The sequence below is a fragment of the Rhizocola hellebori genome, from assembly GCF_016862955.1.
Lineage (GTDB): Bacteria > Actinomycetota > Actinomycetes > Mycobacteriales > Micromonosporaceae > Rhizocola > Rhizocola hellebori.
The window spans coordinates 1-45136 of record NZ_BONY01000076.1; the positions used below are offsets into that span (position 1 = coordinate 1).

At 62.2% G+C, this 45136-nt stretch carries 30 protein-coding genes and 1 pseudogene; 17 read left to right on the forward strand and 14 right to left on the reverse strand.

What is annotated here, in order from left to right; genetic code table 11:
* A partial coding sequence (locus Rhe02_RS38860; protein ID WP_203913493.1) for a hypothetical protein occupies positions 1-207 on the reverse strand: 207 nt, incomplete at its 3' end.
* A gap of 186 nt (positions 208-393) precedes the next feature.
* Between Rhe02_RS38860 and Rhe02_RS38865 the strand changes: the two genes are divergently transcribed.
* Positions 394-3192, forward strand: a complete 2799-nt coding sequence (locus Rhe02_RS38865) for a TIR domain-containing protein (protein WP_203913494.1) — start codon at positions 394-396, stop codon at positions 3190-3192.
* A 265-nt stretch (positions 3193-3457) separates the two neighbouring features.
* Here Rhe02_RS38865 and Rhe02_RS38870 read toward each other — a convergent pair whose 3' ends face one another.
* Complete coding sequence (locus Rhe02_RS38870; RefSeq protein WP_203913495.1) at positions 3458-3856, reverse strand: hypothetical protein; 399 nt, start codon at positions 3854-3856, stop codon at positions 3458-3460.
* Between the two features lie 337 nt (positions 3857-4193).
* Here Rhe02_RS38870 and Rhe02_RS38875 point away from each other — a divergent pair, with 337 nt between their 5' ends.
* Positions 4194-4616 carry a hypothetical protein gene (locus tag Rhe02_RS38875; RefSeq protein ID WP_203913496.1) on the forward strand — a complete coding sequence of 141 codons (423 nt, stop codon included), beginning with the start codon at positions 4194-4196 and terminating at the stop codon, positions 4614-4616.
* Between the two features lie 698 nt (positions 4617-5314).
* Here Rhe02_RS38875 and Rhe02_RS38880 read toward each other — a convergent pair.
* The gene (locus Rhe02_RS38880; protein ID WP_203913497.1) at positions 5315-5992 is read right to left on the reverse strand and encodes a hypothetical protein; all 678 of its coding nucleotides are present in this window, start codon (positions 5990-5992) and stop codon (positions 5315-5317) included.
* 580 nt (positions 5993-6572) lie between these two features.
* On the opposite strand from Rhe02_RS38880, the gene Rhe02_RS38885 reads away from it, so the two are divergent.
* Positions 6573-7145 (forward strand): TrbC/VirB2 family protein, encoded by a 573-nt coding sequence (locus Rhe02_RS38885; RefSeq protein ID WP_203913498.1) that lies wholly within the window; start codon positions 6573-6575, stop codon positions 7143-7145.
* Positions 7146-7668: 523 nt separating this feature from the next.
* Here Rhe02_RS38885 and Rhe02_RS38890 read toward each other — a convergent pair.
* A complete protein-coding gene (locus tag Rhe02_RS38890) occupies positions 7669-8481 on the reverse strand; it encodes a hypothetical protein (RefSeq protein ID WP_203913499.1) in 813 nt (270 codons plus the stop codon).
* 2595 nt (positions 8482-11076) lie between these two features.
* Here Rhe02_RS38890 and Rhe02_RS38895 point away from each other — a divergent pair.
* Together Rhe02_RS38895 and Rhe02_RS38900 are read left to right on the forward strand one after the other, a co-directional pair.
* A complete protein-coding gene (locus Rhe02_RS38895) occupies positions 11077-12018 on the forward strand; it encodes a hypothetical protein (RefSeq protein ID WP_203913500.1) in 942 nt (313 codons plus the stop codon).
* 101 nt (positions 12019-12119) lie between these two features.
* Positions 12120-12686, forward strand: a complete 567-nt coding sequence (locus Rhe02_RS38900) for a hypothetical protein (protein WP_203913501.1) — start codon at positions 12120-12122, stop codon at positions 12684-12686.
* Here the strand turns inward: Rhe02_RS38900 and Rhe02_RS38905 are convergent.
* Positions 12683-13825, reverse strand: coding sequence for an NACHT domain-containing protein (locus Rhe02_RS38905; protein ID WP_203913502.1), 1143 nt, complete (start codon positions 13823-13825; stop codon positions 12683-12685). The two genes, Rhe02_RS38900 and Rhe02_RS38905, sit on opposite strands and share 4 nt — an antisense overlap.
* Positions 13826-14031: 206 nt before the next feature.
* Here Rhe02_RS38905 and Rhe02_RS38910 point away from each other — a divergent pair, with 206 nt between their 5' ends.
* From Rhe02_RS38910 to Rhe02_RS38925, 4 genes are all read left to right on the forward strand, one after another.
* Positions 14032-14706: a hypothetical protein gene (locus Rhe02_RS38910; RefSeq protein WP_203913503.1), complete on the forward strand. Its 675-nt coding sequence runs from the start codon at positions 14032-14034 to the stop codon at positions 14704-14706.
* A 208-nt stretch (positions 14707-14914) separates the two neighbouring features.
* Complete coding sequence (locus Rhe02_RS38915) at positions 14915-15376, forward strand: hypothetical protein (protein WP_203913504.1); 462 nt, start codon at positions 14915-14917, stop codon at positions 15374-15376.
* 4 nt (positions 15377-15380) lie between these two features.
* Positions 15381-18461: an nSTAND1 domain-containing NTPase gene (locus Rhe02_RS38920; protein ID WP_203913505.1), complete on the forward strand. Its 3081-nt coding sequence runs from the start codon at positions 15381-15383 to the stop codon at positions 18459-18461.
* A gap of 625 nt (positions 18462-19086) precedes the next feature.
* Positions 19087-19551: a hypothetical protein gene (locus Rhe02_RS38925; protein ID WP_203913506.1), complete on the forward strand. Its 465-nt coding sequence runs from the start codon at positions 19087-19089 to the stop codon at positions 19549-19551.
* Here the strand turns inward: Rhe02_RS38925 and istB are convergent.
* Together istB and istA are read right to left on the reverse strand one after the other, a co-directional pair.
* A complete protein-coding gene (istB, locus tag Rhe02_RS38930; RefSeq protein WP_203913507.1) occupies positions 19475-20251 on the reverse strand; it encodes an IS21-like element helper ATPase IstB in 777 nt (258 codons plus the stop codon). The two genes, Rhe02_RS38925 and istB, sit on opposite strands and share 77 nt — an antisense overlap.
* Positions 20252-20399: 148 nt before the next feature.
* Positions 20400-21914, reverse strand: a pseudogene (istA, locus tag Rhe02_RS38935) (IS21 family transposase); the annotation flags it as partial.
* Positions 21915-22073: 159 nt separating this feature from the next.
* Here istA and Rhe02_RS38940 point away from each other — a divergent pair.
* The 3 genes from Rhe02_RS38940 (at position 22074) to Rhe02_RS50670 (ending at position 23281) form a co-directional block, all read left to right on the forward strand.
* Complete coding sequence (locus tag Rhe02_RS38940; protein WP_203913509.1) at positions 22074-22472, forward strand: hypothetical protein; 399 nt, start codon at positions 22074-22076, stop codon at positions 22470-22472.
* A gap of 183 nt (positions 22473-22655) precedes the next feature.
* Entirely contained in the window at positions 22656-23087 is a 432-nt protein-coding gene (locus Rhe02_RS38945; RefSeq protein ID WP_203913510.1) for a hypothetical protein, read from the forward strand.
* A gap of 68 nt (positions 23088-23155) precedes the next feature.
* Positions 23156-23281: a hypothetical protein gene (locus Rhe02_RS50670; protein WP_275412677.1), complete on the forward strand. Its 126-nt coding sequence runs from the start codon at positions 23156-23158 to the stop codon at positions 23279-23281.
* Positions 23282-23452: 171 nt separating this feature from the next.
* Here the strand turns inward: Rhe02_RS50670 and Rhe02_RS38950 are convergent, their stop codons facing one another.
* From Rhe02_RS38950 to Rhe02_RS38965, 4 genes are all read right to left on the reverse strand, one after another.
* A complete protein-coding gene (locus Rhe02_RS38950; protein WP_203913511.1) occupies positions 23453-26095 on the reverse strand; it encodes a tetratricopeptide repeat protein in 2643 nt (880 codons plus the stop codon).
* Between the two features lie 283 nt (positions 26096-26378).
* Entirely contained in the window at positions 26379-26771 is a 393-nt protein-coding gene (locus tag Rhe02_RS38955; protein ID WP_203913512.1) for a hypothetical protein, read from the reverse strand.
* Positions 26768-27019 (reverse strand): hypothetical protein, encoded by a 252-nt coding sequence (locus Rhe02_RS38960; protein ID WP_203913513.1) that lies wholly within the window; start codon positions 27017-27019, stop codon positions 26768-26770. The genes Rhe02_RS38955 and Rhe02_RS38960 overlap by 4 nt, the downstream gene beginning before the upstream one ends.
* A gap of 134 nt (positions 27020-27153) precedes the next feature.
* On the reverse strand, positions 27154-27771 hold the full coding sequence (locus tag Rhe02_RS38965; RefSeq protein ID WP_203913514.1) for a recombinase family protein: 618 nt from the start codon (positions 27769-27771) through the stop codon (positions 27154-27156).
* A gap of 206 nt (positions 27772-27977) precedes the next feature.
* Between Rhe02_RS38965 and Rhe02_RS38970 the strand changes: the two genes are divergently transcribed.
* Entirely contained in the window at positions 27978-30581 is a 2604-nt protein-coding gene (locus tag Rhe02_RS38970) for an NACHT domain-containing protein (RefSeq protein WP_203913515.1), read from the forward strand.
* A gap of 476 nt (positions 30582-31057) precedes the next feature.
* Here Rhe02_RS38970 and Rhe02_RS38975 read toward each other — a convergent pair whose 3' ends face one another.
* Complete coding sequence (locus Rhe02_RS38975; RefSeq protein ID WP_203913516.1) at positions 31058-33550, reverse strand: tetratricopeptide repeat protein; 2493 nt, start codon at positions 33548-33550, stop codon at positions 31058-31060.
* Positions 33551-33811: 261 nt separating this feature from the next.
* Here Rhe02_RS38975 and Rhe02_RS38980 point away from each other — a divergent pair, with 261 nt between their 5' ends.
* The 3 genes from Rhe02_RS38980 to Rhe02_RS38990 all read left to right on the forward strand — a co-directional run bounded on the left by Rhe02_RS38980 (position 33812) and on the right by Rhe02_RS38990 (position 39321).
* Entirely contained in the window at positions 33812-35488 is a 1677-nt protein-coding gene (locus tag Rhe02_RS38980) for a tetratricopeptide repeat protein (RefSeq protein ID WP_203913517.1), read from the forward strand.
* 486 nt (positions 35489-35974) lie between these two features.
* Positions 35975-38692 (forward strand): FxSxx-COOH system tetratricopeptide repeat protein, encoded by a 2718-nt coding sequence (fxsT, locus tag Rhe02_RS38985; RefSeq protein ID WP_203913518.1) that lies wholly within the window; start codon positions 35975-35977, stop codon positions 38690-38692.
* Between the two features lie 65 nt (positions 38693-38757).
* On the forward strand, positions 38758-39321 hold the full coding sequence (locus Rhe02_RS38990) for an IS30 family transposase (protein WP_203913519.1): 564 nt from the start codon (positions 38758-38760) through the stop codon (positions 39319-39321).
* A gap of 283 nt (positions 39322-39604) precedes the next feature.
* Here Rhe02_RS38990 and Rhe02_RS38995 read toward each other — a convergent pair whose 3' ends face one another.
* Positions 39605-40042, reverse strand: coding sequence for a DUF4259 domain-containing protein (locus Rhe02_RS38995; RefSeq protein ID WP_203913520.1), 438 nt, complete (start codon positions 40040-40042; stop codon positions 39605-39607).
* Between the two features lie 607 nt (positions 40043-40649).
* On the opposite strand from Rhe02_RS38995, the gene Rhe02_RS39000 reads away from it, so the two are divergent.
* Entirely contained in the window at positions 40650-43331 is a 2682-nt protein-coding gene (locus Rhe02_RS39000) for an ATP-binding protein (RefSeq protein WP_203913521.1), read from the forward strand.
* 693 nt (positions 43332-44024) lie between these two features.
* Here the strand turns inward: Rhe02_RS39000 and Rhe02_RS39005 are convergent.
* A partial coding sequence (locus tag Rhe02_RS39005) for a DUF8189 domain-containing protein (RefSeq protein ID WP_203913522.1) occupies positions 44025-45136 on the reverse strand: 1112 nt, incomplete at its 5' end.

Here is a 45136-nt window from a genome sequence, read left to right on the forward strand (position 1 = left end):
CGTCGCTGCGCGCCGTCGTCGCTGCGCGCCGTCGTCGCTGCGCGCCGTCGTCGCTGCGCGCCGTCGTCGCTGCGCGCCGTCGTCGCTGCGCGCCGACCGATCTTCTCGTTGCGGTTGTTGACGTTGGCCGGGTAGGAACCCGTTTCGGACGCCGTCGCCGCTTCGCGTCGACCTGATCTTCTCGTTGCGCTCGTTGGTCTTGTCCAAGACGGAACGCTCAGCGGACGGTCGTGCAAGTCATCTGTAGATCCGCTTCGGACCGCTTCCGTAATAGATCTTGTCAGTTGGATCTACGCGGGGCTTGCTGTGGTGCCCACTCCGGCATGTGTTGCGCGCATTCGGTAGCGTCAACGGCCATGACGGAGCTACCCCAGCCGTTCAGCAAGTAGCTGAATGGATACGTTGCGAGCGCCCGGCCATGTCTTTGTGAGCTACGCGCACACCGACCGGGCCTACCTTGATCTGCTCGTGCCGTTCCTGACCTCGGCCGGAATCGACTTGTGGTTCGATCGCCAGGTCGCCAACGGGCAGCGATGGCGTGATGTGTTGCGCAACAAGATCGAGACCTCGGCGGCGCTCATCGTAGTCATGTCGCCTGCGGCGGAGGAGTCGCATTGGGTGGAGGTAGAACTCACGCACGCCGCCGAACTGAAGAAGCCGATCCTGCCACTGTTGTTGTCGGGTAAGAGGTTTTTCACACTTAACAATCTTCAATGCGAAGATGTGGCGGAAGGAACGCTGCCGTCTGCAGCGTTCGTTGAACGGCTTCGCGCGATCGTCAAGCATCGCCTAGATACGCTGCCGGCACACGATCCGCAGGAGTTCAGGGCGCGGACGCCATGGATGGTTCGGCCGCTTGCCGCCTCTGTGGTCGATCGGCCCGAGTTGACCGATCCGGTGGTCGCCGCGTTGACCCGGGGTGAGGTCAACACGGTTGGCGTTGCCGGCGTCTACGGTGCTGGTGGTTTCGGTAAAACGACTATCGCGCAGCTGGTCTGCCATCGCGACGCGGTCCGCGCGTACTTCACTGGTGGCCTGCTGTGGGCCGAGGTCGGCCAGGACCGCCGCGGAGCGGACCTTACCGCCCTTCTGGCGGACCTGTGTGAGCAGGTCGGCGGGGTGCGACCGACCTTTGCTACGCCTGAGCAGGCTGGGCGTCGTCTACACGAGTTGCTGCAGTACAAGCCCCGCACGCTGTTAGTGATCGACGACGTGTGGGAACCAGGCCAGCTCAAGCCGTTCATGGAGGGCTCTGGCGTCACACGGCTTGTCACGACCCGGATACCGGGGCTACTACCCGACGACGCCGTCGCGGTGAGGGTCAGCGAACTGACCTACGACCATGCGCGATCTGTACTGTTGACGAATCTCCCATCGCTGCCTGAGTCCACGACCGCACGGCTGCTGGCGTTGACGGGTGGCTGGGCTCTTCCAATCGCCATCATTAACGGCTCGCTGCGCCGCAGCCGTCGCGACGGCGTCGATCCTGCCATGGCCGGCGAACAGTTGGCCACCGAGTTGATGGCAAGGGGCCTCGTGGCCCTCGACCTCGGCAACAGGCTCAGCCGCGAGAAGACAATCACCGCCACGATCGAGAGCAGCCTCGCGCTTCTGGATCGTGGTCTGCGGGAGAGGTTTATGCAACTCGCGGTCTTCCCGGAGGATACGGAAGTCCCGCTGCGTACGGTGGCTGAGCTATGGGCAGGGACGTTTGGTCTATCGACCGACCAGACACACGCGTCTTGCGCCGAACTGGCTGAACTGTCGCTACTTGGCGACTACCGGCCGGGTCGAGGCCTGCGCCTGCACGATGTGGTGCGCTCCTATCTGCAGCATCAGCAGGGCTCGCCGCAGTTGCGCGTAGCCCATCGATCGTTGGTGTCGCGGTCGATCAGCATGTTACGTGCGCTGCGAACCGTGGATGACGGCGATGCCATCCCGTGGTGGGACCTCCCGGCCGACGAGGAATATCAGTGGCAATGGATCACCTATCACCTGTCGCACGCCGGAATGCAGGACGACCTTCACCGCCTTTTGCTTGACCTGCGTTGGGCGGAGGCAAAGATCAAGCGGTTCGGTCCGACCAGCGTGGTCACCGACCTTCAACGGGCAAACGACCCGACCCTTGGAATCCTCCGCAACGCCATCGGCCAGCGCAGCGAAATCCTCCGGCCAGTGAACCCACACCATAGTGTGGCCGATGTCCTTGTCTACCACCTATCCGGCGTGCTCCAACTCCGGAATGTGGTCGACAGCTTCATCAGTCACCTTTCCACAGGCTCTGCCCGGCTGGTTCGCCCCGCCCAGAACGCTGCTATCGGATCAGTCGGGGCGGGTGGCTGGGGCGGATCCGCTCTCGCTGTCGCTCGCAACGGCGAATGGCTGGTCACCGGCCACCAGGTTGGCCAGCTGACCGTGATGCGCACAGCAACCGGCGCTGTGCAGTGTGTTCTGCGAGGCCATCGCGGAGGTATCAACTCCACAGCGATCGCGCCTGACTCAAGCTGGCTGGCCAGCGGGGGCGATGACGACACCGTCAGGATATGGGACGCCGTCACCGGTGAACCGCGTATGACTTTGAGAGGTCACAGGAGCTGGATCACCGCCGTGGCGATCGCGCCGGACGGCAACTGGCTGGCCAGTGCCAGCCATGACCGGACCGTCCGGATCTGGGACGCCGAAACGGGCGAACCTCGAGCCATCCTGACCGACCACACGAACATGGTCAATGCGGTGGCAATCTCCCCAGATGGCACATGGCTGGCATCAGCCAGATGGGACGAAACGATTCGTGTGTGGAATGTCGCCACCGGCACGCAGACCGACAAACTCAGCGGAAACATGATATCCGTAACCGGCGTTGGGATCAGCCCGGACGGATCGTGGCTCGCGACGACCAGCTGCGACGGGTCAGTCAGGTTATGGGACGTGACCACCGGCCAGCAGCGCCACAAACTCACGGCCGGCCATTCCGAGCTGACCGCAATCGCCATCGCCCCCAACGGCTTGTACGCCGCCGCCACCGGCATCGATGGCGTCGTGCGCATCTGGGACGTGGAAACCTCGAACCCGCTTTGCGCCATGCGACTCAAGGACCCCCTACGCGCCGTCTGCTGGTGGCCCGACGGTCATGGGCTGGTTGTCACCAGCATGGCCGGGTGCCACGCGTTCGCCCTCGCTATGCCCGGCTAACCTCAACACCACCGCGTCGCCCAGACGGATCATTCCGACCTACTGAACCTCGGGTGTTGCGATCACCGCAAGAACCCAAGGTTGCCCTTGCGGGCAACGATGAATCGTGCGTCGCTTCGCTCGCACGATCGTCTTCTCGTAGCGGGTTCCCCTATGGACAGCATCGAGAAGATCAGGGTTGGAGGCGACACTCGCCCGATCGGTGATCACGGTTGGTTTGGGTCGGTGCGGTGATCTGGATATGGGACAACACGAGGCACTGGCATTAACACCCCTGCATAGTCCTTGCGGTGTCGAATTGTGGCGGGTGTGAGTATTTCGCGGCGTTGCTGAAGTCGATTGTCGCACCGCAGAATCGGGCAGCGGGTGCTGTTGTGTAGACGGTCGGATGGTGTTGCTCGGCGAAGTTGACGGTGGCACCTGTGAAGTAGGCCCCAGCGAAGTCGACGGTTCCGGCTGCGAACTCGGCGTCCTCGAAATGGATCTCCCCGGCGCTGAAGCGGGCTTCCCGGAAGCTTACCTGGGCACCTGTGAACCGGGCGCTGTCAAAGGTGATCCAACCGCCGCTGAACGCCGCCCGGTTGAACCGAATGTGCCCCCCGCGGAATTCGGCCAGGCGGAAGTAGATGCAGCTGCCCTCGCCGAATTCGGCATCGTCGAACACAAGAGCCGCACGTGAATGCTTGAAGCATCAAATAGTCCCTCCACGCCTACGACCCAGCCAACGCGGTAGGCGGATGCCGCTTTCCGCCTACTGCCGACCTGGGTTAGGTCGCGGTACAGGTGAGGGTCGGGACAGGGTTGGCCGCGCTCCACGAACCCGCTGACAATCTGGCGTGCCACATCGCAGATCGGTGGACATTCCTGGGCGCGCGGAGAGAGATCCTGCACGTCATATAGCCGTTGTTCTTTGCGATCGATGATCTCATCATTCGGCCTCTCCCGCACCATCGACCTTCGGCCGATTGAAGCGGCGCTTGTCGCCTGACAAGAATCTGGGAATGACTTCGGGCGAGTCCAACCCCTCCTGGATCTCCAAGACCAGCACGCTGGTGACGGCGGCGTGCACCGTCGCCGCCACCGCCATCGGCTATTTCAGCCTCGCGGCGGCGGTCAAGTGGCCGCCGTTCCAGCAGGCCGCTTCCGGTGACCGCAAAGTGGTGGTGTACAAAGGCGACGGCTGCACCGACGGAGACAACTGTGCCCGCATCGGCGTGGAAATCACCGGATTCAGCCCCGGCCGCGAGGTCATCTGCAACTACGAAAGCTCGGCTGGCGCGGGCGGTTTCACCGCGGAGATCCTGCGCCCTGACGGCGACGGGCGTGCCCGCAAGGTGAGCACCAACCGGTTCTGGGATCCTTCCGGCACCGGCTGGGTCGCCGTCACCTGCGACGACGTCCGCGGCATCCTCCAGCGCTGGTAGCCGGCTTCGGGCTGGCGATCGGATGTCTCGGGTACGGCCCCGGCGGCCCGCCACACAATGCGCAGCCAAGCGGCAACATAGCCGGAACGACGACACCGCGCCTACGCCAATACGCCATACACCGTCGGGGCGCACCCACACGAGCTGCCAACCATGAACGCGGACGACGAGCTCACGGCAACCGCGTGATCAGCCGTCGAACACGCCGCTTTGCACAACGGTGCAAGGCAGTGGCGCATGGCGGCGCGCGCCGCGAGTTCGTCCTGTGACCGTTCCCCCACGAACCAAAGTCAAAGCCGCGCCGGAGAAGATCAGACGTCGCAAAGCGACGGCGGCGCCCGATAACCGTTGGCTATCAGAGAAGCGGCGAAGATCATTGCGCCACAACGGGATCATGAGCTGCGCCGTCGTGCGGGCGACACAGAGGGACCCTCAAATGACGCTGGGGAAGGGGTGGGCGGACGCCGGCATCAAGTCCGATCATGAGACAGGCTGCCACTCGGACAATGTCTAGCGCTTGATGATGCACTGGGCTCACAACCGCGCAATGTCCAATTGCCAGCTCCCACAGCCGTACGGTGCGATCGTCGCCAGCGTCGGCCAGCAGGATCTGACCGTTGACGGTGAGCGGGCACAGCGCGCTGCTACATGACCGACCTTTCGCCTGTTGGGTACGAAGCTACGGATCGGGCGGGTAGTCAGCTGAGAAGGTTTCGTGGCAGGCGGATTGCTTCGACGATTTCTGTGGCGTCGAAGGAGACGAGTTCCAGCCAATCATCAGCTTGGTATGGGTCGTGTAGCGGATGCACCACTGGCGGGAGTGACCGAACCAAGGTAGGCCGCGGCACTTCGATGTCGGGATCGTAGGCCAGCCAGCTGGACACATCCGCCCATCCCTGTAGGTCGAGCAGGGACCGGTCGGTTGGGGCGAGATGCCAGGCCATTGGCGGGAAGTAGGCCTGCGCCAAGGACATAATCCCTGGGGGCTTGCCATCCAGCGGCGGCCCAAAGAGGAAGGTTCCCCCGATCCCGCTCGTAATGCGGGCCGTGAGGCCGCGGGCCAGAGCCAGGCACAAACGCAGGCCCTCAGGCAGAACCGCCGAAAGATCGCGGTGGTGCAGCGCGGCGGCGAGCTCGGGATGCTGGGTACGGATGTGGGGTGCAAGGCCAGCGAAGCCGATCAGGATGGATCTGACCACGCCACCGGGTTTTACCGTGATCGCGGGGAGTGTCAGCTGGGCAGGAAGGCGCAGACCTAACGTTTGTGCCCAGAGCCCATGCAAGCCATTGGCCATGTTGCTGTAGGCACCGTCATACAACGAGCCAAGATTGTTGCAGTCGACGCACAGCCCGTAGACATGGAGACCACCGTCCACTGTGCGGGTTCTTGACGCCTGCTGGTTGCCCTTGACCAGGAGTCTGGACCTTCCCACTGTGCTGCGGTTACCGGCCGCCTTCGGAGGGATATGTGTCCGGGTCATCTGACGGACCTCGCCACACAGCCCGCACGCGATGACGGAATGCTTTGATCGTCCTAAGTCGAACGCCTGCATCACGGTGGATGCGGGCCGGGCATCGGCCCCGATGTCAGTCACCGCGCAAACTAACAGCAAATTCCGACATATCTCACCTGAGTTTACGTGCACCGAGGGATCTGGGCAGTGCGTGCGGGAGCGGCTAGCCCGCAATCGTCTCCTTCATCGACCGGCAAGTGTCTCACTCACGGGTCCATGTGCGTGGTGGAAACGTGTTCAAAGCCATGATCGACTGAGATGTAACGATCTTTGTGACATTCACAGAGGAGTTGTCCTCATCGGAACACCACAGACCGCGCCTAAAGGGTCTTTATCGAACTGGCGGCCGTGCTTGAAATGGACATTGCGCAAGACCTTCGCGGCTAGCGCATAGGTCAGGTAGCTGTTGCGATCGACGGCCGCCGCATTGTCTCATCGACGCATGAAACTGCGATGGCTGGCTGGATTGACCGCGGCGATACTCGTGTCAGCTATCGCCGTGCACACCCAAGCGCACGCCGTCCCGACACCGACACCGGCGCCGTGTCTGGCCTTGCCGGACACAGTGACCATCACCGCCATCGACGCCTGCATTGACGAGCTACGCGCCACGGCGGAAATGATCCTGGCCGGCTCGTTGCCGCCGCCCGACCCGCAACCGGATTCGCCGTGCACCCTGGATCCCGCACAGCTGACACCCCAGAGCGTCGGGGCGTGCCTGACCTATGTGCGCGCCGGAACCGAGCCGGACACTCCTATCGGGGCCATCTTCGAGCAGATCAACGGATGGGTCATCGGCAACACTAGCCGTGGTCTGGCGACCGTCGCGATCACTGTCATCGGCATCGGAGCGCTGCTGGGCAAAGTCTCCTGGGCAATGGCGCTCATCGTGGCCCTCGGGATCGGGGTCGTCTTCGGCGCTGCCGGCATCGTTTCGGCCTTCGGCGTCCCGCCGTCGCCGGCGAGCTGGCCAGTTCCGTCACCGTCAAACCTGCCACGTCCGGTTGAACGCTGAGCCAACGGTCAGCGGACTGCCGGCAGGGCCTCGCGTTGCAAGATTTACCATAGGGTGTTGCCCTACGCTCAACCATTCACCCGACTGGGCATATGAACTCCCGTCAGCGGGGTGGTGGATGTGGATAGATACAACTCCGAAGATGGTGCACGCCGGATTCTCAACGACATCGGTCCTCTAGATGAAAACGCCCCGGTGAAGGTAGCTGAGGCGCAAGTGTACGCCTTGATCGCACTAGCTGAGCAGCTCAGCCGCATCGCCGATGCCTTAGAGTCGAGGAACTAGTTACTCAAGCACCGCTGCTCGTTCAACGACAAAGGCCTGTGAGCCGAGGTTTCCCGCCTGATCTTGTGTTGTCGGCTCGACCGCGGCGAGGTGCGTTGGCGAGGGTAACCCTTGTCCAATAAGGGATCATCGTAGACCGGCATCGCCTCTTGCATTGAGTCCGTTGTTGTCTCTTAAGGAAGGATTACCGGTCGCCGTCGCCAGTGGATGCCGCCGCCCGATCTTCTGGTCGATACGATTAAACCTTCAACCCCAACCGGACCAGGATGATAGCGACCAGAATGGTGGCGAGGATCGTCGCACCCGTGGAGATTAGCTGCTTAATGCCCTCTTGCCGAAGAGTGATGCGAATCGTTTCATATAGCGTCGGGCGCAAGCCTTTGACAATGAAAAGATCATGTCCCAGGGCAGAGGCGATTCCTGCAGGTGAGGACTGGTCGTGAGGCGTGCCCAGCCACGATTTGTCCAGCATTTTCTCGATCGCTGGAATCAGAGCCACCAGACCGTCCTCCGCCAGCAACGTCCTGCAATAGGAACAGAGGTAGGACGACAGCACTTTTTGGCGCGCGTCGGCGAGTAGGGGTGTCACATCGCAGGGGCAGCCTTTCGTGCCGAGATGCACCGATCCACTCAGCCGGCGGCTTACGCATGCTAATGCCTCGCGGACTACCAAGGTCAGAACGAACTCCAATATCGACGGTGGCGCCATCGTTCGGCGCCAGTTGCCGAGGGCAACGACGGAGACGCCATTGCTGCGCATACTGTAGTGATTGTCGGAGAAACGTGCGGTCGATAACACGATCACATGCCCAGGCTCAGGCTCTGTAGTTTGGAATCCCTCGTTGTAGTCAAGGAATAGTGCCATCTGTCTGGCGCGGAAAGCCGCGCACTCGCTGCGCAGTTCCTCTCGATCAACGAGCATACCCGGACGTAGCATCGCCAGAAAGCGATCGTTCGAGTCGAAGGGGATGAACTCAAATTCGAAATTCCTCTGAATCGTGTTTAACCTCAAGACGAGGAACCGCAATGCTGCATCAATCCTTTTATCCATATACGATAGAATCCCGACACGATGCCGCTGATGGCTCGAAGGACTCCTGAGGACAACCATAGGCTCATCGGCGTCGTTCACTAGATCTCCTGATTATGTTGATCCTAAAGGATACCGCACATGATCAGGAACAACACGAACGACCGTCCTATAGTCCTTGGCGGACGGACAGCACCAAAAGATCAGTCGGCGCGTTGATGGCTCGATCCGCATTGGGTGGAGGGGGGCGAGGGCTGGCGGCTCGGCTTCGGCAGCCGTGGGCTGGGTATGTCGAACAGCGACGGCTCCTCTATAGAGTGGGTGTATCGGTTAGCCTCGTGCGGATTCCGCTTCGAGACGAGGTCGCGGCTGTCCGCAATGGCTCCATGACCGCAGGATCGAGGGTCTTGATGCCCGTGTTTGTTTGTTGATGATGAGATGATCCCAGCTGATGTGACCGGCGATCAGCGAAAGGTGCGGGGTGGGATGACGCCGCCAGATTCTGGAGGAATCAACGGGCGATTCCGGTCGTGGTGGGTGGCTATACCGTTGGAGAGTGTTGGGCCGCTGCGGTTCGGTATGACCATGGACGAGGCTGCGTCGGCGCAATCCGAGGCGTATGAGCTTCGCCGGTTCCAGGCTGAGCCGTACTTTCCAGAGATCGTGGGGATCGAACTGGGTTCCCGCCCGGCGGAACCAGCACTATACGAGTACTTCGACAAGTCCGGGCGGCTGTTCTGCATTGCGGCTGACGCCGTTCGAGGGCCTGTGATAACTCTGGACGGGATGGAGTTGACCGGCGGTAACCCTGCCGAACTGGAGCGGTGGCTGTTCGACGTGTCTGGATCCATGGGTGGTGGTTTGCGTTACGGGCCGCGTGCCAATCCAGGTATCGATGGGCTGGGCCTGGTCCTGCGGGTGCAGGACACTGCTGACGGATTGCTGGTCCGACCCGTGGTGGTGGGCCGTGATTGGGCCGACCGTTGTACTGACGACTGGGAAGGTGCGATCCCTGAATGCGAATGGGTTGGATGCCTCTGGCCTGACCCGAGGGTCCCAGGTAGGGCGAAGGTGTGGCCCACGGTGGGAGAAATGCCGAGTTGGGCCGGCAGGTGGTCGCCGCCGTTCTAGGGCGGCAACGTCACCTGGTGAAAACGCTCCATAGCCGTTTCGTTATCGGACGGCGCATGTGTCATGTCGGGCAACCGCTGCTACTGCGGCGCCTCCAATAGCCGCTGGGCGCGCTTCACTAGCAGCGGCATCAGCCGGCGTCGCCACGTGTCGAGATCGACCATCCCGCTCGACATCCCACCACGTGCGTAACGCTCTACGTATACCGAGGAGGCCGGGTAGCTGAGGAGGTCGAGACCGACGAGCTCAGTGAATCCCCGGTTTAGCAGGCTAGCCACCTCATCGGCCGAACCTGGGATGTCTTGACCGGACAGATGTTCACGTAGAGCACGCCATACATGCGGGTCCCCGCGGAGGCCCCAGCTAGCAGGCTCCCGTTTAAAGACATCATCCATGTTGACAGCTGTGTCGTCATGTGCCACTGGCCCAGTCTTACACCAGGCGCTCCACAACGGAATCGGCAAGGCGGCCCTTGCCCGTGCCGCTGGCCTGGAGAACGAACTGGTGAGCGCGAGACGATGGTGCTCGGTCCTGCGACTGCGCTGGCCGCCATCGGACGCCGTCGTCGCGCCGACCTGATCTCCTTGGCGCGCGCATTGGTGGGGAACCCGTTTCGGACGTCGTCGTCGCTGCGCGCAGATCTCTCTTGCCGGTGCTGTTTCTTAGGGAACCCGTTTCGGACGCGGTCGTCGCTGCGCGCTGGCATCTTTCCGGTGCTGTTGGTCGGGGAAGAGATCGGTCACTGGTGTCCCTTCGTGTCGCAGTGGTTGTGCCGGGTGAGTCCGTCACGGTTCGCTCCGCGCAGCGTCCGATCTACTCGATCATGGTGTCTCGTCTCGGTAGAGGCGGTGCCTGGAGGTGCTCGGCATGCTGCTCTGCGGCGGAGAGTCGAAGCGTCCGCGTTGCGGCGGATCATGGCGGTGGTGCTAGCCTGCCCGAAGAAATCGATCAAGCCAAGGCGTGGGCCGCGGTGCCGCCACCAAGCAATGACGAGAGCGGTGATCTGGGTCTTGGTCTCATCAGATACGAGCTTTAGTGCGTCACCCATCAACGGCCTGACTGTGTGCTTGTAAACCTCCGGATCGGCCTGCGATCAGCTCAGTGCTTACATGCGAACTCCGATGTGTTCCGGCTGCGTCTCGGTCGATGAGTCCTTATCGGACGCCGTTGGCTGTTTCGCTCTGGAGCCGTTCGCGAACAGCTCTGGGGTCGTTGGGCCGAGAACTTCACTGGCCGCCGGCGCGATGTTCCTCGCGGTTGGATGGCGGCGGCGAGTCGCGGCCGGATTGGACCGAGTGGAATCCCGTTCGGTATCGGTGGTAAGCCTCACTGTCCGGCGTTCGCTAGGAGCAGCGACTCCGGGAGTGGACTGGTGACACGGGGTTGATCTGCTGTGGACTGCTGCCCCGGCGGCGAGTCACGCTATCGATGTCTTGACTCCGACATGATTAGTCACCAGCGCTCACACGCTGTAGTCTCGCGCGGATGCAGGTCCGCCATCTTGTTCGAACATCATTGGCCGCCGCACTTTTCCTCGTCGTGGCCGCATGCGGCACCCACGCGCCCGCTCGGTCGCAAGACGCCGCCTCGTCCGTCCCAGGTACCGTGCCCGCTTCCGTTTCCCCCGGCATTGCGCCCGCGTGCGCGAACGGCCCGGTGTCGAACCCGGCCACGGGCGGAGGTGACGATCTCAAGGTCGAGATCCTGCACCAGCAAGGTGGCGGAGCTGGCTGGAACCTTGCTCTGCCGGCTAGCTCGGCTAAGAATTTCCCAGAGCTCGCCGGTACGGCGCAGGGGACGGATGCGTTCGGATCGTTCTCACGCGCGTTCGACGACGGCGGCGCGTTTTCCTACGACGGGGCAGTCCTGGAGCTATCGCTTTACAACCTGCGGTCGAGTGGACTGACGATCCACGACATCCGCGTCGTGAACAAGCGGGTCGTATGCCCTCCTGATGGCCTGCTCTTCCTGGAGGGCAACGAAGGCGGCGATTTCGTCAACATCGCCTTCCACCTCGACGCCGCGGCGCCGATCGCCCATGAGAAGACCGTGAGCGGCGAGATCAAGACCGAGCCGTACTTCGGCGCTCACGTGATCCCGGTCAAAGCCAAGGATCAGATCACCGTCGAGATGGACATGAGCGGAGTCACCTTCGCCTACGAATTCGACCTCGCCGTCGACTACACGGTTGGCGGTGCGAAACATACCCAGCTCGTACGGCGGCGCAATGGTCCCTTCCGGGTCACAACCCCGCTGTGTCCCCGTCCTGATGCGCGTTCTCGGTTGAGTGACAGTGACGTGTCGCGCCTCAAGGCCCAGCGTTATGGGCTCATCCGGCAGCGGCTGGGGGAGGTCGACGCAGCGGGGGCGTATATCTACAAGAACTTCACCACGGCCGAATTCCTCAAGTCGTGCCCGACATGGTAAGGCGCGAGTGGCGGCGCAGCCGCTCAGGGATCAACGTCCCGACTGACCACCTTTCGGTGTACGAGAGAACGGACCTCAAACACACCCGATGGCAGGCTGTGATGGCTACAGCCGGGGCTGTCTTTGCCTTGCTTGCGTTGATCGGATCCGCTGCCGCGCTTGTCTACACCGCCAAGGCGTGGGACGCGCAAAAGACCCTCAACGAGCAGCAGATCGCGCTCAACACGGTTACGCAAGAACGCCAACGACGCGTCTACAGCTCCCGTGTCGCCCTGTGGGCCACAGTCGGCACCGACTTTAGCAGCATACGGCCGGCGGGTATCGACATCAACGTGCAGAATCGGTCGCCAGTCCCGCTGCGGCGGATGCGGCTGCTCGTTCCACTCGAATCCGGCCGCGTCGCCGAGGCTCGGATCGAAGATCTACCGCCCTGTTCCGGCCGCACCATGCGGATCGCCCCTCCTGCGGGCGAGCGCTTCGCCTCGACAAGCGAGCAGTGGCTGGGCTACGCCGCAGTGGCGCTGGAGTTCGAAGAGACCGGCAGATTCTGGCGGCTCGGCGAGAAAGGCCTGACGCAACTTGACTCCGAATCCCCACCGAACACCGCTCACCTGCAGCGCACCGTACCTGCAGAGCTTTCCGTGACCGACTGCGGCGAGGGCGCCTAAATTCGGCCGGGGATCGCAGCGAAGTCATCAGCGTCGACGGTATCCACTACAGGGTTCCGCGCCGACAAAGCCACCGCTAGTTGCCCCGCCGGGTAAGCGTTTAGGTGCGCGAACACCTCCCTCCAGCGATTGTCCGTCTCAGAAGCACGACTCAAGACGTAGCGGATGATCTGGCTCACCGTAAGAGGGGAAATCTCGATAATGAGGGCTTCAGTTAGCAGTTGGCCCGTCGACATGACAGCGTAGGTGAATTCGGGAGAACGAGAGGTCAGCACAAACGGCTTGCCGGTCATCGCCGCGTTGATCTCGGCGATCGCTCTCTCATGCTGCTGTGGCGGCATTTCATCGAATCCGTCGAGTATGGGAACAATCTTTCCCTCCAAAATCAGCCTCTTAGCTGCAGAGTCACCTTCTGCATTCCGCTTGCGCAGAAACGGATACTCTGCCTCGATCCTCGATGCCAGATATTCTTCGAGATGCTGCTCATCAGCCGCCCAGTCGCATAATGGTGCCAGCACGGGGACAGAACTGTGACTTCGGTTCGGATCCGCCATGTCAAGGAGTAGCAGCATCGCCGCGATGGTCTTTCCTGAACCCCCACCACCAAGGACTACCAGCTGCTGTGATGGAATCGACGCGACTAGAACCGAGAGCTCAGTTAGCCGCCCTCGACCCATCGTGTCGTTTCGTGGCCTTGCCACCCCTAGTCGCTCGCCCGTATGCAGCGATGCGAGGCGAACCCAATACAGATCAAGCGCACCTCCTTTGGCAACGCCCTGTCTGCCCATTTCTTGCGTCCATTGCCGGTGAATCACGGTGGCAAGGGCCTGCAGTTCGCCACCAGCTGAAGAGGCGGCATCCGCGACAGCTCGTCGCTTAATGGCCCACCTCGCAAGCAGCGTCCTAAATGTCCAGCCGCCGAATATCAACGCCACGCCGAATGCTCCCATTTCGCGAATGTTGTTGAGAGCGTCCTGCCCAACACGCACTGACATTAAGCCAGTCATCCAGGTCAACAGTGTCGGTATCCAGATGCCAGCCAAAAGGTATACAGTCGCAAACGCTGCAATGCCAAACAGACCTGCAATCAGCAATTTGCCGGCCGAGCTCTTCAACGCCGCCACCGCGATAGACCCCACTGCGCATCCATTAGGTCCACACATTGTGGCACCCTGCCGCAATGCTGACTATTGGATCGACCAGCCGGGCCTCGATGTGCCTGCAAGGCATCACCTAGTTGGCCGCACTTCGAGGTCGATCAACTATGTTTTTCGGCCTGATCACGATGCGAGCGTGCCCGTGTGCATGAGGAGATCCGAGTATCGACGTCATCGATACTTCGATCGTGTCGATGTACACGCCACTACAGCCAGAGCCAGGCGACAGCCCTGCGCCGTCCTGGGTGCGAAAGGTAAATTCGATAGCTGCACTCGTTGGCGCGTTCGCTGCTCTATTGGGTGCGATCATTGGCATTTTCGTATGGATGGGCAGAGAACCAATACCAGATCCCAACGCCCGCCCTCCGAGCGCCGCCACTTCACCGACGTTGGGACAAGCCTCAACGAGCACATCCTCGCCGCATGTTCGACCAATAGAGCATCTGGAATCACTCGGATTGATCCGGATCAAGGGCGATGTTCGCGATGGAACGAGGATAGTTGTCCCCGATTCCGGCAGATACAGATTCGTCTATCGAGAAGGTTCGTATTCAACATATCCAGAGAATGCCCCCGCGCCCAAAGGGATCCTGACCTGGCGAACTGCAATCTATGCGTTCCGCAATGGCGGTCCAACATGGAACGGACAAGATATCAGGCAGTCGGATGCTTTCGCGATCATCGCCGATACTGGCGATAAGGCAACACTGTTGGAAGTGGAGACTGCCGCTGCTGGCTCACAGACCGAGGTCGAAATCACCGCTGGCGACTACCTGAGTCTTGTGGGCGTCGACGGTTACTCTTATTATTCGGGCAATCCTGGAACGGTAACTCTTGAATGGTTCCGGGTCACGTATTCATAGGCGCCGTATGTACGGGGAACGCTCTCCGCTCCACTTCCGTGTCACACAGGCAGTCGATCACATCGCCGGCCCTGCGGCCTGGAGAGGGATGTTGATGCCGTCTGACCCGGTGGCCTAAGCACAGATCTTGTGTGGACGGTGACGGCAGGGCGGATTCCCGACACTACCTCGAGGCCGGCGGCGGACAGCCTACGCTAACAATGTCAACATGCTCACGTTCGTATTGACCGAAGTTTCGGCTGAGGGAGACAGGGTGGATCCGATCGTTGTGGCCGCTGGGACGGCCCTGGTGTCGGCGATGGCGACTGATGTTTGGCAGCAGGCCCGCACAGGCATGATTACGCTGTGGCGCCGCTTCTACCCGCAGCATACTGCCGCTATCGAAGCAGACCTCGACGCGCTGCGTACGGCACTGGTCAATGCACGTCAGGCCGGAAGAACCGACGTCGAAACTGTGTTGGCCGGTGTATGGCAGGGCCGCTTACATCAGCTACTGCATGACAATCCCACGTTCGGCGTCGAGTTGCGAGCGTTACTCGACGAGGTCCTGACCCCGCTGTTGACTCCGACGGGACAGACTCGAATCGGGACGCTCACCATGAATGCCGTGGCGACCGATCACGGTCGGGTATTTCAGGCTGGGCACGATCAGCAAATTTCTGAGCGTTGACTCGATGGTCACATCCGATGAGGAGCCGTCGACTCCTTCCTCGCCTGATTCCTTGCGCGCGGGCGGTGTTCACCTTGAGGCTCATGCCTCGGGTGAGGCTCGCGTTCACCAGGCCGCCCGAGACCTCCATCTTTATTACGGCGACGGGGTAGGTGGCCGGCAGCGTGCCATGTCCGGCGCAGTCGGCCAGGAGTGCCCCTATCCGGGGCTGGCCGCGTTCGGACGTGAGCAGGCGCAATGGTTCTTTGGAAGAGATCAGCTCGTCGCAGAGCTGATCGGCCGCCTTGACGAACGTCTGCGAACCGGTGGCGTGCAGGTTGTCCTGGCGCCGTCTGGTGCCGGAAAGTCTTCGTTGCTGTCCGCAGGCCTGCTGTCGACATTGGACCGCGGAGCTCTGCCAGGCTCGGCTCGGTGGCCGAAGATCGTCTTTACTCCTGGCGTCGATCCGATACATGCTCTCGTTGAGCAGATCAGCTCTCTCATCGGTGAGGCAGCACCGGCAGTCGACGACCTTACGACTGACCCACGCAAATGTATCCAGGCGCTTCGCGAGGCGGTGCGACACTGCACTGGCGAGAAGGATCTACAGGCGCGTGCAGTGATAGTGGTGGACCAGTTTGAAGAGCTGTTCACGTTGTGCAGTGATCTCTCACGACGCCGCTCATTCGTGGACTTGCTCTGCCAGATCGCTGGCGTACGAGCCGAAGCCGACGACGAGCGTCCTGCAGGACTTGTTGTGATAGGGGTCCGGGCTGACTTTTACACCGCTTGCACCGAGGACCCGCAACTTCGCCTCGCGCTGCAGGATAGGCCTCTGCTGGCCGGCCCGATGTCCACTACAGAGCTGCGTGAGGCGATCCTCTATCCAGCTCAAACTGAAGGATTAGATCTTGAGCCTGGGCTCATAGAACTGCTCATGCGCGACCTAGGGGTCGCAGACGGCGATGACGCCACGGCGAGCTATGAACCTGGTCGGCTCCCGCTCCTTGCCCACGCCTTGCGAGCGAGCTGGCAGCAACGAAACGGCGCCACCATCACCGTGCAGGGCTACCAAGATACTGGAGGTATCCAACGGGCAATTGCCACCACCGCTGATCATACGTTCAGCGGTCTGGACGCAGCCGCTCAACGTGTGGCGAGATCGATCTTCCTCCGTCTGATCAAGATTGGAGATGGAACCGAGGACATCAGACGGCCCATCGCTCACGCTGACCTGGTACACGGAAGCACTGATAGCTCGGTCTCCGCCGTGGTGGTGTCCGCGTTTACACAGGCGCGCCTTCTCACCCTGCGACAGGACACCGTCGAGATAACACACGAAGCATTGCTACGTAGCTGGCCGCGGTTACACGGCTGGATCAACGCTGACCGCTCCAGTCGCCTGATCCATCAGAACCTGGAAGAGGCCGCCGCCTCCTGGGAACGCGAACGGCGCGATGCCTCCGTTTTGTATCACGGAAGCCAGCTGAAGGTCGCGAAAGCATGGAGTGCCGCTGCATCTCAGGAGGATCTCGGTCCCCTGACACGGGCCTTTCTCTCAGCATCAGTACGCCGACGGCGCCGTGGCATACAGCTCCGTGCCGGGCTTGTCGTGCTCGTCGTGCTCGCTCTAGGTGCGGGAGCGGTCTCGCTGTACCTGGGTAAACGTGTCCAAGATGCGAACATCGGAGATCTGCAGCAGCGCGAAACGGCAGATCGGACAATCCGCGAACGTGCGGTGGAGTTTGAGCGGATACGCCAGCAGCCGATCCGCGAACTCGAAGTATCGGCGCAGATAGATACTCTTCCGCAGGACGGTTCTGTCATGGAAGTGCGGATCACCCATGACATGCTGTTCTCGCAACCTATGAGCTTCTTCCTAACGTCCATCCGGCACGGCCGGGTCTGGCCAACATATCTAGACATTCCAGAGCCGACCGCGGTGGAGTTTCCATGCCGCGGCCCCGCGATGGATGGCTGGTTTCGGTGGTACGAAAAGAACGAGGACCTTACTTCCACAATCCCTCTCGCCGGAGATCCGTGGGGCTACAGTTCCATAGAGTTCTCGGGGGAGGAGTTCCGCCCGTCGTCACCGCTTTCGCTGCCGCAGCGCTTCGAGCTACCGCCAATCAGCACTCTCGTCGAAAAAAGCGCTAAGTTCGAACTGTTCCGCTATCCTGCGACGAAGGGCGCGCCCGAGCGGGTCGATCCAGCTCAAGCTTCCGAACATATCGAGGTTTCCGCGGTATACGGGGAGCAAGTGCAGACCAGCTTCACCCTATTTCGCAGTCATCACACAGAAATCCAGCAGCAGACGCTAGGCGTTAACTACCTGTACCATCGCCCGCCCATAGAGCAGGAAGCACTGCTTGGCCTATACAAGCCGGCGGCCACCGTCAAGGGACTCACCGCGCTAGGCCCAGCCGACGAGCAATGGCGCAACGGCAAAGAGCCAAAAACACCTGAAGAGAACGCAACGTTTGCGGCCTTCGAAAACAACGCCGGCGTACTTAAGCCAGATGCAGTCGAGTCGGCTCGGCACTTCGAACGTGGCATAAAGTTCGGCATGGCTGCAGCCGACCAGCTTGGGCGCGATCCCAGCGCTCTCCCTGGACGAAATGGTTTATGCGCCGCCACGTTCGCCTCCCTTCGACTATCGCAACTGATCAAACCTGACAGCGATCAACGGCTCGCAGTATTGCAAGAGTCTGTCACGCGTCTAGGCAAGACCCCGAGACCGTACCGCGACTCTCCACAGGTGCACCGCTGGCTAGCAGATACCTACATGGTCTTCGCAAAAGCGTTCGCTGAACGGGGCGATCGCGAAAAAGCGCTCCGTGCTACGCAATACGCGATCGACGAAGCCGCAGCGGGTGACCAAAACGACCTCACCTTGCCTAGCGCTGATGAGTTACTTAGGCGGATTCAATCGGCAGAAAAGATCCGGACCGCATTGCGACCGGCGCCCGAGTCGCCTAATCCGGCATGGCGACCAATAGTGGATCAGGCATGCGCACGAATCAACGCTGTGATTCCGGCCGATGCGACCAGCAAAGGTAACCTTCCCGACTACTATATACTCAGTTGCGCCAATGGCAGCCGATGAACGTATCCCGCTTCTTACGCAACCACGCAAGACGCCATGGACGTTGTCGAGTTGTGGTACTCGGTTATCTCGAGTTTCGGTCCTGATGTCATCGTCGAGCTCTTCGACCTCAACCAGATCGAACTGGCTCCTAAACCATCGGAGCCCGGCGTTACCGACTGTCGGTTGGCGCTGGACCACGCTTGCCCACCACGGACTTCTACCTTCTCGGATATGCTGCGCCTGGTATTCGGCAGCTACTCTGGCTGTTGTCGACAAGTTGCCGGCGGCACAGGACCTGAGTCACGATCCCCACGGTTCGGTGCCAAGCGGCCAATGGGTAGCTCGTCGGGCAGCTGGGTCGTGCCGTCTATGACAGACGTCGACGCCAACTTGGCAGCCGTTCGGCGTTGGTTCTGAGAGAGCAAGGCGATCGCGCTCGCTTCGCTCGCGATCAATGTTCGGTGCGGGTTCCCCTTGGACAAGACCAACAAGCGCACCGGAAAGAATGTCGGCGCGCAGCGACGACGCCGTCCGCAACGGGTTCCATGGATGGCAAGACCAACAAGCGCACCACTTGGTCACCGTTCGGCATTGAGTCGGTGCAGGCCTCCGTCTGGCAACAAGGAGAGCGATCCTGACCCATGTGTTGCGGATCGAGTGGTCGTACTCGAAAATGCCATCCGTGGCCGACGAATCGTTGCCTGGCGAGCGGGACCAAGCGCGGCGCATGGCGCTTGGGCGGGTCCAGGAGTCCTTTCGCGATGTCTATCTGACGTTGATCAGCATCATTCAGGGTGTGGCCCTTGGCTATCTCATCCAGACGATTGGCGCCACCTACAAGGAAATCGATGTAGATCGTGCGGGCCGAGTCGTGGTCGTGCTGGTTGGGATCGCCGTGATCTGGCAGGAATACCTGGTCGGCTTGATGATGTTCGCCTGGGTGCCGACCGTGATTGATGCGTGTCGCCGCTCGCCGTTTTCCCCACCGCGGAGTTCAAGTAATGGGACAGGCGTGGGCCTCGGTCATAGTTCTACTTGGTGGGTTGGTTGGTTGTCGAGTCGGTCCGTTTTGGTCGTTTGTTGGGCCGGTAGCTGGGGCCGTTCATGAAGACTTGATGGCTGGTGTTGATGAGCCGGTCCAGGAGCGATTCCGCGACAACAGGGTTGGGGAATAAGGGATACCAGTCCATTGGGGCCCGGTTGGAGGTAAGGACCAGCGATCGCCCGGATTGGGCTCGTTCGGAGATCAGCTCGTAGAGGTCGTCGGCCTGGATGGCGGTGAGCTCGCGCATCGCGAAGTCGTCGAGGATGAGCAGGTCGGGTTTGGTGAGTTCGGCAAGGCGCCGGTTCCAGGTCCGGTCGGCATGGCCGCCGGCCAGGTCGGCCAGGGCGCGGCTGGTTTTGCTGAACCTAACCTCCGCGCCGCGGCGAACGGCGAGGTGCCCAAGTGCTTGTGCGACATGGGTTTTCCCTACCCCTACCGGTCCGTAGCAGATGACCGACTCACCCGATTGGAGCCAGCGCAACGCGGCCAGGTCCCGGATTTGCGCGGCGGGTAGCTTCGGTGCGGCGGCGAAGTCGAATTCCTCCAGGGTGACTTGCTGCTCGAAGCGGGCGCGGCGCAGCCGGCGTTCGATGGCCATGGTTTCCCGGCGGGTGATCTCGTCGTGGCAGAGGACCTGCAGGAACTCCAGGTGGCCGAGCTCACCGGCGCGGGCTTGCAACAGCCGGGCGTCCAAGGTTTGCAGCATCCCGGACAGCTTCAACGCGCGCAGGCTGTCGTTGAGCGCGGTTTCAATGATGGTCACGGCATCTCTTTTCCGTTGGCGGATAACGTGTTGGCGGTCAGATGGCTTGCTCGTGGAGGCCTGGTCCGTCCTGGCCGCCGCTCGGCTGGGCCAGGTCCGTGCCGAGCGGTGCGCCCGTAGTGGGCATGGGGATGACGTTCGCGAACAGCTGCGAAGGGCCGTGTAGGAACGCCGCGGCGCCGCCGTCGCCGGCCGACCGTGGCGGCGGGTCGGTCTCGGTGCCGGCGGCCAGGATGCCTTTGACGGTGCGATACGACGGGTCTCCGACCGCGATGGCTTTGGCGCAGGCCGCTTCCAACCTGTCTGGGGTGTGTTTGTCGGCCAGGCCCAGGACGCCCTGGGCGGCGCGTAGCCGGAACAGGGCGTGGACTTCGAGCATCCCGTCGATGAGCCGGGCGCAGAACGGCCCGATCTCGCCGGCCCTTTTGCGGCACCAGGTCGGGGTGCGCATCTTGAACGCGATCTTCTCCGGCGGGTAGTGGCTCAGATCTGTTTGCTTGCCTGAGGGTTTACGGCCATGCGTGGCGATCACCTGCCCGTTGTGGAAGAACTGCACCGTGGTGGCGGTCGAGCGGGCGTCGACGCGTTGGCCCATGAACCGCCACGGGATCGAGTACAGCGTCTTGCCGACCTTGGCGTGGATATCCGGGCCAACGGCCGCCGTCGACCAGGTCGCCAGCACGAAACGTTTGACCGGCAACGGTTTCAGGGCGTCGGCCTCGACTGCGGCGAACACACTGCCCGGCGACGCCCCGGACAGCGGCCGGGACGGGCGGCGTCCGGCGACCTCGGTGCACCAACGCACCGCGTCGGCCTGCATCTGCTGCACCGAAGCGAAATCACGGCCACGCCAAAACGAGTCTCGGACATAGGGCATCGGCCGTTCCACCCGCGCCTTGTCCCGGGGCTTGGCTCGCCGCGCCGGATCGACCAGCGTGCCGTAGTGCACGGCGAGCTCCGCATACGACCGGTTGATCTTCGGGTCGTACAGGTCAGTCCGTTCGACACCCGTGCGCAGGTTGTCTGGTATCAAGCGTTGTGGGACACCGCCGAAGAACGCGAACGCCTCCACATGAGCCTGGGTCCAGGCCTGCTGGTCCATTGTCAGCACCGGGCGCACGAACATGTGCCGCGAGCAGGCCAGCACCATCACGAACGCCCACACCTTGCGCCTACGGCCGCCGACCGGGTCGACCCACCAACCCAGCTGCCCGTAATCGATCTGCGCCTCGCCGCCAGGCTCGACCTCAACGCGCAGCACCACGACCTGATCGCGGCGGACCTCTTCGGGCAGATTCGCTGCCACGTAACGCTTTAAGGAGGCCAGCGACGCGGTCAGGCCATGCTCGTCGCGCAGCCGCTGATGGATCGTCGCCTGCGTCACGCCGGCCTTGAGCATCGTGACGATGTAGTCACGAAACTTCTCGATCTGCGGCCACGTCACCTGCCGCAACCGGGTGTCCGTCAAACCCGGGAACCACGCCGTCGCCAGCGCCGCCCACTCCGCCGGCGACTTGGCCATCCCGCCCGGAGCCAGCCCATCGGCGATCGCCGGAGCCAAATATTTTCTGATCGTCTTACGGTCCACACCCAAGCTGGTGGACATCTCACTGATCGACCGGCCCGCATGCCAGTGGATCAGAATCTCGGTCACGTCGACCACGGTGAACGTTCTCCTCGCCATCGGCTCCCTCGCCCCTTACAGACGAGGAAGGACTCTTCCCGATCACGAGGACCACACCGCCGCTCGCCCTCCCCATGGGGAATTACGTGAGCGGCTGTCCAATTACCTGAGCGCGATCTTGCACAAACTAGGAATTAGGTGAGCGGCGACATTGATGCGATGGCCCCATTCCTCGTCGGAGCCGCCGAAGGCATGCTCGTCGCCACGATCACGGGTGATACCGATGAGTTCCTGTTCATGGCGATGTTGACCTGGGGTACCGGGATCTTCGCATCGCTGAACTACCGTATCCAAGCCCGAAGGTCGCGTATGGCGCTATCGCGCCAGTCCTGGACGCTGCTCAAGGGCCACCCGCAGTCCAACTCCATTCTGATCAGCAGCGGCTTCGTCTTCACCGCCGCTCTGTGGGCATATTGGGTCTTTGTTCCAGCGCAACCCGCGTCCTGGGTGATGTCCTGGCTGGCGGCGGCGACGGTACTACTGTTCCTGTTGAGTAACATTCCGCGATGGAATAGACCCATGCGCCAGCCGAGCTGAAACACCGCAATGCTGGACGGTGTCTCATTTGGGATCCTCAAATGATCCAACGGAATGTCCGCTCCTGGCCGAGAGTGGGCGCACCTGATCATGTGGTCACGAAAATGCTCTAGAATCCCGCCGATGCTGGTTCGGAGGTCGTAGCGCATCCGGCTGGCGGTAGCGAGTTTGCTGGAGGACTTCGTGCGAAAAGATCACCCGATCGACCGTCTGGTTGCCACGGTTGAAGGAACGGTGCCCGTCTCGGTCGCCAACTCGATGCAAGCACTGTCTCAGCAGTTGGCCGGCCGACGGCAATTGGTCCTTGGGCCGCCTGAACTGTTCGACGAATCAGATGTTCGTGATGGGCGCTCACTGGGGTTCGTACTGTCGATTTATACAGCGCGGCCGCCATGGAACAAAGAAGTGGACCGCACGGTCGACCGCGCCCACTTGGAAGACGTTAAGGAGCTTCTCGGCGAGATCTGTCGGATCTCTGGCGAGTGTCATGTCTCGTTTACTGTTGGCTTCATGGGGGAATCGATTGGCGCGGTCGACGAAGGCCGCATGGACGAATCGCTCGAGGTCGGCTTCATCGGCGAATGGGAGCGCGTCTTGGACGAGCGAGACCAGTGACGCGTCGACCGATACGTGTATTGTCAGCCGGTTTCCGTGCGGACTTTTGTTATAGGAGCGTCAGTGGTATGAGTGTGTTCGGCCTGAAGGCGCTACCCGAAGAGCGCTGGGTGGTGGTGCCGGGGTTAAGCGTCGCCGCAGTTCTTCGCCAGCAACGAATTATGCAGCGTTTGGTCCACCGTTTCCAACGTTGATGCAAAAGTCGGAAGGATAGTGATCGGTTCGTGCCCAGTGGGCGTTGAGCTCGCTGTCGTCCATGGTGGCTAGAGCCGCGCTATGCGGTCAGAAATGCTCTTTGAGATCACAGGCTTTGTTGCTAGCAACTTTTGTTTGTGTGCTCGTCCGGGTCGCAGCGAGGGGCTTTCCTAGGTGATGACATCGTTCGCGGTGTCAGCGGAATGCGTCGATCGTCGGCTCCAGAAGGCGAGGTTGTAGCGCACGGGCAAGGTGTGGGGGTGATGCTCGGAAGGGACGTGTGCTGCGTTGAGTCGCTGCTGTGCGGGTTGGTTGCGGGCGGTCGCATGGAGGTCGGCCTGTGTGGTCCAGTACGCGAGGTTACGCCGATCTGCCAGGGTGTCGAGGTGGTTGATGCCGCAACTTGCCTCTTGCAGGGGTAGCAGCGCGGTGTATTGATCGCGGGCGGCGGCGGGGTCGCCGGCCATCCCGGTCCAGTGGGCGAGGTTGGCCTTGATTGCCAGGGTGTCGGGGTGCTCGGTGCCGCAGATCCGCTCCCAGATGGATACGACTTCGGTGTACAGGTCGCGGGCGGCCGCTGGGTTGCCGGCGTGGCCTGTCCAGTCTGCGAGGTTGGCGCGTACCGCCAGCGTGTCTGGATGTTCTGCGCCGCAGACGCGTTCCCAGATGGGCAGTAGTTTCGTGCATTGGTCGCGGGCGACCCGTGGATCGCCGGAGTGTCCGGTCCACAGCGCGAGGTTGTTGCGCACGGCCAGGACGGCTGGGTGCTGGGCGCCGCAAACCTGCTCCCACACCGGGAGCAGCGCTGTGTAGGCGTCGCGGGCGGCGATAGGGTCGCCGGCCATCCCTGTCCAATGGGCGAGGCTGTTGTGGATGGCCAGAATGTCGCGGTCAGCGGTCCCCCAAGCCCGTTCCCATTGGGGCAGGATCTGTCTGTACTGGTCGCGGGCTGCCGCGGGGTGGCCAGCCCTGCCGGTCCAGTCAGCGAGCTTGGCCCGCACCGCCAGGGCATCAGGGTGCTCGGTGCCGAGAACGCGCTCCCACGCCGACAGCAGCTTCGCGTATAGGTCGCGGGCAGCTGCAGGGTTTTCGAACTGCCCTGTCCAGTCGGCCATATCGTTGCGCACGGCCAGGGTGTCGACGTGATCCGGACCCAGCAACCGTTGGCACAGATCGTGGACGGAATTGGCTTGCTTGCGGGCTACCGCGGATTGGCCGACAGCGGCCCAATACCGTAGCGCCCGACGAGCGGTCCGGGCGGCGACCTCGGCCGACGCCCTATCGATGTGGGCTGCGTCCGCTGCAACGGTCAGCAAGTGTTGCGCATGCGGAGCGAGTAAACGCCAGTTCGGCCAATTCGATGCGTCATCCGGATCACCAGTGCTGGCAGCGGCGGTGAGCTGAACAGCGAGTGCGATGCAATCGGCGTGGTGGACGGTGATGTGGAGGTGATGTCGGCTGGCGTCCCGGATGAGCGGGTGGATGCGCAGCGTTGCGGGACCCGGGTCGGCGTCGGTGTCGTCGGATTCGATAAGGCCGAGGCCTGCCAGCGCGCGCAGCAGCCTAAGTAACTCTCCGATGTCGAGGGACGAGAACACTGCGGACCTGGCCAGCACCTTGAGGTCTAGAAGCTGGTATGGGATAGGGCTATCGGCCAATAGCGACAACAGCCCTAGCAGGTTGCGCGCTTGCGGATGACCTCGGTCGCCAAGCAGGTCGAGCGACAGCTCCCACGTCCGCTCAATCAGCCGGCCGACCTGCCCGTCGATGGAACTCGTGACCTGGTGGCCGAAAACAGCCGAAATGCCACCGCTGTCCAGAGCTGCCACATAGTCGGCGAAGGTCGTCGCCGCGCCGGGTAAGGGCATCCGCCGGGCGTCTACGAGGTAGCGGCCAGCCAAATTCAGCGCAAGCGGAAGTCCACCCAACCGGATTGATAATGCGGCGGCTTGTGTCGCGGAGCCTGCATGGCTGCCAGTGTGATCAAGCAGGACTTGCGCACCGTCGGCCGGCGTAAGCATGCCCACCCGATACATCCGGCACCAACTCTCGCCTTTGCCGGAAGCGAGATGCCCAATGGTCCAGGCAGCGAGATTTCCTTCGCGACTGGTGATCAGCACAGCACCGCGGCGTGTGTGCGGCGGTCGGATCCACCCGCGACCCGAAGTAGGCGGTTCGCCAGAGGGCGTGAGCAAGCGTGTGTCGTCGGCATTGTCGACGATCAATAGCCAGCGGGTGGGATGGTTGGCTAGCAGCCGCCACACCAGATCGGGGGCACTGTCTAAACCGGTCCACGCCCGCTCGATCTGTGCGTCGGTGGCTCCCAGGCATGAGGCCAGTTGTCGCATCCCGGCGTGTAGTTCTTCAGGATTGGCGGCCGACACCCACCACACCTGTACCCGTTGCGTCCGTAGCCGATCGGCCACACTCGCTGCCACACTCGTCTTACCCGCGCCGCCCATGCCATACAGAATGCAGACGCGTGGCGCGTGACGAGCCCGCCGTCGGTACAGACCGGTCAGCTCGCCCACCAACTGATCGCGGCCGCGCATAGACAGGCCGGCCAGGCCCGGTGGAGCAAGCGACAGCATGCCCGGGCCATGCTCTTGCGCCAGCTCCGCTGGCACGGTAGGTGTGACGTTTGCGTGGACGCCAGGCGTGCCAGATTCGACGCCGTGTTCGACCAGATGACGCATAACCGCGAGCGGCTCCTGTGCTACCACCGAGGTCCGCGCTTCCCGAATGGCAGCGGCATGTCTGACCACGTCGACGCCCGATCCGGAAATCGCGTGCTGAACAACGGCTTGACGCATCTCCCAGGCAACCCACCCCACGACGAGTACGCCCAGACCAATCCCAACAGGCCAGCTCCAACCTTGGGTGAAGACGTTGGTCAACGCGCCCGCCGAGAAAGCCAGCCCGGTAGAAATGCCTGCCGGCGCACCGCGCCGCATCCAACCAGCCATCCGCCACCACCCTGCAGTGGACATCAAGCGTAGCGGATGTCCGCCGATCGAAACCTGGGCGTTGTATCGAGCCAGCACCGACACATCAAACGTGCGCGCAACGCTGGCGTCCGTTAGACGCTGCTGACCGTTACAGGTCGAGGATGTCTTCGGCGGCGAGGATGTCGGTGTAGGTGTGGCGTTGGTAGGTGGCGAGCAGAGCGTGGTGTTTGTGGGTTTCGGCGGTGGCGTGGGCTGGTGGTGGCGGTAGCTGTAGGGCGAGGTGGGCGATCGTGGCGACATCTGCGGCCAGGACTGGTAGCAGGACGGCCAGGCCTTCGTCGTCGCCGACCAGTTCCAGCAGGTGGTCTCGATGCGGTTGGCTGACTTGCTGGTATGCCTCGATCAGGCACATTGCGGGGATGCCGGTGAGGTCCCCGTTTTCCTGGACGGTCAGCAGTAGTTCACCCAGGTCGATAGCCCTGGTGTCGGCTGCGGCGTAGGCAACCAGCGCTGAGGTATCCAGGATGAGCCGCACGCTCACGCGGTGGCCTTCCGGCCCTTGTTTGCCTCGTTGCGCCTGGATTCGGCCTCACGCAGCCGTCTGCCGGCGGCCTTGATCCCGTCGTCGGTGACCGAGATGCCGTGCCGGGCGAGCATGGCCCGGCTACGTTCACTTTTCTGACGCGCCCGGATAGCTTCGGCAACGACCGCGGAGGCGTTGTCGACGCCGTCGAGATATTCAGCGACGTCCTCGGGCAGGCTCAGGTTCATGCGGCGCTTGCTCGTCATGCCGTCAGCCTACACTCACTGCGCATATGATCACCAGTTTGTGCGCATGTGATCATTAATCGGGGTGGCCTAGGGGCGCCTAGGCCCGGCCAAGGTGGCCTGGGCCTAGGTGGTGCACACTGCGCGTTTATGTCCTACGGGCCGGATGCGGGGCTGGTGCCGGGCGGCGGTTCGTGGCGTTGGGCGTTGTCCAGGACGCGGTAGACAGTGGGCCGCGATACCGAGAACAGGTCGGCCAATTCGGTGACGCTGTGGGCGCCTGCGCGGTGCAGCTTGATCAGGTGGGCCTGCTGGCGCGGGTTCAGCTTCGGCGGCTTGCCTTTAAGCCGGCCCTTAGCCCTGGCGACGGCCATGCCTTCTTTGGTGCGTAGCCGCAGCAGGTCGACTTCGAACTCGGCGAAGGTGGCCAGGATGTTGAAGAACATCTTGCCCATCGGATCGGCCGGGTCGTAGAGAATGCCGCCGACACGCAGCTTGACTCCACGCGCCACCAGAGAATCGCCGATCGCGCGGGCATCTGGCACCGAACGGGCCAGCCGATCCAGCTTGGAAACCACCAGGGTGTCCCCGGCCCGCACGGCGGCCAGAGCTTGGTCCAGGCCGGGCCGGTTACGGTTGGTGCCGGTCAAACCTTTGTCCACATAGATCCGATGGGCCGCAACACCCATCGTCAGCAACGCCTGGCGTTGCGCGGTCAAGTCCTGCTCGTCGGTCGAGCAACGGGCATAACCCGTCATCAGCGTGATATCCATACCCTCAGCGAGCCTCAACCCGAGCATCCGCGGCAGGTTCACTCAAATCCACTCCTGGGGCGAGCTGACGTCTGCGTCCGCCGGGCGAACGGTTTCCGGTCGCCGTCGCCACTTCGCGACGGATCATTCTTCGGCGCGCTCTTTGGTTCTTGGTCGCGGAGGGGAAGGCGAGTAGGCCACACGGCGGCGGTCAGGGCCGCCGCAACATGGACGATCATCCGATTCGTGAAGCGACCGCCGTGACTAGCTTGGACTGGGCCAGCGCCGCTGACGAGTCTCGCGCCGGCGGGTATGGCGGAGGGCAGGTGAATGGTGTGGATCGAGCGCGACGGCTACTGATTGGCGCTCTGACAGTGATCACCTTGGCAGTCTTGCCGGTGCTGGGTGGTATGGCGGCCAACACCCTCGCTGGGTCTAATGGTTGGTGGGTTCTGGTCGCGATGCCTGTGTTAGTGGCACCGATCGTGGTTTGGGAGATTGCAAAGTCGCGGCGGCCTGTGACAACTGGTCCCCCAGAGGCTCGGGAGGAACTGCTGGACCAGCTTGCCGGCGTCGTAGAGAAGCAGTGGAGGGACGAGGCTGCGGCACGTAGGATCAATCGAAAGAACCCAATCCGTGTGACCTGGGTCACGACGGCACGCCCGGTGACGGTTGCGGCCGGCGCGCACGACGACACCGCGCAAGGCGATATCGCCGACGCGACGCAAGTATTGCGGGCGCGAAATTGGCGGATGGTAGTGCTGGGCGAACCGGGTTCTGGCAAAAGCGTGTTCGCCTTGTGGATGACGTTGGAGCTGCTGGAACAGCGGCGTGTCGAGCAGCACCTTCCTGTGCCCGTATTGGTGTCCCTTTCGTCTTGGCGTCCGCCTGAGCCACTTTGGCATCATGTGAGCCGTCGACTCAGCGAGGACTATCAGGGCCTGATGGCTGGTCGGAACTCCCTTGACATGCTGCTGCGCTTGGTGATTGAGAAGCGGGTGCTGCCCGTAATGGACGGGCTGGATGAAATACCAGCCGAGTTGCATGCCGCGGCGATTGAGAGCGTCGACGCAGAGACCGGGGGTGGCATCCCGTTCGTGTTGACATGTCGTACCGGCGACTTCGAGCGTGCGGTGGCGGCCAGCGGTCAGGCACTGTCTGCGGCTGCGGTGCTTGAGCTAAAACCGGTGGATCTCACAGCCGCCGAGGATTACCTGTCGCAGTCAGGACCTAGCGCCGCGGAGCGGTGGCGGCGAGTTCTGGGGCCGTTGGCGGACACGCAGGAGCCATTGGCCCAGGTATTCGCTACGCCGTTGATGATTTGGCTGGCCCGTGTGGTCTACGCCATACCAACGCTGGATCCGCAGGAATTGGCGAACCGCCGCCGCTTCCCCGATGCCAAGAGCATCGAGGATCACCTCCTCGATGCATATCTGCCAGCAGCGTATGGGACACCGGGCGATCCAAGGTTCGGGGCCGAAGCGGCCAGAAAGTGGCTAAGTATTCTCGCCCGGAGCTCAGGTCACGGCGGCGGTCCCGTCGATGTAGCGTGGTGGCACCTCACGTTAAGGCCAAAGGTTCCCTGGGCGTCGGCGTTCTTGGTGGGCTTCGTATTCTCCTTTGTCTTCGCGACCATCCAGCACATGATGTTGGAATTCTTCCGTTGGGGCCTTGCCTACCTCAGCCTCATCGGCGGACTAATCGCCCTGGTTGTCATAGTAAATAACTACGCAAAACGCGTCTATCCACCGCTGGGATGGAGAATACTGGTAGGCATTGCCACGAGTCTCGCGTTTGCCTCCGGAAGTGTTGTCGCGGACGTGTTTCAACGAGCCTCCGATCTTGACGAGTTGGTGGGCGCCGAGGTCGTGCTCGGCTGGGGCTTGCTCGCTGCCGGTTCGGCAGTGTGCACGTGCTTGACTAGTCTGCTTGCGATTCCTATAAAGCCACGCCACAGGCCCGATGCGATCTCGTGGCGCGAGCGCTTGGCCACCGCATTTGTCGTTGGCGGCGGCGCAGGCGCGCTCTTCTTTTTCGCGCCGGAGGTCGGGGCGACAACCAGCGTGGTCGTCTTCCTTGCTACATGCGCGCTCTACGACCCTTTAGCACGTGTTCTGTCGCCCCCTACACACCCACGACGGGTGATGTTGAAAATGGTAGGGCGTCGTGATCAGGTCATATCGCTGCTCTTGGCATGCGTCGCGCTCGGTCCGATTGTTGGCTTGCTTTCCATGCTGATGGTGTGGCTACAGACCTATCTTCTGCGTGTCCATGAGCTGCCATCCACAGTCGATCAGTGGCTGGATTTGGGGGGCCTGATGGCCGGAAGCCTATGGTTCGGCCTCTTGGCTGGCTTGCTAGCGGGGCTGCTGGTCGGTGTCGCACGGGCTGCATTTGACGATTTCGGTGCAGTCGGCCTAGCAACACCTGCTGCGTCTCTGCGCCTAGATCGCCTTGCCTACGCCGTCGGAATATTCTTGGCCGCAGTCGGCGTGGTTGGCTGGGTAACCCTATCTGTCCTCGTTCTTCCCGAGTCGGAGCTAACCTTCAGCTCGAGCGAACGCGTAATTCCGGATTGGATGGTGTTGGTACTTCTAGCGCTAACCGTTGTTTCGGTGCGCTCTTGTTGGTTCCAATTCTCTTTCGCACGCGTGCGCTGGAGACTAAGCGGTTACCTTCCATGGAACCTGATGGCATTCCTGCACGACGCCCATCAGCGGGGCATCTTGCGCCAAGCGGGCGCTGTCTACCAGTTCCGGCACTCTCGGCTGCATGAATACCTTGCGCAAAGCAGCTCGACATCCGTCGCGGTGAGAAGCGTCCACAGCTAGATCGCGAGCTACGGGGTGGCAGCATGCGAAGAAGCAAGCAGGATGTCTTCACCATTTGGTGCGCCTTGTATCGAGCGCGCCATGCTGTCGACTTCAAGAATTTCTGTCGGCCATCGACATAGCCTTGTCGGCTGAGTTGCAGATTCGCCTGATCTGACGGCACGTACAAACGCCGATTGTCCGGTTCCGGCCGGCGCGCCGTCCTACTTCCATATGCATTCGTGCCCACAATAGGTTCATCGTGGACCCAACCAGTTTGAACGGCGGCTCGGGTTCCTCATCGACTGACTGGATCCCTGTGATCGAATTACGTCGACAAGATCCACGGTCCAGTCAGGCGGATCCCAACATTCACGGAGCCGCATGGTTTGAGTACCAGACGACTGAACCGTGTCGCGGTCGAGCGGCGATGACACCCCACGCCCGTACGCTGGCCCTTCGGTCATCGGTCCCTCGCCGTCGTCCCGCGGCTTGGATCAGCCTGGTGCACCTGACTCAAGGGATCGGCGCAGGGACTCTACCGTGCTTCTGGAAATCATTGTGTCCGGATGGTTTGGCCCCAAGACACGCGTGAGCGCCTGCAAGGTGCTCTGATGCAGCGATAGGGCCGAGCTGTGATCACCGAGCGCCACCAGTGTGGCCGCCACGTTGTTCGCAGAACGAAGCGTGTCCGGGTGCAGGTCGCCGAGTACTCGCTGCCGGCACTCGTAGTTGTACGTCAGGAGATCCTTCGCTGCATTAAGATCACCCATTGCCCGAACGATGAGCGCAAGGTTGTTCCGAGCCTTCAGGGTATCTGGATGATCCTGTCCCATTAGTCTTACGTATCGTTGCATGACTTCAGTAGCCAATTTGTGTGCGTCGTCCATGTCTCCGATCGTGCGCATCGTTGTCGACAGGTTGTTAGCGGCGTATAAAGTCTCGGCATGGTCGTCTCCGTATAAGCCTCGGTAGCCCACTAGTGCGTTCTCCTGAAGCGACCTGGCGGTGAGGAGATCCGTTTCCAAGGAGTCGACAACCTGGAGCAGCTCAGCGCCGTTGGCCTCCAGGAATGATGTCGATATGTCGCGGTCCCGGTTAGACAAAATCTCGACGATCTTCCTCGCGGACCGGAGGGTGCGTGAAGCCCGCAAGTCATTCAGCAACGGTTCGAGCAGGTCAGCCTCGGCTGGTGGAACCAGACGGCTGAGGTGCTGGTGCATTGCGCTCAATCGAGTCTCGGCCCTGGTACGCAAGGCCATGGCCAGTTTGACGGACGCATAGAGAGTATTGGGATCCTGATCGCCGTGCTCCAATGCGCTGCGTCTTAGACTTGCGCCGTGTAGGTCGACAGCCTGATCTGTCCGGCCCATTGCTCGCAGCGCCATGGCCAGGTTCGTCTCGAGGCGGGTGATCTCCACCCTGCTGTCTACGTGCGTGGCTAGACGAATTCGTAGGCATTCCTCCAGGCAGCTCACGGCACGCTGATACTCGCCGCGATCATGAAGATAGCGTCCGACGGCGAATAGCAGGTCGATTCTAGCGATGGGACTGCGATTGGTAGTGGGTTCGGAGAGGACCACAAGGGCGTGTGGAAGAAGCTCTGCGCATGCGTCCCAGTGGGCGCTGCCCGAGTCAGCCAACGGAAATGCGGCTGCAAGCAGTTCTGTTGCGCATCGGTGCCAGCGCTCGGGCCGCCACCCCGCGGCCGTTTCAAAGCGCCAGAACCCAAGCGGCTGAAACCGATCCTTTACTAGGCTGACTAGACGCCGTGACCACGAGCGGGTTCCGTCTTCGATTACCTGGCGCAAAGCAGCCTGGACCAAACCATGGATATGGACCGACACCTTCGTGTCCTGACGTATCAGCGACAGCTCGAACAGTGATGCATAAGCTCCGTTCAACATAAGCGGATCTTTGGAGCATTTCCGCAGAGACACGGGCAATAGCTGTGGATATTCGGTAATCAACCTTCGCGGTATCGCGTTCTCTGCAAAGAAAGCCATCAGGCGGAGCAAGTCCGCCGCCACTGGATCACGCCAGCAAAGAGATCGGAAACTCCGCAGCAGGACACGGTAGACGGCAGACTCGACCGCACCACGCTTCTGCCCCTGATCGAACGCAGCATAAGATTCCAGGTCGACGTGTCGCGTCCTGCAGTACGCCGCAATGAGCTCGAGGGCTAACGGCAGGTGCCCAACACGCATCGCCACATCGAGGGCTGACACAGCATCGCTTGAATCGTATGAGGACGAGACAAGAAAGCGAACTGCGTCATCGGCAGGAAACGGCAGGAGCTCTATCGATGGAGCTATCGTGTGCCAGTTAGGGTTTCGTGAGGTGATGATTATGCTCCCGGAGCCGCGAGCTGGGAGCAGGTCGACCACATCGGCGGGCCATGATGCGTCATCATAGATAAGAATCCATCGCTCACGATGGGCCAGTTCCACCAGTGCGAGCGTCGCAGCTGTGTGGTGGTCTGCTTCATCGATTCCAAGGCGGGACGCCAGTTGGGCGAGCGATTGAATTAGGGACTCTCGGCTGTGGGCGTCAACTTGCCATGCGCATGAGAGATCACTCTGCCTACGGTAAACGAACTCCGTGGCCAAGCTGGTCTTACCTACGCCGCCCATGCCGAAGACGACCGCAATTCGTACCTCGCCGGAGCCCGTCGCGAGATAGGAGTCCAATCTGCCAATTTCTCTCGGCCTGGATTGGAAAGATCTCAACCGGACCGGAAGATTCCAGAACTGGTCGCGCGCCGGGAAAAGGCTGCCACGGCCGGACGAGGTGGGCACGGTTGGTCTGTCCCAGGCGAACTGGGCCAGCATCATCAAAGCTGCACTGATTGCAGCCAGCGTGGCGGTCAACACCTTCCAACCAGGTGGCAACAGGCCCGATGTGAAGATCCCGAGCGTCGCCGCCAAGACGAGACAGACCACGACGCCCACCAATTTGGGGCGTTTCGGCGACGGTCGGCGAGTGACCATGCGGATCCTCGGGCTATCTTGAGCTGCAACACCTGTATGGTATCGGTTGATAGCTACATCGAGATGTGGAGCGGCTGAGATCTCAGATCGGCGCCCTCATCGGACGGCCGGCACGGCGCCCGTCTCACAAAACCAACGGTGATTGAGACGGTTTGGGCGTCGTCGTCGCACTCCACATCGCGGCGCGGGCAGTCCACGGGGTCATCGATTCCGGCACTCTCGGTGGAGCAAGGAACTCGTCGTGGATGAAACCATCGTTGTGTGACGATCAGGTTCGATGCGCATGAGCTCGATCCACCGCTTAACCTGGACAACCTCGCTCTGCGGCAGCTCCCGATGCAATGGCCTGTGGAGAGGGATCGGTTCACGCAGGTCACCGGGCATGTGCCCATCATGATTCGTTTGCATACAGGCAGCGGTCTGACTGCGTGCACGGCGATGACCTACTACATCGACGCGCGCAGCTCATTCCTGTCGGAGGGGCGAATCCTGTTGTTGGCCAGCAGCCGTGGTGGGCTGCTCACCCTCATGGCAAGGCAAGGTATGGAAGCAACTGGGTTGCAACCCGCCGACGTCGCGGTGGCGGGAGCTGGTCAGTACGACTTTCCTGACACCCTCGCAGCGCTCGAGGATGGACTCGATGAGGGCAGCTTTCGACGCCTGCTGAAGGTGTTCGATCTGAGCTACAGGCTGAGCCTCTGGCTCGGACTAGACGAGCTTGCCTCCTTGGTCTTGGCACCGAGCAGCGAGCTTGGCCGGTTCTACCGCCTTGCGATCTGGGTCAACAGCGGTGAGCTGTCGCACGAGGAAGCGTGGCATCGGCTACAGACGCACAAGCATTATGCCCTTGCGGACGTGGCGACGTACCTCCACGACGTCGCTGCCCGGCTCGCGTTGCATGTCGCGTACTACCATCAGGATCTCGTGTCGCCTGGGGCCGACGATATGGCCGCCATGGCTTTCTGGAACCCTGGCGTGCCGAAGATCCGGCTGGAAGATGTCACAGCCACTAACGCGGAGCCTGCCCCACCACACACCGTGCCCAACAAGACCAATCACGCCAATCCGCCGCGCAAGCCGGCCAGGGAGGAACCGGCGGCCACGACCTCGCCGCATGTTCGTTTCTTCCGCGGCGAGGCACGCGTTCGGCATCGTCCGCTGCCGCCCGATCCGCAACGAGCCCTGCGGGCCAAGGAACTGTCCGACAAGGGAATATCTCTGCTCGCCTCATTCGAGACAGCAGGTATCGACGCAGACCTCGAACGTGCCATCGCCCGGCTGCGAGAGGCACTGGCGGTGGCGGCACCCAACGACCCTCATCGGCCGACTTACTGGCTGAACCTTGCTAAAGGACTGCAGGCTTCCTACGAGCGCGACACGAACCATGACCATCTTGACGAGGCGATTGCGCTCATGCGTAAAGCGATGGGGGTCGTCGGCAACGACTATCAGGAACTACCCGAGATGCAGCGCACCATGGGCATGCTGCTGGCGCTGCGCTTCGCACGCGACACCTCGCCATGGGATATGGACGAGGCCATGGCTCTTACAGCCGTAGCCATGCGTCGCCACCCGAACCACCTGCTAGCGATGCATGCGCGGGCTCACGCGTTGCGGCACAGGTGGGAGACCCAGCAACACCGGCAGGACCTGGATGCCATCATCGAACTCGGCAAGGCCATGCTGGCAAATCAGCAACCAGGACTGCAGCGCGCTGAAACGCTATGGATCCTATCGCGCGACCGGTGTCATCGCTACGATCTTGCAGGGCTGCCCGAGGACATCGACGCTGCCGTAGACGCCAGTCGCACCGCGCTCAAGGAGTGCCCGGCCGATCATCCGCGGCGCCCTCGCTACGTGTACGGGCTGGCCTATGCAAAACACAGGCGGCTCGCCGACGCGCCCGCAGGAAACAATAGCCACGACTCTTTTCAGTGAACGACCACCGAAAGCGGCGAGCGGTCAACACAGTGATCAGGACGGGCTCACCAACATCCGCCCATCGGCTTCCGCGCGTTGCCGGCGTCTCAAGACGCTAGATCCATCCGTCCGCAAGCGGTTCCTTCTGAGACGCGCAATGTGCTGGTCGCCTGGAGATCCGACTGTCTCGGTAGCTGGTCCCGAACGGACACCCACACGCGCTCATGATGGCAAGGCTGGATGTTCAGCAAGCGCCCGCTTTGGAGATCGAGCTCGCGTCTTCCTTGCCTCGGCTGACAGTGCGGACGGACCCGTCTGTAAGGGCCGGAGGCTCGGACCAGTTGGCCTTGGGCGCGGAAGAGTCTTGTTCGACCCTCCGGTTGGGCGGTGGGCTACCGTGCGTTCGGGCGGTACGTTCAGATTCGTCGGGACCGATACCTGTCGACGGAGGGTGGTGCAGCATTGGCAGAACCGGCAGTGCGCCGTACGAACAGGAATTGGCTGTTGGCCCTTGGCCCGGTGGTCGCGGCGGCCATCGGTGCCCTCACGAATCTGATCACTGCCACTTGGAATTGGTGGTTCTTCGCGGTGCTCGTGGCTCTGGTCGGCGCGGGATCGACAGTCGTAGTGTTCGGCGAAAATTGGATAGGGCGTCGCGACCCGGGGCAGTCGCTGGCTTCCTTGCCCGCGATCCCGGCGGCATCGCCGGGATCGACTGTGACATCGGCCTGGCTGGACGTACCCGCACGTAACCTCCATTTCATCGGCCGTGCCGATCTGTTACGGCAGCTCGAGATCAGCCTGAGCGCCCGTGACCACCTTGCCGCCGTCATACCCCATGCCTTGTATGGGCTTGGTGGTGTGGGCAAGACCCAGCTCGCCATTGAGTACGCCGTGCGGCACGCCAGCGACTACGACTTGGTCGCCTGGCTGCCAGCCGAGCAGGCCGATCTGCTTCGCGCTTCCTATCAACGGCTGGCGGACAGGATGGGAATCGCGTACACCGATGACGCTTCGCGTACTATCGATGCCGTCCGGGATGCGCTGCGCCGCGGGGAGCCGTACCGACGCTGGTTGTTGATCTTCGACAATGCCGAGAATCCTGAATCGGTTCGTCCCTATCTGCCTCAGCCCCACGCCGCCGAGACTGCCGGACAGGTTCTGGTCACCTCTCGCAATCGCACCTGGGGCCAGGTCGCGCGCACGGTCGAGGTCGACGTGCTCAAGCGCCAGGAAAGCCTCGAACTCATCCAGCACCGGTTGGCCCACGTGTCCGAACGTGATGCTGATCGATTGGCCGAGCATCTGGGGGATCTGCCGTTGGCCCTGGAACAAGCGGCGGCATGGATCAGCAACACGGGCGGCTCGGCGAACGAATACATCGAGCTTCTTGACCGTCGTATGCGAGACCTGTTGCGGGCCAACAAGCCCACCGACTATCCATTGTCTGTCGCCGCCACCTGGGACCTCTCCCTAGCCACGCTGAATGAGTCAGACCCGGCCGCGGTTCAGCTGCTCGAGCTATGCGCGTACTTTGGGCCGGAGCCCATCGCACGAGACTTGCTCCACTTGACGCATACCGCATCCGCAATTCCGGCCGCGCTTACAGCCGCCCTCGCCGACGCTCTGCTGCTCGGCGCGGCGTTCAACAAAATTGGCAGCCTGTCACTGGCCAAAATCGACGGACAACGGCACACCATTCAGCTGCACCGCCTAGTCCAGGCGTTCCTGCGCAGCCGCCTAACCGATTCGGATGCAGCCATAATGCGTGCCACCGCCCAGCAAATCCTCGCTGCCGCAATATCTAGTATCGACTTCGTAGACTCGCCCCTCGAACAAGTCAACTTGGAATGGGTCGCTCCGCATTTCCTCTGGGCTGGATGCCTCGACAGCGACGAAGCGGCGGTCCGGCAGATCATCATCCACCAGGTCCGCTACCGGTTCCTGCGCGGTGACCACGCAACCTGCCGCAGCCTGTGCGAACAGGCGCTGCAACGATGGGCACCGCGCCTAGGCCCGGACCACCGCCAGGTGCTTGAGCTGCGCCACAGACTTGGCGACACCCTGCGCTGGCTCGGCGAGACCAAGCAGGCCCGCGAGATCGACCAGGACACGCACACCCGTGCCCACCAATCGTTCGGTCCAGAGGACTCCCTGACCCTACGATCGGCCGCGGCAATCGCCAGCGACATGCGCCTGGCCGGCGAGTACTGGACGGCACACGACCTAGATCGAGCCACGCTTGCGGCTCACCTGGCCATTGCCAGGCCCAACCAATTCCTGGTCACCTCGGCCCGCAACAACCTCGCAATCGACCTGCGCTTCCTCGGCAGGTTCGACGAAGCCTTAGCCCTTGACCAGGAGAACGCACAGCTGTGCCTGAAATCCCATGGCACCGAGGACTGGCGCACCCTATTCTTCGCCGCCGCAACCGGGTGCGATCACTACTACCTGGGCCATTACCCAACCGCCCTGGAGATCCTCGCCGACACGACAGCGAAAATGAATGCCCGACCCAGCGCCTCTCTATTCACCCACGTCGTCTGGAACCGCTGGCACGCCCTGACGCTGCGCGCGGTCGGCCGTACAGAGCAAGCCATATCCGCCGGACAACACGCCCTCGACCGATATCGGGCAGCATTTGGAGACACCCTCGCCGAGACCGCCATGATGCGAATGAGCCTGGCGAACATTACCCGCGCAGCCGACCCGAAGCGGGCCAGCGATATAGCTACCAGCGCCCTGATTGACCATCAACGGCTACTCGGCGAAGCCCACCCCACCACCGGCGCGGCCCTGAACAACACGGCCATCGCCCTACTGAGAGCCGGCGATGTGCACAGTGCACGACAGCACGGCGAGCGGGCGTACACGATCCTGTCCGATCATTTCGGTGAAGACCACTGGGCCACGCTGTCCGCCCAAACCAACCTTGCCAGTCAACTATCGGCATCTGGGGAGCCCTCACAGGCGCTGAGACTCGGGCAACAAGCCCTTCACAAGCTGACCCACGCCCAAGGCCCAAACCACCCCAGCACGCTCGCCTGCGCCAACAACGTAGCCCTCGATCTGCGCGCCACGAACCGCCCGAGGGCGGCCCGTCAGCTCAGAGCCAGCACCCTTGCTTTGCTTGCCAGCACTCTCGGGGATAACCATCCGTGGACGGTCACCGCACGTCGCCACCGCAGGCTGGACAGCGATATCGAGGTCACCACATTCTGATTTGTCCACAATGGATGCCCACGGCGTCTTGCCGCTGCCACGGCCATATCATTTAGAACCTTGGCGTGCTCGTAGTATTCGGAAGCCTCGAGACCAGACGGAAGCCGAACCAAACCGAGACCAGTCGAGCACAGCAAGCACGCCTGGCCACCAGCTACGGCCAGGGCAACAAAGCGGACCACGGCTGCCTGCCTCATGGCGACTTGCCTCGATATCTGTCCAGGCGGCTGCGCACAGGCCGCCAGTTGCGCCGGCCCCGCCGCCAAACCGGGCTACGCAGGAACCGGATTGCCGGAATGGTCAGCATCCGGCAGCGCCCAGCTGAGGGCACCGACCGCGCCACACTGGGACATTGGGAAGGAGATCTGATCATCGGCCGGAACAACACCAGCGCGATCGGCACACTCGTGGAACGCAGTACCGGCTGGACGATGCTGGTCCCTTTGCCGCACGGCTACAAGGCCGACCAGATACGCCAGCCGCTGAACGATCAGCTGCTACGGCTGCCGGCGCAGCTGCGCCGATCGCTGACACGGGATCAAGGGCCGCAGATGCGCGACTGGAAGGATATAGCCGCCGCGACAGGCATCGACACTTTCTCTGCGATCCACATTCACCATGGCAGCTAGGCGTCAACAAATACCAACGGCCCACTGCGCCAATACTTTCCCAAAGGAACAGACCTGAGTACTCACAGTGCCGAACACCTCGAAAACGTGGCAACAGAACTCAACAACCGGCAACGCAAAGGTTAGGATTCCACACGCCGATAGAAGCCATCGGACCACTGCTGTTGCGATCACCGTAAGAATCCGCCGTTCCCCTTAGGACGCAAGCTGCTGTGCGTATAGAGCGGTCTCGGTGATGACGCCGAGGCTCAAGTGACGCTAGTGCCGGTGCGTGCGGCCGGTGTCAGTCGGATCCGGACTCCGGTGACGCGGATAGGGTTTTTCGAAGACTGCCCACCATATCGAAGGCGGGGTTGTCGTCAGTGGAGGCGTCGTTCCAAAGGCCGTGCCACTCGGAGTCCTCGGCCATGATCCGGTCGAGGGCGCGCACCGCGAGTGTCGGCAGATCGTGAGGCAACCCCAGCCGATCCCCGCTGCGGAGGAAGTCGGGTGCGTACGCGGAGTTGATGGCTTGACCGGTAGGAAGCCGGGCAGCCACGACGGCCGCTGCGGCGATCGCTTCGCAGGCCAGATCGGAGTCGAGATAGCCTTCCTCATCGGCGGCGGCACCAAGCGCATTACGGATCAGCGCCGGACGGTCGCCCGGGTCTGCGCGGTCGAGCTCGCCGCACCAGTCGGCGGCAGTGTCGTTGTCAAACGGGCCGCTGTCCCAGGTCCCCATCGGTGTCCTCCGCGAGGTCGATTGAGCCCGTATTCTGGCACAAGCGCTGCCGTTGCGATCAGGCCTGGCACGCTCACCCAGCTTTTGCTGCCGTTTGGCCATACAGCGGCGACGCCGACCGATGGACGTTCCTTCTGTGACGGGGGAGTGGATCGCGCTCGCTGCGCTCGCGATCGCTGTCCGGTGCGGGTTGGGTTGTGAGACGGGTGCCGGCTGTCCGATAAGGCCGCCGATCTGAGATCTCAGCCGAAGCATCGCGATACTCGGGTGTGGAACTCTGGAGCTGACCGCTGGCCGATCCAGTTTCGCGACCACACGAATGCGCCGCCTGTGATCGACGATCAAGTTCCCGCGCGGTATTGAACAGCTCGCACGTTCGATTGGAATTACACGTCGATCATCGCGTTTCGACTAGGTCGACTGTTGGTCAAAGGTCAAGCCATCTAGCGTCTCGCATGTGAGAGCACATAGGGCATTGTGGATGCTGGCGTTTACAGCTGGAGTATCTGCGATCGGGGTCCTTGTGGGGCTAGCCACCGAGCAGGCCTCCGCGCAGCAACGCTGGCCCGGGTGGCTGGAGTTGGTGCGAGTTCATCCGTGGCGATCCTTGGCGGTCTTCACCGCGATTGCGATGGGCTCGGCGGTGCTGATCGCGGCACTGCCTAGGCGGGCGCGAAGCGATGTGGAATATGAGCTTTCCAGCGGTATATATGAGCCACAGCGGCAGTGCGGGCGGCTGGTAGATGCTGACGGGCAGGAGGCGCCTGAACACCCCCGCAACGGGCTGCCACGTGACACTGCGACGTTTACTGGCCGGGCTGAAGATCTCGCCCGGATACTGGCGGCGGCGCGGGAGGCCACCGATGGCCAGCGGACTGTGGCGGTTCATGCGATTGATGGGATGGCGGGTGTCGGTAAGACCACGCTGGTCGTTCATGCCGGTCATCGGTTGGCGAAGCTGTTTCCCGATGGCCAATTGTTTATCGATCTATACGCGCACACCGCTGGGCATACCCCGGTCGCTCCGTCGGACGCACTGGCATCTTTGCTGCTAGCAAACGGGCTGGCACCGCAGCTGCTGCCGGCCACGCTGGAGGAACGAGCGGCGTTGTGGCGTGGCCGGCTGGCAGGAAGGAAGGTCTTGCTGGTCTTGGACAATGCTGCCAGCTACGAACAGGTTTTGCCGCTGCTGCCAGGTGCTGGGCAGTGCTTGGTGCTGGTGACCAGCCGCCGCCGATTGGCGGCTTTGGACGCGGTCGTACTGGCGCTGGACACGTTGCCCGCCGAGCAGGCGAGCAGCCTCTTCGTTCGTCTTTCGGGCCGCGATGTTTCGGAGATGGATCCCATAGAGGTGGACCAGGTGGTGCGGCTGTGTGGCTGTCTGCCTTTGGCCGTCTCGCTGGTGGCGGGCCGCCTGCGGCATCATCCCACGTGGAAGGGGGCAGATGTCATCGCCGATCTCACCGCGACGGAAAGCCGGCTTGAGACGATCCGCGCTGAAAGCAAGGCGGCAGCCGCAGCGTTTGATCTGTCGCATCGGTACCTGCCGGCAGAGCGTCAGCTACTGTTTCGGCGTTTGGGTCTTCACCCAGGTGCAGACGTCGACGCGTACGCAGCGGCAGCGTTGGCCGATCTACCGTTGCTCCGAGTTCAGGAGCATCTTGAACTGCTTTACGACGAACACCTTCTGGAAGAGCCCAGCCGCGGCCGGTACCGCATGCACGACCTCGTTCGAGACTATTCACGAACGTTGGCGGCTACCGAGGAGGCACATCAACGCGATCTCGCCCGTGAACGGCTCTACGACTACTACCAGTCCACCGCCGCGCTCGCTGATCAGCAAATCGCTAGAGATCCGCGCGTGGCGTCCGCCGCACCCGCAAACTGGGCGGGCACCGCGCCAGACGTGTCCACGATCCACCGGGCACTAGTGTGGATGCGCTCAGAACAGGCCAACCTTTTCGACTGCATACGGGCAGCGCAAAAAGACGCACGACACCGCCGAGTCGTCGGCTTGGCCAGCGCTGCGGCGGGCTACCTGTTCCACGACGGACTGTACAGACCAGCGGCCGAGCTACACCGCGCGGCGATCAGCGCGGCACAAGCCGTCGGCGACCAATCAGGCGAGGCCGGAGCCTATTACGATCTCGCTCCCATGCTCTACTGCACCGGCGACACCGAAGGAGCCGCTGCAGCACTGCGGCGGGCAGTGGACATGTATCGGGAGATCGGCCAGCCACTAGGCGAGGCCAACTCCCTCAAAGAACTCGCCTTCGTCACACACGTTGCCGGCGATTCCGCAACCGCAAAACCCATGCAGGAAGAGGCGGTAGCTCTCTATCAAGAGCTCGGCCAGCCCCTGGGTGAAGCCAACGCCCTCAACTACCTCGGCTACACCCTTCTAGCCGACGACTATGCCGGCGCCATCGACGCTCTAACCCGCTCCCTTGGGATTTATCGTCAGCTAAACGATCGTCATGGGACGGCAGACGCCTTGCAGCATCTCGGCGACGCATGGTCCTGCACCGGGCAGCTCGCCCGGGCAGTCGAGGCGAACGAACAAGCACTGCCTATCTTCCGCGAACTCGGTGACAGACTCCGAGAACGCAACGCGCTCCTGAGCCTGGCGTATGCGCTTCGCCTGCTCGGAGATTTTCAGCGGGCGAACTCAGTCGCCGAAGAAGCGTTGGCCATCTGCCGCGATCTTGGCGAATGGAGCGGCGAAGTACATTGCCTTACTACCCTGGCTGCATTGCGGCTGTCGACCGGAAATCCCCAGGACGCCATCACCATGCTCGCCGGACCCTTGCGCTTCTACCACGATCAACAAAACGAGACTGCGTACGCCACCACGCTCGACTACCTCGCGCAGGCCCACAATGCCCTTGGCGACCACGCCAAAGCCGACGAACTGTGGCAGCTAGCACTGCAGATCTACCGACGACTCAATGAGCGACTCGGACATGCCGAAGTTCTCAACAACCTAGGCGCACTCAACCTCGAACTTGGCGATCTCCAGCAAGCACAGCGCTACCACCAGAACGCGCTACAAATAGCACGCGAAATTCACGCTCCCATCGAGGAAGCACACGCATTACGCGGACTCGGCCGCTGCGCTTTACGCCACAACGAGATCGACACCTCACTCGACCAGCTACGGCAAGCACAACGGATATTCGAACAGACCGGCGCATACCAGAGCAAGGAAGTCGCCATCGAAATCATTGACATCAGCAGGACCAACTCCAAACGACGAAGCCCAATCGGCAAATGGATCAGGCGAATCTGATCAGCCCCGAACGCTCAAGGGATCGAACCGTGACCGTCCGGTGACGGTTCCCCGCCGACAGCGCCGAGAAAGATCGGGTCGGCGCGCCGTGATCGTCCTTCGCTGTGATGTATCCCGCTGAAGGGACACGTCATAGGCGATGTGATGCCCGGCTGCGGGAGGGAACGTCGATGCAACCGACGGCTGACAATCCTGCGAGCGGCCAGGGCGTGGCATCCGGTACGCGGCAACAGGTTGCGGGACGGCCGCGTCACCAGGCCGAGGACATGGCGCGAGACGGGACCGGGCGACGGCGGCCTGCCGACGTGTGTTTTGGGTGCCTGCCCCACGACCAGATCTCGCGGAGATGCACATGAGCCTGCTGATCACCACAGCGGCGAAACGGCGCGATCTCATTGCGCTGCTTCGCGACTTCAACTCCTGACCGATCTACATCGAGCGCGACCCGTTCGGCGACCTCTACTATCCCATCGCCGAGGTGACCTACCCCGACTTCGTGCTGATCGCGATCGACGAGGAGGAGCCGAATCGTTTGGTGGCCAGAGGTTACAGTGTCCCTTTGGCCACCAAACGATGACCGCCCGGTGTGCAGCCAGTCGATGAGGTCGGGAAAGGCCAGTTCGACCCCGCGGCCTTGGTAGCCGCCGGGCCGAATAGCCCGCGCCCCGCCCGGTAACTGCCGAATCGGGCGGATCAGCCCTGCCACTGGTGGTAGAACTGTGCGTTGCCGCCGATGGTGAACAGGTCGAGTCGCCGCGGTCCCCATGACACCGCGCTCATGTGGCCCGGCCAGAATCCTCCGAGATTCTCGATGTCCCAGGGGTGGTCTTCGTGCCACGCGTGGTACATCGGCGCATTGTAGGGATCGCTGGACACATCCTGCTTGGTGAAGAAGTCGACGCGTGGCCGGCCCCAGCTGACCGTTGTTATCGGGCTTGTGGTCGCATACCCGTTGCTGCGGGTCCAGGTCGCGATGCCTTCCTTGCCGAACCAGCCGGTTCCGGGATCCTGCCAGAAGTGCAGCACAAGTCCACCCAGGTTCCGTGTATCGGTGGTGGACACGAACAGGTCGAGCCGGCCGGGGGCGGACGACACCGCGTCGAGGAAGCCCGGCCGCTCCCACCAGCTCATCGGCAGATACTCGTAGTAAAACGACTGACCGGCGTTCTGGAAGAAGTGCATCACCGACGAGCCGATGGTCACGAAGAGGTCGAGGCGGCCATACGAGGTAGTCGCGGCGAGGATCGGCGAGCTCGGCCCGTAGTTGCCGAGGGATTCGAGGCCGAAGACGGCACCGGTCGGCGTCAGATGCGGGTACCAGTAGTGGTAGATGTGGTTGTTGCGCCCGAGCGTGAACACGTCGAATCGGCCAGGCCCCCACGAGACCGCCTCGATCATGCCGGCTGGCCAGTCGCCGCCCAGCGACTCGCTGCGGAAGAAGCCTTCTACGTCAACCTGCCAATAGTGATACATCTGGCTGTCCCTCCCGACGATGAACACGTCGCGGCGGCCGGGCTCCGACGTCACCGCGGCGACGGAGTTGAGCTGGAAAAACCCACCCAGCGCCTCCATGTAGAAGGGTTCGCCGGGGTTCTGCCAGTAGTGGTAGAGCTGGTAGTTCCGTCCGATCAGGAACGCGTCGATGCGGCCCGACCGTGCGATGACGGTCGTCTTCTGGTTGGCCCAGTCCCCTCCGAGGCTCTCGAGGCCAAACGTGGCGGCTGCCGCGACACGTGCGTTGGATGGAGGAGGCGCGGCCGCGTATGCGGGGCTTCCGAATGCCATCATCGAGGCAGCTGCAACGA

What these genes read in the sequence shown, in the direction of transcription:
- Rhe02_RS38915 (WP_203913504.1), top strand. Translation starts at nt 14,915, where the DNA reads ATGCTCACGTTCGTATTGACCGAAGTTTCGGCTGAGGGAGACAGGGTG.
- Rhe02_RS38970 (WP_203913515.1), top strand. Translation starts at nt 27,978, where the DNA reads ATGGACGATCATCCGATTCGTGAAGCGACCGCCGTGACTAGCTTGGAC.
- Rhe02_RS38885 (WP_203913498.1), top strand. Translation starts at nt 6,573, where the DNA reads ATGAAACTGCGATGGCTGGCTGGATTGACCGCGGCGATACTCGTGTCA.
- Rhe02_RS38865 (WP_203913494.1), top strand. Translation starts at nt 394, where the DNA reads ATGGATACGTTGCGAGCGCCCGGCCATGTCTTTGTGAGCTACGCGCAC.
- Rhe02_RS38995 (WP_203913520.1), bottom strand. Translation starts at nt 40,042, where the DNA reads ATGGGGACCTGGGACAGCGGCCCGTTTGACAACGACACTGCCGCCGAC.
- Rhe02_RS38920 (WP_203913505.1), top strand. Translation starts at nt 15,381, where the DNA reads ATGGTCACATCCGATGAGGAGCCGTCGACTCCTTCCTCGCCTGATTCC.
- Rhe02_RS38960 (WP_203913513.1), bottom strand. Translation starts at nt 27,019, where the DNA reads ATGACGAGCAAGCGCCGCATGAACCTGAGCCTGCCCGAGGACGTCGCT.
- Rhe02_RS38890 (WP_203913499.1), bottom strand. Translation starts at nt 8,481, where the DNA reads ATGGATAAAAGGATTGATGCAGCATTGCGGTTCCTCGTCTTGAGGTTA.
- Rhe02_RS38975 (WP_203913516.1), bottom strand. Translation starts at nt 33,550, where the DNA reads ATGGTCACTCGCCGACCGTCGCCGAAACGCCCCAAATTGGTGGGCGTC.
- Rhe02_RS38875 (WP_203913496.1), top strand. Translation starts at nt 4,194, where the DNA reads ATGACTTCGGGCGAGTCCAACCCCTCCTGGATCTCCAAGACCAGCACG.
- Rhe02_RS38900 (WP_203913501.1), top strand. Translation starts at nt 12,120, where the DNA reads ATGGCTACAGCCGGGGCTGTCTTTGCCTTGCTTGCGTTGATCGGATCC.
- Rhe02_RS38895 (WP_203913500.1), top strand. Translation starts at nt 11,077, where the DNA reads ATGCAGGTCCGCCATCTTGTTCGAACATCATTGGCCGCCGCACTTTTC.
- Rhe02_RS38950 (WP_203913511.1), bottom strand. Translation starts at nt 26,095, where the DNA reads ATGCGTCAAGCCGTTGTTCAGCACGCGATTTCCGGATCGGGCGTCGAC.
- Rhe02_RS38965 (WP_203913514.1), bottom strand. Translation starts at nt 27,771, where the DNA reads ATGGATATCACGCTGATGACGGGTTATGCCCGTTGCTCGACCGACGAG.
- Rhe02_RS50670 (WP_275412677.1), top strand. Translation starts at nt 23,156, where the DNA reads ATGAGTGTGTTCGGCCTGAAGGCGCTACCCGAAGAGCGCTGGGTGGTG.